Below are 55,114 nucleotides of genomic sequence, written 5' to 3' on the forward strand. Positions count from 1 at the left end.
CGCCCGGCCACGCCCGCGGGCCCGCCCGCCGCGACCCCCGCGGCCGGGCCCGCCGCCGCCCCTTCGCGGCGCCGCCTCCTCCAGGGCGCCCGGGTGGCCAGCCTGCTGGCCGCGCTGGTGCTGGGCTTCGTCGGCTACCTGTTCACGCTCTCGCACGTCCAGGAACGGCACTTCCAGTCCACCGCGTACAAGACCTTCCGGGACCAGCTCGCCCGGGCCGTCGCCCCCACCGGGGCCGCCGCCGACGGCGCCCCGGTGGCCCTGCTGGACATCCCGGCGATCGGCCTGCACCAGGCCGTCGTGGTCGAGGGCACCACCGGCCGGGACCTCATGCGCGGGCCCGGCCACCGCCGGGACACCGCCCTGCCCGGCCAGGGCGGCGTCGCGGTGCTGTTCGGCCGCGGCGCCACCTTCGGCGCGCCCTTCGCCGAGCTGTCCGGGCTCCGGGTCGGCGACAAGATCGAGGCCACCACCGGGCAGGGCAAGTTCACCTACACCGTCAACGTGTACGGCGACGGCGACCACCCGATCACCGACCCGGCCCGCAACCGGCTCGTCCTGGTCACCGGGGACTCGGACTGGATCCCCGGCTCGACCGTGATGGTCGGCGCCCGGCTGGACGGCGACCCCCAGCAGAACCCCGGCGGCCGGCCCCGGACCGTCCCGTACGACAAGGCGCTGGCCGCCGACAAGGGCGCGCTGGCCACGCTGCAACTGTGGTCGCTCGGACTGCTGGGCGTGGTGCTCGGCGCGCTCCTGCTGGCCCGGTACTGGCGGGCCTCGGCGGCCTACCTGAGCCTCGCGCCGGTGCTCGGCGCACTGCTCTGGGCGGTCTACGAGAACGCCGCCGCCCTGCTGCCCAACCTCTACTGAAGCGCGCCCGGAAGGCCGTACCGATGACGGATGCACCGATGACCGACACCCCGACCACCGGCCTGGGGACGGTCGACGCCCCGGCGACCGACCCGGCCGCCGACACCCTCACCCTCCCGCCGCTGCCGCCGGCCCCGCACCCCGGCGGCGAGCCGCTGGCCGGGCTGGAGACCAGGGAGGTCTCCGCCTGGTTCGGCGCCCGCAAGGTGCTGGAGCGGGTCTCGCTGGCGATGCCGGCCGGCGAGGTCACCGCGCTGATCGGCCCGTCCGGCTGCGGCAAGTCCACCTACCTGCGGATCCTCAACCGGATGCACGAGATGGTGCGCGGCGCCGCGCTCTCCGGCGAGGTGCTGCTGGAGGGCGACGACGTCTACCGTCCCGGTCGGCGCCCCGCCGAGGTGCGGCGCCGGATCGGCATGGTGTTCCAGCGGCCCAACCCGTTCCCGGCGATGTCCATCCAGGACAACGTCGCCAGCGGCCTGAAGCTGGCCGGGATCAAGGTCTCCAAGGAGGAGCGCCGGGACCTGGTGGAGACCAGCCTGCGCCGCGCCGGGCTCTGGGACGAGGTCTCCAGCCGGCTGCACACCCCGGGCGGCTCGCTCTCCGGCGGGCAGCAGCAACGCCTGTGCATCGCACGGTCGTTGGCGGTCTCGCCGGACATCCTGCTGATGGACGAGCCGTGCTCCGCGCTCGACCCGACCTCCACCCGACGGGTCGAGGAGACCATCGCCGAACTGCGCGGGCGGCTCACCATCGTGATCGTCACCCACAACATGCAGCAGGCCCAACGCGTCTCGCAGACCTGCGCCTTCTTCCTGGCCACCCACGACACCCCGGGCCGGATCGTGGAGGCCGGGCCGACCGCGCAGGTCTTCGGCAACCCGCGCGACCAGCGGACCTCCGACTACGTGAACGGCCGCTTCGGGTAGGCCCTGCCCGGCCGGACAGGGCCCAGGCGATACGTCCTAGGGGAGCCAGGGGAGCCAGGGGAGCTAGGGGAACCGCAGCAGCTCCTCCAGCACCGCCGCGACGCCGTCCTGCTCGTTGCTCACGGTGTGCAGCGGCACCGCCGCCAGCACCTGCGGGTGCGCGTTGGCGACGGCGTACGCGGTGCCGGCCCAGTCCAGCATCTCCAGGTCGTTCGGCATGTCGCCGAAGGCCACCACCTCGCTCCGGTCGATCCCGTGCCCGGCGCACCAACGGGCCAGCGTGCTGGCCTTGGTGACGCCGGGCGCGCTGATCTCCAGCAGCGGGATCGGCGCCGAGCGGGTGATCTCGGCCAGCTGCCCGGCCGCCTCCCGGGCCTGGGTGAGGAACGTGTCCGGGTCGAGGTCGGGGTGCTTGGCCAGCAGCTTGAACAGGCCCCGGACCGGCCCGCCGGCGCTCAGCAGCTTCTCCGCCGGGCCGACCGCGTGCTCCAGGTCGTCACCCCACATCGGCACCGCGTACTCGGGCTCGCGGGCCCACCCGTCCGGGTACTCGAAGGCGAACGCGGTGCCGGGCAGCTCGGCGCGCAGCACCTCGACCACCGCCAGGGTGGTCTCCACCGGCAGCGGGAACGACTCCAGCAGCTCACCGCGCCGCACGTCCACCACCGCGCCGCCGTTCGAGCAGATCGCCACCCCGTGGCCGCCGATGTGCGCGCTCACCTGCTGCATCCAGCGCGGCGGCCGCCCGGTGACGAACACCACCTGCACCCCGGCCGCCTCCGCGGCCGCCAGGGCCGCGGCGGTGCGTTCGCTGACGGTGCCGCCGGCGCACAGCAGGGTGCCGTCCAGGTCGGTGGCGATGAGGCGGGGGGCGGTACGGGCTTCGGTCACCGGTCCATCTTCGCCCATCGGTGCCGCACCGGTCACCGGCGAGGACGGACCTCGTCGCGGACCCGCAGGACGGCGCCGCCGACCCGCCGGACCTGTGGCTTTCGGCCCCCGAGGCGCCGTTTCCGGCCTATTCGCCCGGCGGCCGGGGTGTCCCCGGGGCGCGACGGGCAGGAGTGTGCACGGCCACCCCGTCGGCAGGAAGAGCCATGCCCACTCGCCAGCTCCGAGACGAGCCTCCCCCGACCATCCCGCCCGCCGCCTCCCCGGACGCCTCCTCGGGCGCTTCCTCGGGCGCTTCCCCGGACGTTTCCTCGGACGCCTCCCGCGAGCCGGTCCTGCTCGGCGACGTCCTCTTCCACACCCTCGCCGAGATCGCCCGCCGCGCCCCCGAGCCCCGCCTCCCGGCCCAGCGCACCCGCCCGCACCCGTAGGCCCTGCCCGGCCGAGCTGCGTCACCGCCCTTTCGGAACGCGGAATTTGATGCCGTCTCACCTCTGGTCGCGCATTGTTCGATTCCCTAAACTGCACTCCCCACCCGCCGGCACCGGAGCACGCCATCGGGGCGTGCTCGGCCGCGCCGGCCAGCCCCACCAGGAGGTCTTGACATGGTCAAGCACTACTTCAAGTACGCCCTGAGCACCCTGACCGCCGCCATGTTCGCGCACATGGCCTGACCGAGTCGTCCCGGCCTGGGCCGGGGTGAGCATCCCCGGCCCAGGTTCCAGGAGGTCTCGTGTTCGGCACTGCGGTGAGTCAACTCCGGTACGGCGCATCGATCCTGCTCAACCGCAGGATCCGGCCCCAGGACCTCGGACGGATCGCCGACGACATGGTCCGCACGCTCGCCGAGTTCGGCGAGCCGGGCGCGGACTCGGCACTGCTGCCGGGGCAGGCCGGGCAGGTCGACCCGGAGGTGCGGCGCACGGTCACCCGGCGGAGCCTGCGGGCCACCGCGCGCGCCGCCGTCCGCCACACGGCCTACTACCGGCGGACCTTCGACGACCTCGGGATCGACCCCGACACGCTCGACACGGAGACCTGGTCGCGGGTGCCCGTCACCCCGAAGGCGGCCCTGCGCGGCCTGCCCGCCGCGTTCGTCTCCGCCGCCGCCGCGCCCGCCCTGATGGCGCTGACCACCGGCACCAGCGGCACCCCGACCGCGGTCTGGTACTCCCGGGCCGAGTTGGAGACGACGATCGCCCTCAGCACCATCTCGGCGGCCCTGACCCTCGGGCTGCGCCCCCGGCACACCGTGGCGTACGCGGGCTGCTCCAGGGCCACCCTGCCGCTGGTCGTCGCCGAGGAGTCCACCACCCGGGTCGGCGCCTCGTTCGTCCAGTTCGGGACGATCGACCCCGCGCTCGCCCTGGACCGCCTCGCCGCACCGCTCGGCCTGCCCGGCAAGGCCCCGCAGATCACCCACCTCACCGCCTCCGCGTCGTACCTCTCCGCGCTCGTGCAGGAGGCCGAACAGGGCGGGTGGCGGTCCGCGGACTTCGGGCTGGAGAGCATCGGGGTGGGCGGCGAGGTGCTGTCGGCCCCCCTGCGGGAGCGGGCCGAAGCGGCGTTCGGCGCACCGGTGTCCACGTCCTACCTGATGACGGAGACGCTCCCCTCGGGCGGCACGCCGTGCTCCCAGGGGCATCTGCACCACACCACCGAGTTCGGGCACCTGGAGGTGCTCGACCCGCAGACCTGGGAGCCGACCGCGCCGGGGGAGGTCGGCATGCTGGTGCACACCCCCTTCGTGCCCTACCGGGAGTGCACCCTGCTGCTGCGGTACGCCACCGGCGACCTGGTCCGGCTGCCCGTCGGCGAGGCCGGGTGCGAGTGGGCGCACCTGCCGGCCACGTCCGCCGTCCTGGGCCGCTGGTCGGGGCCGCTCAGCGCCTCCGTGCCGACCAGGGACGTCCTCGACCTGGTCGAGGGGGAGCCGGACGTGCCGCTGCCGGCCAGGTACACGCTGACCGAGGAGCCGGACGGCGGTGCGCTGCTGCACCTCCTGGTCCGTGCGCTGCCCGCGGCGACACTGCACCGCAGGCTCGAACAGGGGGCATCGGCGGCGGGGCTGCCGCTGGCCGGCATCGTGCTCCACGACGACCGGTCGAAACTGCCGCCGTCCAGCCCGGTCCGCGCGGACCTGCGGGAACACACCTTCGAGTCGGCCCGTCCGGTCGGCGTCCGGGCCGGGAGCGGCGCATGAACGCGATCCCCCTCGTCGCCCTGAGCTGCTGCGTGGCCCTGCTGATGGCTGCGGCCGGGGGGTACCTGGTCCGCGTGCGGATGCCCAGGCCTCCGGTGGGCGTCTACACCTCCGGCGACATCGCCGTCCTGTGCGTCGGCGTCGTGCTCGCCCCGCTGCTCTACCTCAAGCTGCCGGGCGTGGTCGTCTCGGCGCTGTTCGGCCTGGTGCTCTGCCTGGCGGTGCAGTTCACCCTGGCACCGGTCTGCTCCGGCCGCTGGGCCTGGGGCCTCGCACTCGTGGCCGCCGGCGCCACGGCGGCGTGCAGCGGCCACCCCGTCGCGGTGCGCGCCTGCACCGACGTGATGCTCGCCGTCGCGGTGGTGGGCGTGGCCAACCTGTGGACGCAGAGCGGAATGCGATCGGCGCACGCGGCCGGCCTGGCCGCCGTCCTGTCCTGCTACGACCTGGTGGCGACCACCCTGACGCAGGTCACCGCGAACTTCGTCACCCAGGTCCAGGGACGGCCGTTCGCCCCGATGCTCGTCCTGACGGGCGGCAGCCCGCCGGTCGCCGTGGGCCTCGGCGACCTGCTGCTCCTCGTACTGTTCCCGCTGGTCGCCGCCAAGGCGTTCGGACGGACGGCCGCGTTGCTGGCGGCAGCCGTCGGAGTGGTCGTGACCAGCGCGGTCAGCGCGCTGTTCGCCCTGGGCGTGCTGACGGCGGGCTTCCCCCTGCTGACCGTGCTCGGCCCCCTGATCGTGGTGCAGCACGTGCTGTGGTCGCGCCGACTGGGCGGCGAGCGGACGACGGCCCGCTGGCGCTCCGGCACCGAATCGCCGGCCCCACGCCCCGACCGCCTCCAGCCGGACCCCGCCCTGACGTCGGCCCTGTCCCTCACCCCGCCCACCGGACTGGCACCGGGCACCTGGATCGCGATCGCCGACGGCCAGATCCTCGGCACCGGCAACTCCCCCGGCCTCGCCCGCCGCGCCGCCCGCCAGCGCGGCACGGACACCCTCCCCATCGTCCGCCAGCTCTGACCGGCCGCCCTTCAGCGGACTTCTGACGACGGCGGCCACGGCGTTCGCGGCTACGGGCGATGGGATTGGCTCGGCACGCGCCGTGCGCTGGTGAACCTCTGCCGTCGCCCGCCGGCGGCCAGTTCGCCGAGGCGCTCGCCGATGACGGAGACGCCGGGGCGGGGCTCCTGCGCGTAGTACCAGGGCTTGCGGCGGCGCAGCAAGGCCTCTCCGTGCTCGCTCCAGGTGAACCCGGGCTTCCGCAGCAGCCTCCGGAACACCGAGTCGGCGGTCTCCGGGTGGGCGGCGGCCAGCCGGCGGATCGGCAGTGGCGTGATCGACTCCTCGCGCAGGTACGTGCGCAGCAGGTCCTGGTGCGGTTTACGGCCCGTGCGGGAAGGGGCGGCGAAGAGGTCCCGCAACAGCCCGTAGCCCGCGTAGAAGTTGAGTCCGTCGACCTCGTCGTAGATGACTCCGACGGTGTCCGCATCCGCAAGGTCCCGTGGCAGCTCGAAAGCCGGAAAGTCGAGGGCCGGGCGCCGCCCGCCCCGGGCGCGGTCGGGATGCTCGGCGGCGGTGTCCTCCCGCCGGTGCCGGTAGTAGGCGTTGAGCCGTTCCTCGGCTTCGGCGGGCGGAAGGACCAGTTCGTCGCTGCCGAAGAACTCGACGAACGCGGCCCGGTCCTTCCGCATCGACTCCCACCCCTGCTCGATCTTCTCGGGGTTGCGGAAGACCAGTTCGGGGTGGCTGGTGGCCAGTTGGAGTGCGGCCCGGGCGATCTCGGTGGCGCTGGACTTGGGGTAGTACGACATCGCCCCGGAGACCAGCCACGTCCCGTCGGCCGAGAAGACCGGCACCAGGCAGGTGTGGAGGAACCCTCCCCTCGTCACTCCGCGGAAAGCAGCCCGTCCGGCGTTCGAGTAGGTGCGGTACTCCAGGTCGTCGACCAGGTTCAGCAGGACGAGGGCATCCCCGTCCTTGCGGCAGATCTCGAAGATCCCCTCGACCGGGTCCCGCCAGCCGAGCAGCATCTCCCGGTCGATCTCGCCCAAGTCCCGCCGCCCACCGACGAACCGGTCCACCACCGTCGAACCGTCCGGCAGGCGGAAGCGCAGGATGAAGTGGTCGGTGATCCGGACCGCCTCACCCTCGTCCAGCAGCCGCTCCGGCCCGGCGGCCTCCAGCAGCAGGGGAGTCAACCACCGGTCGAAGCGCGCACCCTGCGCGAAGGCGACCAGCTCCCCCTTCAACTCGGCACAGCGCTCGATGAGGTCGGCGAGCGCGCGCTCGCCGTGATCCGCGCCCCGAACGGCGATCGCCATGTCCTGCTCTCCCCACAAGCCGGTTCCGAAGTGATCCGAAGTGATGTGCGAGTTGCTCGGCTCTCGCCGTAGGCACCGACGGTGGACCTCATCGATCATGGTCCAAAGCTCGGCCCCGCCCTGCCCGATGCACCCACGGCGCCACGGTAGCGGCCGTGAAGGCGCTCTAGCCGAGGGTCGCTCGAAACCTCACCTGCCGGAGTGAACACGTAGGGTCGACGGCATGCGCTTGAGTACCGTGATCCTCCCCATCCACCGGTGGAGCGAGGGGCAGAAGATCTGGCAGCGGGCCGAGGAGCTCGGCTTCCATGCCGCCTACACCTACGACCACCTGTCCTGGCGGAGCTTCCGGGACGAGCCGTGGTTCGGCTCGGTTCCCACGCTGACGGCTGCGGCGACCGCCACCGAGCGGATCCGGCTGGGGACGCTGGTGACGTCGCCGAACTTCCGGCACCCGGTGACGCTGGCGAAGGAGCTGATCACGCTGGACGACGTGTCCGGCGGGCGGGTGACGCTGGGCATCGGGGCCGGCGGGACGGGCTTCGACGCGACGGCGCTGGGGCAGGAGGCGTGGTCGCCGAAGGAGCGGGCGGACCGGTTCGGCGAGTTCCTGCCGCTGCTGGACGAGTTGCTGCGTACGGACGCCACGACGCGCGAGGGGGCGCACTACTCGGCGGTCGAGGCGCGGAACATCCCCGGCTGCGTGCAGACGCCGCGACTGCCGTTCTACGTCGCCGCGACCGGGCCGCGCGGGCTGAAGCTGGCGGCCGAGTACGGGCAGGGCTGGGTGACGTACGGGGACCCGAAGGGTCCGGCGGACGTGCCCGTCGAGCGGGCGCCCGAGGTGGTCGGGAAGCAGATCGAGAAGCTGACCGCGGCCTGCGCCGCGACCGGGCGGGACGTGCGCGAGCTGGAGAAGATGCTGCTCCAGGGCTCGACGGCGGAGCGGCCGCTTCAGTCGCTGGACGCCTTCGTGGACTGGGCGGGGAAGTACCAGGAGCTGGGCATCACCGAGTTGGTGATCCACTGGCCGGTGCCGGACTCGATCTTCGAGAACGACCTCGCCGTCTTCGAGCAGATCGCCACCGAGGGCCTCGCCCAACTGGGCTGATCACGGATTCTGCTGCCGGCCCCGCCGAGCGCTCCACGTGGTTCGCGCCGCCGATCCACGTGGAGCAACCGGTCCGCCGACGGCCGACAGGCCACGGGAGGTCAGCTCGTGGTGAGGGACTCGGCGCCGTTGGCGCAGCCGAAGGTCTCGGCGGTCCGCCTGGCGAAGCCGGTCACCAACTCGCCCATCCGCGCCGGGCTGGGGCTGTCGGTGGCGTGGAGGGTCTTGTCGGTGAGTCTGAGGGAGGCCCGGTAGGGCGTGGTCGTGCCGTTCAGGGTGCAGGTGAAGGCCGCCGCTCCGGCGTTGTCGCCGGAGGCGGCTGCGGAGCCCTTCGTCACCGCGGCGAGCAGGACGCGCCCGCGCTCCCCGGTGAGCGTGCAGTCCAGGGCAGCCGGGGAGTTCGGTTGCGCCGACCGGTAGCGCGTGCTCACGAAGACCCGGGGGGCGCTGCCGAGCAGCTCGGCGACGTCGGGGTCGGCGAGGGCGCCCTTGCACTCGCCGTGCGACAGCTCGACGGCCGGCGGCCGGTACTCGGTGCGGTCGAGGTACAGGTGCCAACCGAGCAGGCCGCTGCCGAGCAGCAGGGCCGTCCCGCCCGCGATCAGTGGTCCGGAGTGTTTCACTGGCAGACGTCCTTTTTGCTTCTCTTCAATCCGTCCCGGGCGATCTGTTCCAGGTCCGCCTGTCGGCCGGTGGTGCCGGGCCGCGCCGCTTCGCCGGCGCTGACGACCAACTGGGCGTGGCCGACGGGCCCGCCCTGGCAGTAGTCGGATGCGGTGGCGCCGTCGGGCCAGGAGGCCGCCGCACCGCCCGCGTCGAATCTGTGTGCGTCCGGGTGCTCGGCGGCCTCGGGGGAGAGGGTGACCGTGCCCATCTGCAGGACGCTGGAGACGGTGAGCGCGGTGCGCCCGTCCACGCGGATGGAACAGGACACCGGGTCGCCGGTGCGGCCCTCCTTCTCCTCTTCCACGTCCTGCCCACCGGGCGGCAGCAGCCGTCCGAGCGGGGTGTCGTCAGCGGTGCGCAGTCCGCAGAGGTACGCCGCCCGGCCGGGCGGGTCCACGGGGCGGTGGCCCCGCCAGTCCAGGTAGCCGACGGTTCCGGTGGCCGCCACCGCTACCGCGATGGTGGCGGGGAGCACCCATCGGCCTCCGATCGCCCTCATGCGTTGCCCTTCGCGATGGTTGCCATCTCGGTGGAGAGGCCGTCGATGAAGCCGTCCTTCGCCCGGTCGTGGGCGCTGTTGGCCAGCCGTTCGATGTCGTCGTAGCGCAGGTTGGCGTTGATGGATGCGTCCTTGACCGCCTGGTAGGCCGCGTTCGTCGCCCCCTTCTTGGCCTCGTCGACGTAGTAGCGGGCCTCCTGTTGGCCGTCTGCGGTGGTGTCGCGCGAGTTGGCCGTGATCACGTTCTCGGCGATCGAGTCGATCAGTGCACCCGAGATCTCCCCGCCGAGCGGCACCTTGTCCGTCACCATGCCGATGGTGCTGTTGAAGGCGTCCTTGGCGTAGCCCACGTTCTTCTCCAACGCGTCGTTGAACTCCTTGTCGGAGACGGCGTGTTGCGTGTGAACCTCGTCGATGCGGGCCTCGCCGAGGAGGCCGTTGACCACCCCGCCGGCCCGGGCGACGTGGTCGATGTCCGCCTGGAGCCGGGCGAAGTCGGTCTGCCCGCTGTCCATGTGGCCGCGGACGAGGGCGGTGGTGTATGCCTGACTGGCGTTGGTCACCGCGCCGTACGACTCCGGATCGCGCCCGAGCGCGTCCAGCAGGCCGTGCACCGCAGGTCCGTTGAGGCCAGCCGGGGAGCCGTTGACCGGTAGGTCGTTCGCGTCGGACAGGGCCCGTTGGACGTCCCCGATGTACTCGGCGCTCATGTGCCCGAGGCTGGTCCGCATCGGGGCGAGTTTGCCGTCGCCCTTGATGTCGTCGAGTGCCCCGTGGCCGCCGTGGGTGCCGAAGGTGTCCACGACCTTCTGCATCAGCCCGGCCTGCTCGGGGGTGTGCTTGGTCGGCGGGACGGCGGCCGGTTCGTCGTACGGGTGGCCGGTGGTGGCGGCTTCCAGGGCGTGGCCGAGGGCGGCGGGGCCGCCTTGCTTGGTCGTGTTCGCGACGTCCGCGTCCCTGGGGGAGTTGGTGTCCGGGATCCAGTCCTTGTCGTGGACGTAGTAGTCGAAGTAGTCGGCCGGTTTGGGTTTGCCGCCGGGGTTGACGGTGCCGTCCTGGTTGTACGCGGTCGGAGGGTTGGTGAAGAACGTGTTGGCCGCGTCCGGGCTGTGACCGAGGGCCTCCAGGATGGCGGTGGTCGGCCGGAACCCGGCGCCGGCCTCCGGGCCGCCGAGCAGGTTGAAGCCGTGCACCCGGTTGGCGACGTTGGGCGGTGGGGCCGGCCAGTACCCTTCCTGGGTGTCGAGCTGGGTGATGTGCTCGGCGACGGGGTTGAGGAAGTGCGGGTCGTAGTTCCCGGTCATGAGGATGCCGGAGAGCACCTGGTAGCCGTACGGCTGGTAGTCCAGGCCGGACGCCCGGTGCGGCTTGTCCCACACTTTCTGGGCGCCGGCCTTGCGCAGGGCGGCGGCCCATTCGTCGGACAGGTGCGGCTCGTTGGTGGTGCGGGTGGCGGTGGCGAGGTTGAGTCCGAGGTTTCGCTGCAGGTCCTGGTACGCCTTCCAGCGTGGGTCCTTGGGGTCGCGGTAGTGCGCCGGGTCGCCGACCATGCTGTTCCAGGACTTGATCAGCCCGTCGGGGCCGAGGTCCTGGTAGAACTTCGTGGCGAACTTCGGGTCACCGGAGTGCGCGGCCAGCAGCGAGTTGAGCTCGGTGAGTTCGGGGTCGCTGATGTCGCCGCCCTTGGCGGCGAGTTGGGCGGCGCGTTTGCCGTCCGCCTCGGGGCCGCCGCCGATGGCCGCGCCGTTGAAGGACTTCTGCTGGTCGGTGCTGGTGTCGGAGCGCAGGGCGTAGGCGATCCGCTCGTCGGCGGCGGTGGCCTCCTGGACGGCCGCGTCGATGGCTTTGCGGGCGGTCTCCGCCTTGGCTCCGCACTCTTTCTGGTATTCGTGGTAGCCGCCGGGATCGTGCCGGGTGGCCGTGTCCGGTGACGGCCAGCTGACGGTGCCGTCGGAGCCGACGGTGAGTCCGGCGGCCGCGGCGTCGGCGACGGCCTTGTCCAGTTTGGCCTTGGCGGCCTGGAATTCGCTCGCGGCGTCCTTGAACAGGGAGGCGAGCGCATTGGCCTCGGTGACGGCGGCGGTGAGCTGCTGGTTGGTGCGCTGCAGTGCGGGTCTGGCCTGGTCGGCCGAGGGACCGCTCCAGCCGGCGGAGTCGACCTTGGCGCTCACCGTGCTGTTCCAGTCGTCGTCCATCGCCTTGAGTTTCTGGGCGACGGTGGTCCAGGCGGTCGCGGCGTTCTCCAGGACGTCGAACCTGGCGTTGTCGAGCTCGTGGAAGTCGACCATGGGCGTCGTCCTCTCAGGTACCAATCAGGTGCCGAGGTCGTGTTGGACGGACGACTCGTTCTGCCGGTAGTTGGCGGAGCTGCCGCGCAGCGCCTGGGTGGTCTGGCCGATGGTGTTGCCGAGGGCGGCGAGCTGCTGGTCCCAGGTGGTGAAGACGGCCTGGGCGGCCTTGCCGGTGCTCCAGTTCGCCAGTGAGGTGGCGATCTTGGCGGTGGCGTAGTCGGCGCCGCGGCCGTCGGTGTTGAGCCGGGCGTGGATCTGGTCGGAGTTGGTGCCGGCGGTGGCGAGCGCGTCGGGGTCGACGGTGAAGCCGCCGCCTCCGCCGGGTGCCTGCGCCGAGTTGACCTGGGTGCGGGCGGTCTCCTGGGCCCGGGCCTGGGCGGTCAGGTTGCCGTCCGCGTCGTAGGCCCATGGGTTCATCATCCGGTCGAACGCCGTGGCGCGATCCGACATCTTGCTCGTCCCCCCTTCGAGCCGGCGCAGTGCTCCGGCACCCGCGTTGGTCAAGAGTCCGACAAGAGTACAAGCGGGGTCCGGAGTTGCCGACCCTGAGGGGGGATCCTCCGCCCCTTAGGGGAGATCGTCGGCGGCGTCATACCGCAGCAGCAGACGGGCTCGTCATTCCAGCTCATAGCCCTTGGCGCGCAAGCCCGTTACGTTGAGCAGGTGTCCACTGCTGTCATCAAGACGGATGGCCTCACCAAGAGGTTCCCCCGGGTCACCGCCCTCGACCAGCTCACCGTCGAGGTGCGGCCCGGGGTGGTCGGGCTGGTCGGGGCCAACGGTGCGGGCAAGTCCACCCTCATCAAGATCCTGCTCGGCCTCGCCCCGGCGACGTCCGGCCGCGGCGAGGTCCTCGGCCTGGACGTCGCCACCCGGGGCCCGGAGATCCGTGAACGGGTCGGCTACATGCCCGAGCACGACTGCCTGCCACCGGACGTGTCGGCGACCGAGTTCGTGGTGCACATGGCGCGGATGGCGGGGCTGCCGGCCACCGCCGCCCGTGAGCGCACCGCGGACACCCTGCGGCACGTCGGCCTGTACGAGGAGCGGTACCGGCCGATGGGCGGGTACTCGACCGGCATGAAGCAGCGGGTCAAGCTCGCGCAGGCGCTGGTGCACGACCCGAAGCTGGTGCTGCTGGACGAGCCGACCAACGGTCTCGACCCGGCTGGCCGGGACGAGATGCTGGGCCTGATCCGCCGGGTGCACACCGACTTCGGGATTTCGGTGCTGGTCACCACCCACCTGCTCGGCGAGTTGGAGCGCACCTGCGACCACCTGGTCGTGATCGACGGCGGCAAGCTGCTGCGCTCCTCCTCCACCGCCTCCTTCACCGAGGCGACGGCCGTCCTGGCGGTCGAGGTGACGGACCATCCGCAGGACGCCGTCCCGGAGCCGGGCGACGCCGTCCGGGCACGGCTGGCCGCCGCCGGGCTGTCCGTCCAGCCGGAGGGCTCGCACCTGCTGCTGGTCCGGCTGGCCGGCGACGACACCTACGACACCATCCGCGACACGGTCGCCGGCCTGGGCCTCGGTCTGGTCCGGTTGGAGCAGCGCCGCCACCGGGTCGCCGAAATCTTCACCGACGAGAACAGGGGAGGGACGGACGATGTCGCTGCCTCCTGACACCAGGTCCGCCGACACCGGCGTCATCCACGACATCGGCTACCGCGGCTACACCGGGCCCCGGCTCGGCCGGGCCTACGCGACCCGCTCGCTGTTCACCCAGAGCCTGCGCGCCGCGTACGGGCTCGGGCGCTCCGGCAAGTCCAAGGTGCTGCCGATGCTGGTGCTCGGCGTGGTCACGCTGCCGGCCGTGGTCATGGTGGCGATCGCGCTCGCCACCAGCGCGAAGGAGCTGCCGCTGGACTACCCGCGGTACCTGTCCTCGTTCGTGCTGGTCGTGTCGATCTTCCTGGCCTCGCAGGCGCCGGTGCTGTTCTCCCGGGATCTCCGGTACCACACCGTCCCGCTGTACTTCTCCCGCCCGATCACCCGCGCCGACTACGTCCGGGCCAAGTTCGCCGCCATGGTCAGCGCCCAGTTCCTGCTGATGGCGGCGCCGTTGCTGGTCCTCTACATCGGGGCGCTGCTGGGCGGGCTGGACTTCGGGCACAACACCGGGCACTTCCTGTCCGGCCTGGTCGCCGCACTGCTGTACTCCCTGGTGCCGACCTCGGTGGCGCTGGTGGTCGCCGCCGCGACCCCGCGCCGCGGCTTCGGGGTGGCCGGGATCATGGGCTACCTGGCGATCAGCACGGCCGTGGTGGCGATCCTGACCCGGATCGGCACCGCCACCGAGCTCACCGTCCCGGACTCCGCCCAGTGGATCGCGCTGCTGTCGCCGAACGACCTGGTGGAGAGCCTGACCAACCAGCTCTTCGACGTCGGCGGGATGGGCGGCCGGATGCACGCGCCCGGCGGGCTCGGCGTGGTCGTCTTCACCGTCGCCGTTCTCGCGATGGTGTCCGGCTCGTACGGGCTGCTGCTGCGCCGCTACCGCAGCGTCTGATGAACCGAGGAGTTTGAGAGGGCGTCATGGCCACCATCACCATCGACAAGGTCTCCCGCTGGTTCGGGAACGTGGTCGCCGTCAACGACATCAGTATGACGATCGGCCCAGGCATCACCGGCCTGCTCGGTCCGAACGGCGCGGGCAAGTCGACCCTCATCCACATGATGAGCGGATTCCTCGCGCCCTCCAGCGGGGCGGTCACCCTGGACGGCGCGCCGATCTGGCGCAACCAGCAGGTGTACCGGCAGATCGGCCTGGTCCCGGAGCGGGAGTCGATGTACGACTACCTGACCGGCTGGGAGTTCGTGCTCGCCAACGCCGAACTGCACGGCCTCGCCGACCCGGGTGCCGCCGCCCGGCGTGCCCTGGACCTGGTGGAGATGGCCTACGCCAAGGACCGCCGCACCGGGACGTACTCCAAGGGCATGAAGCAGCGGGTCAAGATGGCCTCCGCGCTGGTCCACGACCCGGCCGTGCTGCTGCTCGACGAGCCGTTCAACGGCATGGACCCGCGCCAGCGGCTCCAGCTGATGGAGCTGCTGCGCCGGTTCGGCGCGGACGGCCGGACGGTGCTGTTCTCCTCCCACATCCTGGAGGAGGTCGAGCAACTGGCCCGGCACATCGAGGTCGTGGTGGCCGGCCGGCACGCCGCCTCGGGCGACTTCCGGAAGATCCGCCGGCTGATGACCGACCGGCCGCACCGCTACCTGGTCCGCTCCAGCGACGACCGCAGGCTGGCCGCCGCGCTGATCGCCGACGGCTCCACGACCGGTATCGAGGTGGACGCGCGGGAACGGGCGCTGCGGATCGAGGCGGTGAACTTCCAGGGCTTCACCACCCTGCTGCCCCGGGTCGCCCAGGAGGCGGACATCCGGCTGTACACCGTCTCGCCGGCGGACGAGTCGCTGGAGAGCGTCTTCTCCTACCTGGTCTCCGCGTGAGGCCCGGCGTCCGAGCCACCGAACTCCCGTACCGGACCCAGGAAAGGGCCGACCGACCATGAACCCGACCGTCGCCAGGCTGACCCTGCGCGGCCTGCTGGGCCGCCGCCGCGGCCTCCTGCTGCTGGTGGTCCCCGCCCTGCTGCTGGTCATCTCGGCCGTCGCGAGCGGCACCGCCAGCGGGAACGAGCACGACCTCACCGTCAAGATCCTCGGGCAGCTCGGCCTCGGCACCCTGGTGCCGATCCTCGGCCTGGTCGTCGGCACCGGCGTGATCGCCACCGAGATCGACGACGGCTCGATCGTCTACCTGCTGGCCAAGCCGCTGCCGCGGTGGAAGATCGTCACCACCAAACTGGTCGTCGCGATCGGCACCACCTGGGTGTTCGCGGCCCTCCCGACGCTGCTCTGCGGCCTGCTGCTGATCGGCACCAGGGACGGCATCGCGCTCGGCTACACCGTGGCCGTGCTGGTCGCCGGGGCGGCGTACAGTGCGCTGTTCCTGCTGCTCGGCGTGGTCACCCGGCACGCGGTGGTGGCCGGGCTGGGGTACGCGCTGGTCTGGGAGTCGCTGATCGGCAACTTCGTGTCGGGCGCCCGGACGCTGAGCGTCCAGCAGTGGGGCCGGTCGGTGGCCGAGGCGGTTGCCGGGGACGCCGCGATCGGCGCCGACGTCTCGCTCGGGGTGGCCGTCCCGCTGCTGCTGGCGGTCACCGTGGCGGCGACGGTGCTGGCCTCGGTGAAGCTGGCCGGACTGACCCTGGCCGCCGAGGAGTAGCCGGCCGGGGCCGGCCCGGGGTAACCGGGGTCGGCCCGGGGCAGCCGGGGTCGGCCCGGGGCAGCCGGGGTCGGCCCGAGCCGGCCTCAACGAGGCCAGCCCGGGTCGGTCCGAGCAGAGGTGCTAGCCGAGCGTCCGGTTGCGGCCCGCGCCCCAGCCGGCCGCGCCGACCACGGTGGCCAGCACCAGCATCAGCACCAGGGTGGCCGTCCAGCCGCCAGTGAGCTGGTGCAGCGCGCCGGCGCCGACCGGGCCCGCCGCCGCGACCAGGTAGCCGACCGCCTGCGACATCCCGCCCAGTTGGGCGGCGCCGGCCGCGCTGCCGGTGCGCAGCACGATGAAGGCCAGGCCCAGGCCCAGCGAACCGCCCTGGGCGACGCCCAGGATGGTCGCCGACACCCAGGCGCCGGACACCGGCGCGATCAGCAGCAGGGCGATGCCGAGGCCGTTCAGCCCGGCCATGGCCACCGCCAGCCCGCGCTGGCGGGTCATCCGGCCGGCCAGCAGCGGCACCAGGAAGGCGCCCGCGACCTGCACCAGGTTGGAGAAGGCGAAGACCAGACCGGCCTCGCCGCGGTCCATGCCGTGGTCGGCCAGGATGGTCGGCATCCAGGCGACCAGGGTGTACACCAGCAGTGACGAGATGCCCATGAAGAGGCTGATCTGCCAGGCCATCGGCGAGCGCCAGATGCCCTCGATCGGCTTCTCGGCCGCCCGACCGGCCGCCCGACCGGCCGCCCGACCGGCCGTACGACCGGCCGTATGACCGGCCGCCTGACCGGCCGCCTGACCGGCCGCAGGGCCGGCGGAGAGGCCCGTCGCTGCCGCGACCGCCGCCCGCTCCTGCCGGGAGCGCAGCACCTGCGGCAGCCAGGCCACCGCGGCGATCAGCGCGAGCAGCGACCAGGTGCCCAGCGAGGCCTGCCAGCCGCCGCCGAGGGCGTGCTCCAGCGGCACCGAGAGGCCGGCCGCCATGGTCGCGCCGACCAGCATGGTGGTCGAGTAGACGCCGGTCATCGCCGCCGCCCGGTCCGGGAACTCCCGCTTGACCAGGCCCGGCATCGACACGTTCAGCACCGCGATGGCCACGCCGATCACCACGCAGCCCGCGTACAGCGCCGCCACCGAGGGCAGCACCCGCAGCAGCACGCCCGCGCCCAGCACCAGGACGGCGCCCAGCACCACCCGCTCGGTGCCGAACCGCCGGGTCAGCCGGGGGGTGAGCGGGGCGCCGACGCCCTGGAACAGCACCGGCACGGTGGTGATCAGTCCGCTCGCGGTGGCGGAGAGTCCGAAGGTCCGCTGGATCTCGCCGACCATCGGCGACACCGCCGCCAGGCAGGCGCGCATGTTCAGCGCGACCAGCAGGATGCCGGTCAGCAGCAGCGCGGGGTGGGCCAGCCGGGTGCGGACGGGAAGCGGGAGGGACGTGGTGGCAACCGGCTGCTGGGCACGGGTGACGGCCATGGGTGTGCTGTTCTTTCGTGAATGTGCGCGAGGGCGCGGAGGGCGGAAGGCAGGCGGGTGCCTATGTCACTTCCGGGCCGCGATGGCCGCGAGGAGCTGCTCGACGGCCGCGGTCGGCTCGGCGAGCAGCGCACGACACGCGGCCTCGGCACGGTCGGGGTCGCCGCTTTCGATCGCGTCGACCAGCGCCGCGTGGGTGGCCACGGCCACCTCGGGCATGTCGTGGTCGCCGAAGGCCGAGGTCATCGACTCGCGCACGGAGGCGCCGAAGTAGCGGTAGACCTCGGTGAGCGCCGGGTTGTGCGCGGCCTCGACGATGGCGGTGTGGAACTCCAGGTCGTGCTCGACGGTGGCCTCGCGGTCGGTCCGCTCGGCGTGCGAGGCGATCACCTCGGCCTCGCGGGCCAGCGCGGCCCGCATCCGCTCGACGTCCTCGCGGGTGTGCCGCAGCGCGGCCAGTCGGGCGGCCTCGGTCTCCAGTGCGGCCCGAACCTCCAGGACGTCCCGGATGCCCGAGCGCTGGACGCCGCGCAGGACGGCGGCCGGGTCGCTGGTGGAGCGGACGAACGTCCCCTCGCCCTGGCGGGAGACCAGCATGCCGGCGTGCACCAGCACCCGGATCGCCTCCCGGACGGTGTTCCGGCCGACCTGGAGCCGCTCGGCGAGCTCGTGCTCGGTGGGGATCTGCGATCCCACCGGCCAGACGCCGCCGGCCAGTTGCTCGCGCAGCTGGTCGATCGCGGTGTCCACCAGGGAGCGCCGTCCGGCCGCCTGGAGGCTGTTGCCGTCGTTGGTCATGCCGGTGCTCCCTTCGTCGTTGGTCGCCGCGTCGCTGGTCAACGCCGGTCGTCGGTCATCCTACAACCGCTTGCCCGGTCATCCTACAACTGGAGGTGAACCCCCGCCGAACACCACGGCGTGATCCGAAAGAGAGCCCCTAGACGCCCGGGTAGAGCTGTTCCAGGACGACGGCGACGCCGTCCTCGTCGTTGCTCGCGGTGACCTCGTCGGCGACGGCGAGCAGTTCCTCGTGGGCGTTGGCCATCGCCACGCCGCGGGCCGCCCAGCCGAACATCGGCACGTCGTTGGGCATGTCGCCGAAGGCGATGGTGTCGGCCCCGCGGACGCCCAGGCGGCGGGCGGCGACGGCCAGCCCGGTGGCCTTGGACAGGCCCAGCGGCAGCAGTTCGACCACTCCGGCGCCGGCCATCACGACGCCGACCAGGTCCCCGGCGACGCGGCGGGCGGCCTCGGCGAGCGCGTCGTCGGTCAGGCCCGGGTGCTGGATGTAGAGCTTGCTGACCGGGGCGTCGAGCAGCTGGTCGCGGTCGACCCGGACGACCGGGAGGTCGGAGCCGATCAGCAGCTCGTAGCCGGGGCCGGCCAGCACCTGGCCGTCCAGGCCGTCCTGGTTGGCGGCGACGGCCAGCGGGCCGGTCTCGGCCTCGATCTTGGCGATGGCGAGCGCGGCGAGCCGGCGGTCCAGGGTGAGGGAGGTGAGCAGCCGGTGCGCGCCGGCGTCGTACACCTGGGCGCCCTGGCCGCAGACGGCTATCCCGGTGTAGCCGATCTCGTCGAAGACCGGGCGGGCCCAGGCGGCGGAGCGGCCGGTGACGACGATGTGCAGCGCGCCCGCGCCGGTGGCCGTGGCCAGGGCGGCGCGGGTGCGCTCGGAGACGGTTTCCGCGCTGGTCAGCAGGGTGCCGTCGAGGTCGGTGGCGACCAGCCGGTAGGGCAGGTCGCCACCGCTCGGGTGCTCACCGTTGGGGGAGACGGGGCTGGGGCTGGTGGTGCTCATGGGCCGTACGTCTCCCGGGAGTTGCGGGTGGTGCGGGTGGCGCGGTGCTACTTGACCGGTTCGAGGACGGTCCGCCCGCCGAGGAACGGCCGCAGCGCCTCGGGCACGGCCACCGAGCCGTCGGCCTGCTGGTGGTTCTCCAGGATCGCCACGATGGTGCGCGGGATGGCGACCAGGGTGCCGTTCAGGGTGGCCAGCGGGCGGGTCTTGCCCTCCTCGCGCATCCGGATGGAGAGCCGGCGGGCCTGGTACTCGGTGGTGTTGGAGGTCGAGGTGACCTCGCGGTACTTGCCCTGGGTCGGGATCCAGGCCTCGATGTCGAACTTGCGCGCGGCCGAGGCGCCGAGGTCGCCGGAGGCGACGTCGATCACCCGGTAGGGCAGCTCCAGCGCGTTGAGGAAGTCCTTCTCCCACTGGAGCAGGCGGCGGTGCTCGTTCTCGGCGTCCTCGGGAGTGGTGTAGACGAACATCTCCACCTTCTCGAACTGGTGGACGCGGATGATGCCGCGGGTGTCCTTGCCGTAGGTGCCGGCTTCGCGGCGGAAGCAGGACGAGTAGCCGGCGTAGCGCAGCGGCAGCTTCTCGGCGTCGAGGATCTCGTCCATGTGGTACGCGGCGAGCGGGACCTCGCTGGTGCCGACCAGGTACCGGTCGTCCTCGGCGAGGTGGTACACGTTCTCGGCGGCCTGGCCGAGGAAGCCGGTGCCGTCCATGGCGGCGGGCCGGACCAGGGTCGGGGTGATCATCGGGATGAAGCCGGCCGCGGTGGCCTGGGCGATGGCCATGTTGACCAGGGCGAGCTCCAGCAGCGCGCCGACACCGGTCAGGTAGTACGAGCGGGCGCCGGCGACCTTGGCGCCGCGCTCGGTGTCGATCGCCCCCAGGATCTGGCCGAGCTCGACGTGGTCGCGCGGCTCGAAGCCCTCGGCGGCGAAGTCGCGCGGGGTGCCGATCTCCTCCAGGGTGACGAAGTCCTCCTCGCCGCCGACCGGGGCGGCCGGGTCGATGAGGTTCGCCAGCGAGCGGAGCAGGCGCTCGGCCTCCTCCTTGGCCACGCCCTGCTCGGCGTCCGCGGCCTTGACCGCGGCGGCCAGCTCCTTGGTGCGCTGCAGCAGGGCGGCCTTCTCCTCGCCCTTGGCCTGGGCGACCTGCTTGCCGAGCGTCCGCTGCTCGCTGCGCAGTTCGTCGAAGCGACTGCCCGAGGACCGGCGCCGTTCGTCGGCGGAGAGGAGGGCGTCGACCAGGTCGACGTCCTCGCCACGGACGCGCTGCGAGGCGCGCACTCGGTCAGGGTCCTCACGAAGCAGGCGAAGGTCAATCACAGGCCCAAGCGTACCGGGCGCAGGCTCGTCCACCGGTACGGGTTTTCCCCTGGGGATAACCGCCCGGATCCTGTGGATAACTTCTGTGGGGAACGGGCGGGGCCGGGGTTATCCACAGGATCCGGGCGGTGCCTGTGGATTGAAGGGGAGGTCGACCCTCCGATCGCCGAAGCCAGGGAATTGAGGTTTCAAACCTCATTTGACCTTCTCGGGTGAGGGAATTGAAGCACTCAGACGGGTGATTTGCTGGCACACGGGTGACTCTGGTCCGATTAGTCATCTCTACGCCGCTAACCAATGATCCGACCGAAACCCGCAGTGGCTATACCGGTTTGTCGACTCATCCCCAGGCCTGTGGATAACTTTCGGCTGTGGATAGTCCCCGCCCCTGTGGATGGCGGGTTCCGGCGCTACGGGCCCCTGTGGACGACGGGTGCGGTCACCCGTCCCCGCCCGTCCGGCCGGGGGAAAACGATCGGAAAAGGGCGGAAAGACAAAGGGCGGCGATCAGATGTTGTCGTGGTGCCGTCGCAGTGCCGTCGCGCGGATCAGATGTCGCCGCGCCCGTCGAGGCACCGGGACAGCCAGTCGGCGGCGGCCGTGAAATCGTCGTCCGAGGTCCCCGGCCGCCGGTGCGTGGAGACCTGCCGGTCGGCGCGCGGATAGGAGCCGAGGAACCGCACCTGCGGGCAGATCCGCTTCAGCCCCATCACGGCCTCCGCCACCCGGCGATCGGACAGGTGCCCCTCGCAGTCGATCAGGAAGCAGTAGTTGCCGATGCCCTCGCCGGTCGGCCGCGACTCGATCCGCATCAGGTTGACCCCGCGCACCGCGAACTCCTGGAGCAGCTCCAGCAGCGCGCCCGGGTGGTCGTCCGGCAGCCAGACCACCATCGAGGTCTTGTCCGCGCCGGTCGGCGAGGAGACCCGGCCCGGGCGGCCGACCAGGACGAACCGGGTGGTCGCGGTCTGCGCGTCCGCGATGTCCTTGACCAGCGGGTCCAGCCCGTAGATCGGCGCCGCGAACTCGCCCGCGAACGCCCCGTCGTAGCGGCCCTCGGCGACCAGCCGGGCGCCGTCCGCGTTGGAGGCGGCCGACTCCCACTGCGCGTCCGGCAGGTTGGCCGCCAGCCAGCGGCGCACCTGCGCCTGGGCCACCGGGTGGCTGGTCACCGTCTTGACCCCCGCCAGGTCGGTGCCCGGCCGCACCAGCAGCGCGAAGGAGATCGGCAGCAGCACCTCACGGTAGATCATCAGCGGGGTGCCGGCGGCGAGTTCGTCATTGGTCGCGGTGACGGCGCCCTCGACCGAGTTCTCGATCGGGACGAACGCCCCTGAGGCGTCCCCGCCGCGCACCGCGTCCAGCACCAGCGGCACCGAGGCCAGTGGCACCAGCTCCCGGGTCGCGGCCTCGGGCAGGGTGCGCAGCGCCGCCTCGGTGAAGGTGCCGGCCGGGCCGAGGTAGGTGTAGCGGGTGGCCGACATGACGCCTCCGTGGGGAACAGGGTGGAACCGGGGCAGGGGTGTTGCCGAAGAAGTCACCATAACGACTCCGCGCGCCGGCCAGGAAAGCGTTTCAGTGGCCGGGACCGGAGACCGTCGGGGGCGTGCTACTCGAAGAGCTGCTGGCCGAGGTAGCCGTCGGCCGGGACGCCCGGCGGCACCGCGTACAGGCCGCTGGCCTCGTGCCGCAGGAAGCGGGAGAGGCCGTCCCCCCGGGCCAGCTTGCGCTGCACCGGGGTGAAGCCCTTGCGCGGGTCGGCCTGGAAGGCGAGGAAGAGCAGCCCGGCGTCCGGCGAGCCGTCGGGCAGCAGGCCGTCGTGGTACGAGAACCCGCGCCGCAGCATCGCCGCCCCGCCGTTGGCGGCCGGGGCGGCCACCCGGACGTGCGCGTCGGCGGGGATCGCCAGCGCGCCGTCCGGGCCCTGCGCGGCCAGGTCGACGGGGGTGCGCTCGCCGGCCCCGGCGGGCGCGCCGAGCGGCGCGCCGTCCGACTTGCGCCGCCCGATCACCCGCTCCTGCCGGTCGGTCGGCAGCGCCTCCCAGTTGTCCAGCAGCATCCGGATCCGCCGGAACACCAGGTACGAGCCGCCGGCGAGCCAGGCCGGCTGGTCCGGCCCGGCGGTGCAGAACACCTTGGCGGCGAAGCCGTCCTCGCCCGGCTGGGGGTTGTTGGTGCCGTCGATCTGGCCCATCAGGTTGCGGCCGGTCATCGGGCGCGCGGTGGCACCGGGCGTACGGGCGAAGCCGGCCGACTGCCAGCGCAGTGCCGCCGTGCCGGCCGCCTGGCGTTGCAGCACCCGCAGCGCGTGCACGGCCACCAGGGCGTCGTCGGCGCCGATCTGGACGAACAGGTCGCCGTCGCCGCGCGCCGGGTCGAGCGCGTCGGCGGGGAAGGGCGGCAGTGGTTCGAGCGCCTGCGGGCGGCGGTCGGCCAGCCCGGCCTTGTCGAACAGGGCGGCGCCGAAGCCGACGGTGAGGGTGAGCGAGCAGGGGCCGGCGTCCAGCGCCACCTGGTTGTCGGTGTCCTCGGCCGGCTCCCCGGCGGTCAGCCGCTCGGCGGCCTTCGTCCAGCGCTGGAGCAGGGTGCGCAGCCCGTCCCGGCCGACGCCCTCGGCCAGGTCGAAGGCGGCCAGCTGGACCCGGGCCTGCTGGGGTTCGAGGATGCCGGCCTGGTGCTCGCCGTGGAACGGCACCCGGGCCGCGCCGAGCGCGCCGCCCGGCCCGGCGGCGGGCGCTGCGCCGGGGTGGCGGTCCAGGGCGACCGCACCGGCGACGCCGGCTCCGGCGCCGGCCAGCAGCCCGGCGCCGGCGGTGCCGAGCAGGGCCCGCCGGGTGAAGCCGGCGCGGCCGGGCGCCTGCGCACCCTGTGCTGCGGGCCTCGGCACCGTGGCCCGGTCCGCCGTGGCCCGGTCCGCCGTGGCCCGGTCCGCCGTGGCCCGGTCCGCCGTGGTGCGGTCCGTCGAGGTGTGCTCCATCGCGGTCAGCCGATCTTGAACTGCTGGGTCGGGGTGGTCTGGTCGATGTCGGAGGAGCGGATCTGCACCGACACCACCCAGGTGCCGGCCAGCGGCAGCTGCGCGGTGCCGCTCCAGCGGCCGGTGCCCTCCGGGGTGAGCGCCACCGGCAGCGGGCCGAGGTCGCGGTCCGGCAGGGTGAAGGCGAGCTGCACCTCGGGGACGTCCACCGGCTGCCCGTCCGCGCCGGTCAGCGCGAGGTGCACCTCGTTCGGGCCGGTCCGGGCCGGGTTGAGGGTGACGGTCGCGGTCCCCTTGGCGTTCGGGGTGCGGCCCTTGGTGTCGTACGGGAGCTTGAGCTCGACGGTGCGGCCCGGCTCGGTCTGCGGGGCGGGCGCGCCCCCGGCGGCCGGCCCGGCGGCGGGTGCGACGGCACCGGCCTTGACCTCGCTCGCCACCCGCCCGGGCGGGGAGTTGGTGAGCATCGTGGTGACCACCAGCACCGCCACCGCGACCAGCGCCTCGACCAGCACCGAGCGGCGCAGCCCGGCCCTGGTCGGGGTCAGCCCGCGCTCGCGCCCGGCGCTCTCCCGGGCCGCCTGCTGGCGGGCCAGCTGGGCCTGCCGGAGCGGGTCCTCGGGGTGCGCGGCGGCGACGCCGACCGGCTCCGGCACCGCGGCCGGCTCGACCTCCGCCGCCTCGGCCGGGGCCGCGCGCAGCCGGGCCAGCCAGGTGCGGGAGAACCAGGCGGCGCCGAGCATCACGGCCACGCAGCCGGTCTTCACCAGCAGCAGCCGCCCGTACTCGGTGCCGGTCAGCGCGCCCCAGCTGCCGAGGCCGCGCCAGGACTGGTAGACGCCGGTGGCGGCCAGCACCGCGACCGAGCCGAAGGCGACCTTCGAGAAGCGGTCGACGACCTGCGCGCCGACACCCTCGCGCAGCGCGACCAGCAGCGCGGCCAGGCCGCCCAGCCAGAGCGCCATCGCGATCAGGTGCAGCATGCCGAGCGGCAGCGACAGCCAGACCTGGATGCCGACCGAGGCGTGGTCGGCGCCGACCCAGGTCGCCGCCAGGGCGATCGAGAGCACCAGCCCGGCGACGCCGAGGCCCAGCCGGGCCTCGCGCTGCGGCCGCTCGGCGGCGCGCTGCTCCAGCTCCCGCAGCTCGGCCTCCTCGGCCTCCTCGTCGCCGACGCGTCCGGCGCTTCCGGCGCTCCCGGCGTCGCCGGGCTGCGCCGCCGGCCGGGCCGGCTGCCCCAACTGGCCGACCAGCAGCGACAGGAACACCCCGCTCGCCGCGAGCAGCAGCAGCCGGGCGGCCAGCGCGGTGCCGATCCGCTCGTCCAGGGTGGCGCGCACCAGCGACAGGTCGAGGGCCTTGCCGATCCCCGAACCGCGCTCGTACGGGCCGCGCAGCATCAGCACCGCGACGGTGGAGGCCAGCAGGGCCGCCCAGCCGGTCATCAGCAGCCGCTGCATCCGGCGCCGGGTGGCGCCCTCCGGCCAGCAGATCAGCACGAACGCGGCGACGCCGGCGAGCAGGGCGAACGCCGCGTACGCGACGGTGCGCCCGGTGCCGTAGAGGGCGGAGACCAGGCCGTCGGCCTTGGCGCCCTGGAGCGCGGTGGCGGACACCGAGGTGTCCGAGGGCGCGCCGATGGAGAAGGTGAACGCGCCGCCGATCGGGTGCGAGTCCTCCGAGACGGCCCGCCAGGCGACGGTGTACGTGCCGTTGGCGAGCCCGCTGTTCAGTCCGACCCGGGCGGTGTCCGCCTTGCCGTCGGCGTGCCCCGGGTTGCCGGTGTCCACCGCCTTGCCGGCCGGGTCGAGCACCCGCACCGAGTCGCTGGACAGCGACACGGACTCGCTGAAGGTCAGCGTGACCGCCTGCGGGGCGGTGGCGACCACCGAGTTCTGGTGCGGGTCGGTGGACTCCAGGGTGGCGTGCGCGGCGGCCGGTCCGGCGCCGGCGAGCATCAGCGCGAGCAGCGCGCCGAGCGTCCCGAGCAGTCCGGCGATGCGGCGGTGGGCGGCCTTCTCCATGCTGGCGGTCCCCTTAACTCTGGCCGGGGCGGTAGGTGAGCTCCTTGACCGGCACCTTGACCGACAGGGTGCCGGACTTGGCGAAGGTCAGGTCGAGCTCCAGCTCGTCGCCGAGGGCGGGGGCCTTCTGCCATCCCATGATCATCAGGTGGGTGCCGCCGCGGGCGAACTGCAACGCGCCGTGCGCGGGCACGTCCAGGCTCGGGACCTGCTCCATGCTCGACGGGGTCGAGCGGTGCATGGTGACGGACTCGGCGCCCGGGCTGCTCACCTTGACCAGCTGGTCCTGCCCGCCGTCGTTGCGGACGGTCAGGTAGCCGGCGGCCATCCCGCCGGCCGGGGGCAGCGGGATGTAGGAGTCGGCGACGCTCAGCTTGGCCGCCCCGCCGCCGGCACCGTCCTGACCGCCTGCCCCGCAGGCGACCAGGATGGCGCCGCCGCCCAGGGCCGTCGCCAGTACCGCGCCCGTGAGCGCCGTCCGCCGGAAGCCGAGGGTCGCGCGGCCGGCCGGGGCGTGGCCGGTCGGGGCCTTCATGCCGCGACCCCCTTGGCGAGCAGCGGCAGGTCGTGCTCGTAGGTCTTCTCCTCGGTGCCGCTCAGGTAGAGCACGTGCGCCTTGTCGTCCGAGGGGAGGAAGGCCAGCACCTGCGCGCCGTGGGTCGAGGTGACGGTGCCGTCCGCGTTGACCACCGGGTCCTCGATCATGATGCCGAGCGACCTGGCGGCCGTCTTCACCTTGGCCAGGTCGCCGGTCAGGCCTATGAAGTCGCTGCCCATCGAGTCCAGCCAGGTGCGCAGCACCTTGGGGGTGTCGCGCTGCGGGTCGGTGGAGACGAAGACGACGTTGACCTTCTGCCGCTCCTCGGCCGGGAGCGCCTTCATCGCGACGCCGATGTCGCCCATGGTGGTCGGGCAGACGTCCGGGCAGCTGGTGTAGCCGAAGAACAGCAGCGTGGTCTTGCCGTTGGTCTGCTGCCGCAGGTCGTACGGCTGGCCGGAGGTGTCGGTCAGCTGGAGGTCGGGCTTCTCGAAGTTCTTGGTGAGCACCGTGCCCTGGTACGGCGAGTCGGACTTCTGCTTGGTGACCTTGGCGGGGGTCGAGCCGCCCCCGGAGGAGCCGCAGGCGGTCAGCGTCAGGGCGGCGGCGAGCGCGACGGCGGCCGCGCCGGCCAGGCGGGTGGTGCGGGTGGTGCGGGGCATGGGAGATCCGATCGTGCGGGGTGGGTCAGGAGGCGGAGCCGCTGCTCCGGCGGCGCAGGCCGAGCACGCCGACGGCGGTGCCGATCACGCCGACCACGATGCCGACCACGCCGAGCACCCGGGCGGTGGAGTCGCTGGACTTGGCGCCGGCCGGGGCCGCGGCGTGGTCGGAGCTGTCGCCGTGGGCGCCCGCGGAGGGGGAGGCGGTGACGCCGCCGTGGGCGTCCTCACCGGCGGCGGCCTTGGTGAGCTTCAGGACGGGGGCCGGGTGGGCCGGCTCGGGCTGGCCGTCCTTGGACTCGTCGATCCAGCGGACGACGTCGCCGTTGTCGTAGGTCTGCAGGGTCTTGAAGACCATGCTGTCGGCGTCGGACGGCAGCGGGCCGATCGAGACCCGGAACTCCTGGAACTGACCGGGGGCGATCTTGGTGCCGGCGTCGGCGGTCCAGGTGATCTTGGAGACGGCCTCGTTGACGTCGCTGCCGTGCACCTTGATCGGCTTGTCGAGCTTCGCCTTCTCGACGGCCGCGGTCCAGCCCGGCAGCGGCAGGGTGCGGACGGAGGCCAGCGGGTGGTCCAGCGGGAGGTTGACCTCCAGCTTCACCGTGCCGGCGGCGTCGCTCTCGTTCGGCACCCGGAAGTCTACGGCCGTGTAGCCGCCCTGGGCGGCCGCACCCGGGTTCACGGTGACGTGCGCGAACGCGGGGCCGGCCAGCGCCACCACGGAGGCGGCGGCGGTGAGGGCGACGGCGGCGAGACGGCGGGTGGGAAGGGAACGCATGATGCGGTGTCTCCGATCGGAGCTCGGCGGACCGGCCCGCGTCCGGGCGACGGGAAGACCGTGCCTCGGCGGGGCCGCGCGTGGGGACGTGCTGGGGACGTGTGGGGGCGGAAACCGGGGGCCGTCGGCGTGTCGGGGACACACGGGATGTCGGGGACACACGGGACCGGCCCGGGGACGCTGCGCACGACCGGGGCCCGACACGAACGGGGCGCCAGGAGCCGGATCAGTACGCGAAGACCCCGCGCGGCGGACCGCGCCGCACCACGCTGTGCCGCAGCGCGGCACCCGCCGGAAGCGGACTCTCCCCGCCCCGGACCCCGAACCGACGGGCCGGACCGGCCGCGCCGAACAGGCCGCGCAGCAGCGCCGCCACCAGCACCAGCGCCGACCGCAGCGGCGCCGCCCAGTGCTCCCGGGCCGCCGACGCGGTCACCCGCACCAGCCGCCACAGCGCCGCCTCACCACGCCGCAGCCACCAGCCCGCCACCAGCGCGGCGGCCAGGTGCCCGGCCAGCATCGACGGCGTCATCCCGAACACGCCGCCCTGCCACCACGGGGCGACGGCGTACGCGTTCGGGTCCAGGCCCGCCGAGGAGACCAGCTGCTCGGCGGTCGGGCTCCCGGGCAGGCCGGCCAGCGTGCCGGGGCGCGCCTCGTTGCAGATCAGCCGGCCCGCCACGGTCGGCAGGGTCAGCGGACCGGAGCCGCCGTGGTGCATGCCGGCCATGCCGCCGATCGCGGCGTGGCCGTTGAAGCTGTGGAACAGGCAGTGCAGCCCGAGCTGACCCGCGCCCAGCGCACCGGCGATGGCCGTCAGCGAACGCTCCCGCCCGCCGCAGGCCACCGCGAGCACCAGCACCGCGGCGAAGCCCGTCGCCAACGCGGTCGGCGGCACGTTCCCGCCACCCGCCAGGGCGTGCCCGGCGGCCGCTATCAGCGTGCACACCAGGGCGAACGGGACGGCCCGGGCAAGCCGCAGATCCCAGGCGGCGGCCCCCACCGGCGCATCCGGTGCGAGGGCGCCCGGGAGCGGGGCGGCGGGGAGGGCAGTCATGGCCGGGACATCATCTCACCGCCTACCTCGCCCGCGTGGGCAGGGTGGGAAATCCCTACGAATGCCCCGTTCGGCAGCGGCGTGCAGGCCGGAGAGTGCGCCACTCGGCACAATCCACGGCCTCAGTCCATCCGCCGAACGGGCGGCAGCGGGCCCCGGGCACGGTTCACCGCCGAATCGCCCGGAGATACCTAGTTGTATGTGGAGCCGCAGCCAGGAGGGACCTCCCGTGGACATCTGGTGGACTCTGCACCTCAAGCGCGACCCGGCCAGCGTCCCGCTGGCCCGGCGCATCCTGCTCGGTGCCATGGCGACGGCGGGCGTCGACCCGCAGATCGCCCACGACCTCGGCGTCGCCCTCAGCGAGGCCTGCGCCAACGCCGTCGAGCACGGCGCCGGCGGGCGGCCCGACGACGGCTTCCAGGTCACCGCCTCGATCAGCGGCGACCGCCTGCGGATCGAGGTCACCGACTCCGGCCCCGGCCTGCCCGGCCCCGTCGGCACCCCCGCCCCGGCGCTGCGCCGCCGCCCCGTCCCCCCGCCGCCGCCCCGCCCGGCCGCGCACCGCCGCCCCCGCCGCGGCCGCGCCACCGTCCCGGCCCGCGTCCTCACCGCCCACCAGCCCCGGCGCGACGGCCACCCCTACGACACCCACGTCCTCCCCGCCCGCCCCGCGGCGCCCACGCTGCGCCCCGTGGACCTCGACGCCCTCCCGGACCTCACCGCCGAATCCGGCCGCGGCCTCTTTCTCATCCACGCCCTCACCGATCACGTCCAGCTCCGCAACCACCCGCTCCGGGGCGCCATCGTGAGCTTCGACAAGATCCTCAAGTGGCAGGACGGGGCCTTGCTGCAGGCGTCCTGACACGGCGAACTGATGACGACGCGCTGATGACGACGGGCTGATACGACGAACTGATACGACGAACGCCGGGGGCGCGGACCACGGTCCGCGCCCCCGGCGTTCACCCGGGTGCAGGGGTCAGCTGTGCGCGCCGGCCTTGCGGCGGCGCAGGACGAACACGGTGCCGGCGCCGGCCGCCAGGACGGCGGCGCCGCCGAGGGCGATCGGCAGGGTGCTGGAGTCGGCGCCGGTCTCGGCCAGGTGCGGGCCCGCCGACGGCGAGGCGGAGGCCGAACCGTGGCCGGCGGCCGCAGGGGTGCCGGCAGTCGGCGTGGCGGCCGACGCGTCGGTCACCTTGAACAGGTCGTCGACCCGGTAGCTGCCGTCGTACCGGAGGCAGCTGTCGGTGGCGGGGGCGCCCGGCACGTCCTTGGCCTCGAACTGCTCGGAGTAGCCGCTCAGCTGGGCGAAGTAGCGGGCGGTCACGGCCTTGTCGGTGGCCGCGAGACGCACCTGGAAGGTGATCTTCTGCCCCTTGGCGAGCTTGTACTCGCCGAGGTCCACCTGGAGGTAGGACATGTTGTCGCCCTTGATGCTGCTCGCGGCGGGGGTCTTCCAGTCCCCACCGGGCAGCTTGACCTGGATGGTGAACGACTCCTTGCCCCAGGTGACCGGGTTGATCACCGGCTCCACCTCGCTCACGTCGGTGAAGAAGAAGTCGGCGTCGACCTTCTTGAGGTCGACCGGGCCCGTGTTCTCGAAGGTCACCGTGGCCTCCTGCGCCGCGCCGCCCTTGACCAGGGTGGTCTTCGCGAGGCCGGTGCCGGTGACCTTGAGGTCCTGGTGCAGGCCGCCGCGGCAGGGTCCGCCGCTGGGCGTCGGCATCGGCGGGGTCGGCAGGTTCGTCGGCTTGCCGGTGGGCGCCGGGGTGGTCGGGGCCGGGGTGGTGGGCGCCGAAGTGGTCGGCGCCGGGGCGCTCGGGGTGGTGCTCGGGGCCGGGGTGCTCGGCGCGGGGGCGCTCGGGGTGGCCGTGGTGGAGGTGGGGGGCGGAGAGGAGGGGACTCCGACCGCACTCGCGCTGACGGCGCCGACCGTGGTGCCGAAGGAGAGCGCCATCAGCGCGGAGGCGGCCAGAAGGCGAGAAGAGCGCACGTTGAGAAGCTCCAGATTGGGGTAAATGGGGTCGATTTCGGGCGACTTGAGGCCTCCGGCAGGGCCGTCGGCGCGGGTCGCGCCCGCGAACCCTACCGGTTGTGAGTGGCTTGTTTCGATCAGATTTGGCGCTAAGTGATCGATGCTGCCCAGGCGCCCGTTCGGCCACCGGTTGCCGGGGTGGCCGGGGGGCCTGACGATGGCCGCATGAAGCACCAGATGCGAGCCGAGTACGGGGCCGGGGGTGCGACCGGCGGGGTGCGGTTGTGGCACATGGTCCGGGGGGTGGAGAGCGTGGCGATGTGCGGCCGGGAGCTCGACCCGGACGCGCAGGTGCGGGAGCCGGTGGACTGGGGCAAGACACCGGAGCTGTGCTGCCACACCTGCGGGGCGTACTACCTGCGCGAGACGCCGTACCTGTCGGCCGAACACCAGTAGTGCGTCCACGGGTGGTCTACCGTGATCGGCATGGAGCAACCCCTCGCCCGGCCGCGGTCGTTGACCCGTGAGGCCGCCGGGCTGCGGTCCGGCGTACCGGACCTGTCCGAGCACGTCGACCGTTTCTGCGCGCTGGTCGAGCGGGTGGACCCGCTGATCCACGCGTTCGTCCCGGAGCCGGGGCGGCACGACCGGCTGCACGCGCAGGCGCGGGCGCTGACCGCACGGCACCCCGAACCGGCCGGGCGACCGCCGCTGTACGGGGTGACGGTGGGGGTCAAGGACATCGTGCACGTGGACGGGCTGCCCACGCACGGCGGTTCGGTGCTGCCGCCGGGGGTCCTGGCGGGGCCGCAGGCCGTGGTGGTGGACCGGCTGCGGGCGGCCGGGGCGCTGGTCGCCGGCAAGACGGTGACCGCCGAGTTCGCGGCGAGCGCGCCAGGACCGACCCGCAACCCGCACCATCCCGGGCACACCCCGGGCGGCTCCAGCAGCGGGTCGGCGGCGGCGGTCGCGGCGGGGCTGGTGCCGCTGGCGGTCGGCACCCAGACGGTCGGGTCGGTGATCCGGCCGGCCGCGTACTGCGGGGTGGTGGGCTTCCGGCCCACGTACGGGCGGATCCCGATGGCCGGGGTGATCCCGAACGCGCCGAGCTTCGACACCCTGGGGGTGTTCACGGCCGACCTGGCCGGGGCGGCCCTGGCGGCCGCACTGCTCTGCGACGACTGGCGGGGCGAGGCGGCAGCCGGGGGCGGGGGCCGGCCGGTGCTCGGGGTCCCGGACGGGGCGTACCTGGAGCGGGCCGAGCCGGCGGCGCTGCGCGCCTTCGAGGAGAGCCTGGAGCGCCTGGCGCAGACCGGCCTGACGGTGCGCCGGGTGCCGCTGTTCCCGGACTTCGCCGGGATCACCCGGCAGTTGCAGACGATCAACCGCTTCGAGCTGGCCCGCGGCCACGCCGACTGGTTCGCCCGGTTCGGCGGCCTGTACCGGCCGGAGACGGCGGCCAGCATCCGGGTCGGCCAGGGCGTCGCGGCCGAGGACCGGGCGGCCGCGCTCCAGGCCCGGGAGCGGTTGCGCGAGCGGGTCGCCCGGGCGACCGCCGAGGCCGGGGTGGAGCTGTGGCTGGCGCCGTCGGCGACCGGCGGGGCGCCGGAGGGCCTGCACAGCACGGGGGACGCGGTGATGTCGCTGCCGTGGAGCTACCTGGGCCTGCCCGCGCTGAGCCTGCCGACCGGGCGGACGGCGGAGGGGCTGCCGCTGGGCCTCCAGGTGGTCGGCACGGCGGGCGGCGACGAGCGGCTGCTGGCCCAGGTGGCTTTCCTGGAAGGGGCGCTGGGCCGAGAAGCCTAGAAGCGACCCAGGGGCTCTCTTTCGGATCACGCCGGGCGCGCGACGCCGGAGCACGCACCTCGCCGCGTTGTCGTCGGTCGCCGATACTCCGCATGGACTCCCTCCTCCGCCTTGCGATGCACGCACTCCGACGCCGCGCGCTGATCCGACGTGATCCGAAAGAGAGCCCCTAGGCGAGCGCCGGGTCGGCCGGGTCGGTGGCCTCGGCGCGCAGCAGGCGCAGCAGGAGGCGGGCGGCCCGCTGGTAGGGGATGTCCTCGTCGTGCAGCACGGCCTGGGAGTTGGCCGTCTCCAGGAGGGCGATCAGGGCGAAGGCGAGGTCGTCGAGGTCGGTGTCGGGCCGCAGGCTGCCGGTGGCGCGGGCCTCGGCGAGGGCGTCGGCGATCACCTGGCGCCACTCGCGGGCGCAGTCGGCGAGGGCGTCCCGGACGGCGCCGGGGCGGGCGTCGAACTCGGCGGTGACCTCGTAGAAGAAGCAGCCGCCGGGGAAGATCCGGGCCCGGGAGTAGGTGAGCCAGCTCTCGCAGAGGGCGCGGGCCCGGGCGAGGCCGGGCGGGGTGTCGGCGACCGGGGCGACGACGGCGTCGGCGAAGATGCGGCGGGCGGCGCGGACGGTGGCGAGTTGGAGCTCCTCCTTGGAGCCGAAGCCGGCGAACACGCCGCTCTTGCTGAGCCCGAGGTCGGTGGCGAGGCGGCCGATGGAGAGCGCGCCGAGGCCTTCGACGGAGGCGATCGCGACGGCGCGGTGCAGTACCGCCCGGCGGGTCTCCTCGCCGCGCAGGACCCGTCCGTCCGTGGTCGATCCGGCCATCGGCCACCTCAGTTCTCGTCGTCGCCGTCGCCGTCGCGGTGTGTGCCGCCAGGGTAGCCCGGGGGTGGGCGGCGGACTTCCCGTCCATAAAACTGTACGAACGGTCGTGCTAATATCTGGACCCAGCACGGCCCCCGCACCCCGGCACGCCCGTCCGCACCGACAGGGAGACCGCATGGACCCGGCCCTCGCACTGGTTCGCACCGCCCTCAACACCACCTCGCACCTGGCGCCCCGGCTGGCCGGCCGCGCCGCGTACGAGCTGTTCCAGCGTCCGCTGCGGCGCAGCGCCGTCCGCCCCGCCGAGCGGGAGACCCACCGGCAGGCCGCCGTCGAGCGGATCACCGTGAACGGCAAGGAGGTCGTCGTCTACCGCTGGGGCGACGGCGCCCGGCCGGTGCTGCTGATGCACGGCTGGCGCTCCCGCGCCTCGCGCTTCGCCCCCTACGTGCCCCGGCTGCGCGCGCTCGGGCTGAGCCCGGTCGCCTTCGACGCGCCGGGCCACGGCGACTCCGGCGGCCGGGCCACCACGGTGCTGGAGTACCGCGCCATCGCCGGGCAACTCCAGGACGGCTACGGCGGGTTCGAGGCGATCGTGGCGCACTCGCTGGGCGTGGCCGGGGCGTTCCTGGCGCTGCGCGAGGGAGTCCGGGCCGGGCGGCTGGTCGCCCTCGCCGGGGTCAGCGAATTCGCCTACCTGCCGGGCGCGTTCTGCGCCGGGCTCGGCCTCGGCCCGGTGATCGAGCGGGACCTGCGGCACCGGATCGAGCACGAGCTGTTCGCCGGCACCGAGGACCCGTGGCGGCGCTTCGACGCCGCGCACCGGCCCGAGGAGGTGCCGCTGCCGATCCTGGTGGCGCACGACGAGGGCGACGACGTGGTCGGAATATCACACGCGCGGCGCCTGAAAGCCGCGTACGGTGACCGGCTGGAGCTACTGGTCACCCGAGGGCTCGGCCACCGCCGGATCGTCGCCGAGCCCACCGTCATCGACAACGCGATCGGCTTCCTGTCGGCCGGTCAGGAGGTCAGCGCCGCATGAGCCGTGCCGGAGAACTCGTCGAACTGCACGCCCGATCGCTGGACTTGGCCGCCGAAGTGGTGGACGGCCTGCGGCCCGACCAGCTGGAGCTGCCGAGCCCGTGCGCGGGCTGGACGCTGCGCCGGCTGATGGAGCACATCGTCGGCCAGCACCAGGGCTTCGCCGCGGCCGCCCGCGGCGCCGGGCCCGACCTCGCGCTCTGGGCCGACGCCCCGGTCGGCGACGACCCGGCGGGCGCCTTCCGCCGCACGGGCGCCGAGCTCACCGCGGCGTTCCGCGAGGCCGCGGCGGCCGGGCGCGACGTCTGGCTGCCGGAGATCCAGCACGGCGGCCCCTTCCCGCTGGCGCACGCGGTCGGCTTCCACCTGCTCGACACCCTGGTGCACGGCTGGGACGTCGCGGCCGCGCTCGGCGTCCAGGCCCCGTTCACCGCCGTCGTGGACGGCGACGAGGAGCTGGCGGCGACCCTGCTGGCGGTCGCCGAGGCCGTCCCGGCCGCACCGGAGAACCGGGTGCCAGGCAAGGCGTTCGCGCCGCGCCTCGAAGCGGGCACGGCGGGCGGCCGGTTCGACCGCGCGCTGGCCCTGCTCGGGCGGGACCCGGCCTGGAAGGCCTAGGAACGCGGGCCCGGATAGCCCGGTTCGGAGAGCTAGGCGTGCCGGCCGCCGCGCTGTTCGTCGGGGAAGCGCGGCCCGCCGATCAGGAAGAGCAGCGCGGCGGTCGGAAAGCCGGTCGAGGCGGCCACTAGCACGATGAACTCCCAGAACATCTCCTGCTCCTCGTCAGTCCCGGGCCGCCCGGACACCCGAAGGTGATCCCAAACCTGACAGGCCCTGATTGGCCGAATTGTCCGGTCGTTATTCGACGGTATGACCGGATTGCCCCGGCTGCCACCGGGCGGCGGCGACCGGCCCGCGCCACACCGGCGCAGGGGTCTGGGCGCGGGCCGGGGGTGGCGGCCACACTGTCGGGATGCAGCTACAGCTCGCAGGGGAAGCACGGCGGCCGGACCGCGAGAGCGAGGACTTCGCGGCGGCCTCGCCGGAGGCGCTGGTACTGCTGGACGGTGCGAGTTCGCCGACCGGCCTGGAGTCCGGGTGCCGGCACGGAACCGCCTGGTACGTCCGCCGGTTGGGCGTGCACCTGCTCGCCCGGCTCACCGACCGGGTGGACCGCTCGATCGCCGAGTGCCTGGCCGACGCCATCGTGGAGACGGCCGCGCTGCACGGCGGCCGTTGCGACCTGGGCCACCCCAACACCCCCGCGGCGATGGTGGTGGCTGCCCGCCGGCACGGCGAGTCGCTGGAGTACCTGGTGCTCGGCGACTCGCTGCTGGTGCTGGAGTACAAGGACGGCCCGCCGAAGGTGATCGGGGACAACCAGCGCTTCCCCGGCGGGGAGGAACTGCGCCGGCAGGTCTGGGCGACCGTCCCCGGCTCGGCCGAGCGGGCCGCGCTGCACCTGGAGTACGCGCTGGCCGTCCGGTCCGCCCGCAACCGGGGCAACGGTCCGTGGATCGCCGCGGCCAGCCCGAAGGCGGCCGGGCACGCCGAGACCGGCTTCGTCCGGCTGGAGCGGCTGCACGCGCTGGCCGCGCTCACCGACGGCGCCTCGCGCTTCACCGAACGCTTCGGGCTGGGGAGTTGGGCGGACGCGCTGCGACTGCTCGCCGAGTCCGGTCCGGGTGAACTGATCGCGCAGGTCCGCGAGGTCGAGCGGGCGGACGCCGCCTGCGAGCGCTGGCCGCGCGGCAAGGCGCACGACGACGCCTCGGCCGTCTACGCGCTCCTGTAGCGCGCGGAGGACGGCCGAGGCGCCCGGGGCGGTGCCGTCAGTCGATCGGGTGACCGAACCGGCCGGACTGGAAGTCCCGCATGGCCTGCTCCAGTTCGCGGTGGCTGTTCATCACGAACGGCCCGTACCAGGCGACCGGTTCGCGGATCGGCTGCCCGCCGAGCAGGATCACGTCCAGGTTGGGGTGGCGGGAGTCCTGCTTGGTGTCGGCGGTGATGGTGATGGTGTCGCCCTCGCCGAACACGGCCGCCTGCCCGGTGTGGATCGGGCGGCCCTCGGCGCCGACGGTGCCGTCGCCGTTGAGGACGTAGGCGAGCGCGTTGAAGTCCGGCCGCCACGGCAGGGTGACCTGCGCGCCCGGGGTGATGCTGGCGTGCAGCAGGGTTATCGGGGTGTGGGTGACGCCCGGGCCCCGGTGGCCGTCCAGCTCGCCCGCGATGAGCCGCAGGATCGCGCCGCCGTCCGGGGTGGAGAGCAGCTTGACGTGGCCGCCGTGGATGTCCTGGTAGCGCGGGGCGGCCATCTTGTCGGAGGCCGGGAGGTTGACCCACAGCTGGATGCCGTGGAACAGGCCGCCGGTGGCCACCAGCGACTCCGGCGGCGTCTCGATGTGCAGGATGCCCGAGCCGGCCGTCATCCACTGGGTGTCGCCGCCGCCGAGGTGGCCGCCGCCGCCGTGCGAGTCCTTGTGGATGAACTCGCCGTCGATCAGGTAGGTGACCGTCTCGAAGCCGCGGTGCGGGTGCCAGGGCGTGCCCTTGGGTTATGTCAGTTAGGGGAGTAGTACCATCCGTTTTCATGTCCGCACCACCAGCGATCACCGGCATGGACGTCCATGCGGCCGTCTACGCACGCCAGTCCGACGCGCGTGAGAACGCCAGCGAAGCCTCCACCACGACCCAGCGCGAACTGGGTACGGCGGAGGCCAAGCGTCGTGGCGCCAAGTCGGTCACGTACTACGAGGACCTCGGCATATCGGCGTTCACCGGGGTCGAGCGGCCGAAGTTCGAGAAGCTGCTGCAGGACTGCCGGGCAGGCCGGATCAACCTGCTGGTCGTCTACTACGTCAGCCGCCTCTCGCGGCTCGACCCGCTCGACGCGATCCCGGTCGTCGTCGAGCTGCTGAACCTCGGCGTGACCATCGTCAGCGTCACCGAGGGAGAGTTCCGCAAGGGCAACCTGGTGGACCTGATCCACATGTTCATGCGGCTGGACCAGGCCCACAACGAGAGCAAGAACAAGAGCGTCGCCGTCCGGGGCGCCAAGGCCACGGCGCTCGAACTGGGCGGGTACATCGGCGGCAAGGCGCCGTACGGCTTCGAGTTGAAGGCCGAGACCAGGCTCACGGCGGACGGTCGGCCGATCGTCATCCAGACCCTCGTACACACGAAGAACGAGCCGGGGGTCATCCGCGACATCTGGGCGACGATCAAGAAGCACAAGGACCAGGTGTACGACCCCAAGCGGCGCCGCCACCCCGGTTCGCTGGGCGGGATCGTCAACAGCATGAACAACGAGGTCATCGTGCCCACGCGCGGCGCGACCTACGGCAAGAAGACGAAGAACAGTGCGTGGGACACCAAGACCGTCAAGCGCATCCTCAGGGACCCCCGGATAGCCGGGTTCGCCGCCGTACCCGTCTACAGGGTCGGCGAGAACGGCAAATCCACCAGCACGGTGGAGAGTTACCGCATCCTCCGCGACCCCGAGACGATGCTCCCGCTCCAGATCTACGAGGCGATCATCCCGCCCGTGGAGTGGTACGAGCTGCAGGAGTGGCTTGACGGACGAGGCCGCGGGAAGGGGCTCTCGCGGGGCGAGTCGCTGCTGTCCGCGATGGAGGTCCTGTACTGCGAGTGCGGATCCGTGAAGACCTCCCACGCCGACAGCGCCAAGGCGGTCAAGCGCTCGTACCGTTGCCGGCGACGCAAGAGGCTGCCCGGCCAGCACGCCGGAGAGTGCACGGTCAGCCAGGCGGCACTGGACGACCACGTGGCACGCAGCATCTTCGAGCTGCTGAGGGAGGTCGAGCACGACCACGAGGCCCTGGCGGTTCTCGCCGAGGCGACGCGCAGGTTCGGTGTCGCCACCGAGTCCCCGGAGCGTTCGCGGGAACGCGCGACCCTTGTCGCGGAGCGCGCTGATGCGGTGCGGGCACTTGAGGAGCTCTACGACGACCGCAAGGCGGGCGGTTTCCGGGGAGACATCGGCCGGCGGAGGTTCGTCACGGAAGAGGCCGCGCTCCTGCACCTCCTGGAGGCGGCCGAGGCGAGGATCGCCGTACTGGAGGAGGAGGCGACCCCGGTGATCCCCATCGCCGAGTGGCTGCCCGAGGACCCGGCGGCCGACCCCATCGGCCCGGGTTCGTGGTGGGAGAGTGCCCCCCTCGCCGAGCGCAGGAAGTTCGTCAAGCTGTTCGTGGACCGGATCACGGTGTCCAAGGCCCAGGAGCGCGGGGGCCGGGCACCGGTGCACCAGCGGGTGGAGATCGAGTTCGCCAAGCGCCGGGATGCGGCGGACGACGGCGAGGGGCAACGCGTGCTGTGACGGGTACCGACATGTGAAGGCGGCCCCGGACAACGGATGTCCGGGGCCGCCTCTGCGATATGTGTCCTAGCTCCAAGGGCCGAGGACCGTCAGCGTCGGCTTGCGGTACGAGACCTCGACGCCACTGCCCACACTGACCGTGACAAGCTCAAGTGCCAGTTCACAGAGCGCTTCTCCGGCGATACCGGCGAGCTCGGTGCGGGTCGTGACCGCTGCGTCGGCGAGGATTCGAGAGGGCGAACTGAACTCGAACCGTCCGAGGTCGTAGCGCCCCGCCAGTCGGAAGACCACGGTGGTCGCGGGCTGCGGAGCGCGCAGCTTCTTCGCCAGCGCCGCCCGTTCCTCGGAGGACTCGGGGCAGCCACACGGAGCCCCCTGGACCTCTGCCGGGGAGAGGAACAGCACGCCGTCACAGTGGTGGACGAGTCCCTGCGGCCCCCACAGCCGCAGCTCTGTCGTGACGGAGTCCGCGCCGTCGAGGACGACACGAACCGCAGGAGAACCGGTCACTACCCCCTGGGCCCAGTCGTCGGCCGTTGTGCCACCGAGGAGTTGGGAGATCGCTGCAGCAGTCTCCGGGGTGGTGGTGGAGACCCGCCAGTTGGGCAGCGACTCAGGGCGGTTGTCGATTCGGCGGCCGGTGTGGAAGCGGCCCACGACTGCGTCGTTGGGCGCGCAGACCGTCAGGTCCACTGAGGGGTCACCGGCGGACTCCCGTTCACGCAGCGGTGCGAGCGAGCCGTCGATCACGCGGCTGGAGCGGGGGAAGCTGGTAGTTCCCAGCGCTGGCCGAGCCGCCGTCGCTGGGAACTGAAGGGCCTTCAGGTAGGTGGCCGCAGAGCGGGCGTCCGGCTGGGCGGCGCTGAGGGACAGCTGGGGCATGTGGCTCCTCTTGCGGTGGCCGGCGGGCTGCAACCCGGGCTACCGCATGGCGACATCGTGGATGGGCGGTTTGAGGGGAGAGGGTGGCTCCCGGCTGGGAGCGAGAAGGTGGCGATCGGACGTCAGCGTCGAGATCACAGGAGCCGGGCTGGCCGCGGTCTGTCGCGGCCGTACGGCGGAGAAGCTGCGTCGGCGTCCAGCGCAGGTGGCCTGCGGCTGCGGACGGCAGCTGGGGACAGACCCGTCAGATGGGTCTGGGGGAGGCGCTGGGGGTGGTCACGGCGGAGCCCGAGACGAACCGCGCGGTGGTGGTCAGGCAGAAGCTGCGGGCTGCAGCTGCGTGTTGCTGAGGCGGCATGCGGGTCCCTCCTCGGTGGCCGGCGGGCTGCAACCCTGCACCGTGGTCGACGTCGTGGATGGGCGTTGCGCGGTTGGTGGCCGCGTGGGGTGTGACGTTAGCTCTGGATCCCGGCCGCGCCAAATGGCTGGTCGGGCTCGTGAGCACGGTAGGAGCGGCCCGGCCGTTTTCCGAAAACGCTCTTGAGCGGTCCTGGCGAACGGTCGACAGCGGCCTGGGCGACGGACCCGGCCGGGCTACTCGTCGGTGTGGACCGGCTCGGACGGCATCTTGCCGCCCCGCAGGAACTCCTGCACCAGCGGCGTGGGCGCGTATCTGCGGTACTCGAAGGAGAGGCCGATCGCGATCTTCCCGCGCAGCCGTTTGCGGTTGTGGGGGAAGTCCTGGCAGTACTTCTCGGCGGCCGCCAAAGCCTTGGTCGTGAACTCGGCGCCCTGCGCGGCCAGTCGGTAGCCCTGGACCACGTGGTCGGCGAGTTCCTGCATGATCTTCTCTTCGGGAGAGGTCGGCGGGCCGAGGAGGTCCTCCAGGGGCAGGTCGAAGACCTTGGCGAAGCCGATCGCCTCGTTGAGGTTGATCCGTCGGCGCGGCTCGCCGCTCTCGATGCGCCAGACCGAGGACTGGTTGATCGGGTAGCCGGCCTCGGTCATGCGCTTGGCCAGCTCGCCGGTGCTCCAGCCGCGGCGTTCGCGCTCCATTCGGACGCGCTCGGCCGCGTTCTCCTCGCTCATGCCAGCGGGGGCCCGCGGGTCTGCAGGATCGCTTCCTGGCGACTCCGCTTCCGGCCCGCCAGTCGTGTCGTCCGTGGGCTCGTCCGTCCCGGGCATCAATTCACCTCGCATCTGATCCTGAGGCGGCTTGCATAACGGCCGCCAGAGTGCCATAGTGATGCACGGTGAAGCGCATGTCAAGCCAAATCGCATCGCGACGCGGCGCTGCGCTCACCCCGAAAAGGCCGAAGGCCCCCGGTGCTATCAACACCGAGGGCCCGAAAGGTCCCAAAACCGCCCATCCACGACGATCGACCACGGTGCAGGGTTGCAGCCCATGCGCGCACCGAGGAAGGACCAACGTGCTCCAGCGTACGGCGTCGCCCCTGTGCGGCGCACCTGCCTCGCAGACCTCCTCCCTGAAGGCGGGGTGGTGAGGCCATGGCGCGCATCCGCACCATCAAGCCCGAGTACCCCGTCTCGGAAGACCTCGCCTCGGTCTCCCTGACCGCCGAGCGCACGTTCGTCTGCCTGCTCACCCAGGCCGACGACGAGGGGCGCCAGCGCGACAACGCGGCCGTCCTCAACGGCGCGCTGTGGTCGCTGCGGCCCGAGCACACCGCGCTCGACACCGAGGACGAGCTTCGCCAGCTCGCCGAGACCGGCCTGATCTGCCGCTACACCGGCTGCGACGGCCGCCAGTACCTGCACGTCACCAAGTGGCACGAGCACCAGAAGATCTCCCACCCCACCCCCTCGCGCCTGCCCTCCTGCTCCGTCCACGAGCCCGCAGGCTGGTGCGGCAAGTGCAAGGCCAAGGGCCGGGGCTGCGTGCGTCCGGCTCCGGAGAACTTCCGGAGCCTTCCGGAACCGCTCGCGACCCTCGCGGAGACCGTCCCCGCCCAACGGCCCTGCTCGGCCGGCGCCGAGCCCGTCCCCGCAGTAGCCCTGCCGGTGCCCAATGCGGCAGCTCCGAGCGAAAGCGCAGGTCAGGCGGCTTCTCCGGAGTCTCTCCGGAGGGCTCCGGAGAACGTCGTGCCTGGACCATGGACCTTGGACCATGGATCTACCCCTGAAGGGGGCGGCGGCGCCGCGCCCACCCCGGCACCCTCGTCGGCAGCGCCTGACCGGGACGGCCCGGTCTTGGTCGCCGCGCCCACCGGCAAGCCGTCGGTGAACGCGGGCGACCTGCTGGCCGAGTACGTCGCCGGCTGCCCGAAGCCGGTACCGGCCAACGTGCGGGGGCACCTCGGCAAGGTCATCAAGGACCTGCTCGACGGCGGCACCAGCGACGACGACATCCGCGCCGGGCTGCGGCTGTACGCGGCGAAGCCGATGAGCCCGAGCGTGCTGCCGAGCATGGTCCACGAGGCGATCAACGCCCAGCCCGCCGCGCCCTCCCGCGCCGGGCAGAGCGCTGCCCGCGCGCCGTACCGGCCCTTCGCCAACCCGGCCGACGCCCGCGACTACTACGAGGGGGACCTGTGATGACCAGCCTGCCCAACCCCCGCCGCACAGCCGAGCGTCGCGAGCCGCAGCCGGCCTCCGGCGCCGTCCTGCGCCTGGAGCAGATGCTGGCCGCCAAGGGCATCGACCCCGACCGGCCTCTGCCCGACACCGACCAGCCCTCCACCGCACTGGAGCTCGCCGACCGCCGCATCCCGCCGCGCTACCGCCTCGCCGAAGCCGACCACCCGGAGGTCACCACCTGGGTCCAACAGGTCACCCTGGCCTGCCGCCCCGGCCCCGGCAGCACCCTGGGCATCGCCCAAGGGCCCTCGCTCCTGATCGCCGGACCCACCGGCTCCGGCAAGACCCACCAGGCGTACGGGGCGATCCGCAGCCTGCTGAAGGCCGGTGTGCGTCTGCGCTGGACCAAGCTCACCGCCACGGAGCTGTACGCCTCCCAGCGGCCCCGCCAGGGCGCGGACACCGAGCGGGAGATGCGCGATCTGATGGCGAGCCCGCTGCTGGTCCTCGACGACCTCGGCGCCGCCAAGGCGTCCGAGTGGACCGAGGAGCTCACCCTGCGGCTGGTCGACCACCGCTACGAGCACCTGCTCCCGACGATCTTCACCACCAACCTGGCGCCCGGCGACATCAAGAACGCCCTCGGCGACCGCACCGCCTCCCGCCTCGCCGAGATGTGCGAGCGCGCGATCCTCACCGGCACCGACCGCCGCAGGCTACGCGCCGCCTGACCGGTGCCGGTGCCCGGTACGCCCCGGCCGGTGCGCCGGTGCGCCGGCCTCCCCGAACTTCACCCCACCACCGCCTCGCCGCTTCGCCACGCCCGCCTGCGGCGAGGCCACCCCTGGAGCACCACCCTTGACCACCATCGCGATACCCCCTGCCCACACGCCGACCGTCCGGGCCACCGCCTGGGACCGCCTCGCCGTCGCCCTGCTCGGCGTCCTCGGCTTCGTCCTGTCCTACGACGCCCTGCGGCAGATGGCCGGCGCGACCCACGTCCGCGGCCCGCTCACCTACCTGTTCCCGATCATCATCGACGGCTTCATCGCCTACGGCGTCCGAGCCCTGCTCGTCCTGCGCGAGGCCCGATGGCCCGCCCGCGCCTACGCCTGGACGCTCTTCGCCGGAGCGACCGCCACCAGCGTCTGGGCCAACGCCCTGCACGCTGTCCGCCTCAACCAACTGCCCACCACCGGCAGCGGGCTGAAGCTCACCGACACCGTCGTCGGCGTCCTGTCCACCCTCGCCCCGCTCGCCCTCGGCGGCGCCGTCCACCTCTACATCCTCATCGCCCGCCACGGGCACGACACCCCAACCGCTCCCGCTGAGCAGAACGCCCTTCCGCGCACCGAGACTTCTGCCGACCCGGTGACCGCCGACCCTGAACCGGAGCTCCGGCCGGAACGAGCGAAGGACCGCAGCGACGAGAACGCGCTCCTGACGCTCATGTCCGCCGCCGGACTGCTGCCTGCCGAGTGGCGCGACGCGCTGCCCGACCCCGAACCGGCAGAAGCCGACGACCAACCGGCCGATGACCCTGATCCCCAGGCCGATGGCGCCGCCGGGGCGGAGAACAAGCCGATCGGGCGTCCGCCGGGCGCGCCGATGGAACGGCTGCTGGAGGTGGGCCGCGCGGCGGTCGCCGCCGAGGGCCGTCTCACCCGCGCGATCGTCGAACAGGCCGTGCGCGACGCCGGCCTTCCGCTCGGCAGTACCCGCCTCACCGAGCTGATGCGAAAGCTCCGCGAGGAGCACGCCGACGAACAGAACCCTCCGCACCCCGAGGCCGACTGACCGGCCCTCGTGTCCGGCTGACCGGCCCGGTCGGTCAGCCGGACACCGACTTCTGCCGACCCACCGCCGCACTCGGCAGAAGGCCAGCGCCGCCCGGTCAGTACGCCCGGCCGGATTCGACTCGCAGCGCGGGCACAGTCCGATGCGGCGGTCGCTCCCGGGAAGGCCGCGTGGGACACGTCGCCCATACCTGCGAATTCCGGCACGGCCAAACCGGCAACCACCCGGACACTGCCCACCACACACCCACCAGCCCGAATCGCCAGCCGCCACCGAGGAACAACACGCGTGAACACCGTCCGCCGAACCCTGAACAGCCTGCTCGGGAAGCCTGTAAACTCCCAGGACCGCAACGGAGTTGACCACCTCCACAGCAACAGCGGAGCAAGCGAGTGCATCCGGCCCCCTTATCGGGGCCCGGACGCGGACACCCACGCCCAGGAGGGCGCGGGCGAGGTGGTGTTGCCGAGCGCGAGGGCGCGCACGGCAACGCCGCAGGAGCACCGCGAGGGCGCGGCACTCCAGGAGAAGCCCACCAACCTCGTCCCCGTGTCTGACGCTGACGAGCTGCCGCCCGCCGCACCGATCGCCCGAACCGATCGTGTCGACGCGCGCCGTAAGCCCAAGCGTCGCCGCCGTGACGACGAGAACCCGAAGCACACCAAGGTCTCTCTCCGTGTCACCCCTGAGGAGAAAGCCGAGATCGAGAGCCGGGCGAAGGCCGCGAAACTGTCCGTCGCGCACTACCTCGCCCGCAAGGTCTTCTCCGAAGACAGCGTCAGCCTCGGCGGGCGGGACGCGAGCCTGGATGCGGCCGTCGACGAACTCCGGGCGACCCGTCGCCAGCACGCCGGCGCGATGAACAACCTCAACCAGCTCACCCACGCCTACCACTCGGGCGCCGACGTCCGGCCCGCCGCGATCCAGGACGCCGCCATCGCCGTCCGAGACGCCTTCGAGGCGGGACTGCGGGCCGTCGCCGGAGTCGACGCCGCCGCGATGGGGCTGGCGAAGGTGAGGCGCGGTTGATCAGCAAGGCCGTCCACGGCAACAACACCCTCGGCGCGCTCCGCTACCTGTTCGGCCCCGGCAAGGCGAACGAGCACACCGACCCGCACGTCGTCGCCTCCTGGGACGGCTTCGCCCCCGACCCCGGCCGCCACCAGTCCGCCACCCTCGAGCAGCTCACGGACGCCCTCGACCTCCACGTCGTCCAGTACGGAAGGAAGATCAACAACCACGTCTACCACCGCATGATCCGAGCCGACCCGGGCGACCGCATCCTCAGCGACGACGACTGGGCCGCCATCGCTCGCCGGGTCATGGCCGCCGCCGGCATCGCGCCGGACGGCGACGAAGGCGCCTGCCGCTGGGTGGCCGTGCGACACGCCGACGACCATGTCCACATCCTCGCCACCGTGGTGCGGGCCGACCTCACACAGGCCCGCCTGCGCGGCGACCAGTACCGCGTCGAAGCCGAACTCACCAAGATCGAACGCGAGTACAAGCTCAAGGACCTCTCCGACACCCGCACCCGCGAATACCGGGACGCGATCCCCAAGCGCGCCAAGGGCACGGAGCTGTACAAGGCCCAGCGCCTCGGTCAGGAGGGCACCGACCGGGACCGGCTGCGAACCGCCGTACGCCAGGCCCTGGCCGGAGCTGCGGACGAGGAGGACTTCACCGCCCGGCTTGCCGCGAAGGGCGTGCTCCTCGCCGTGCGCCGCGCGCCCTCCGGCGACGTGACCGGCTACAAGTTCGCCCTCCCCCCGGCGATGAGAGCGGGCCGATCTGGTTCTCCGGCAGCAAGCTCGCCTCCGACCTCACCCAGCCGAAGATCCAGGCCCGCTTCTCCCTCGGCGTCGACCAGCCCGCCTTCCCCACGCCCGACCCCCGCACCTGGCCCGCTGACGGCCGCCACCGGGCCAGCACCACCGTCGAACGCGCCTACCCGGCCTTCGACGACGACCAGGACGTCGCCTGCGCGGAGGCTGTGATCCGGGGCGGCATCGAGGTCCTCGACACGCTCGCCGCCACCAGCCCGACCCTCAGCAGGAAGGAACTCCACCAAGCCGCACGAGCCCTGGAGTACACCCGCACCGCCCATACCCGTGCAGCCGGCGCCGACCTGCGCGCGATGCGCTCCGCGGCCCGCGAACTCCTCCACGCCGGGCCCGCCACCGGCCGGGGCGAGGACGGCACGGCCGCCGCAACGATCCTGACCAGCCTCGTGTTGCTCGCCGTCGTGATCGCCAAGTGGCACGCCGCCCAAGGCCACCGGCACCAGGCCGACGCCGCCCGCACGGCGGCCGACCACCTGCGCGCGGCCTACACCCGGCACGCGGCCAAGCCGATCGCCCACCTCACCCTCGAAGGCCGGCTCCTCCCGAAGCCCGACCACGACCGGCAGGCCGACGTCGTTCGCCGCACCCTGCCCGCCGACCGGGCCACCCGGCTCCTCGCCGAGGAGAACTGGGCTGCCCTGGCCGCCACCCTCGCCCAGGCCGAAGCCGCCGGCCACAACCCGACCACCCTGCTTACCAACGCCGCCGGGCGCCGCGAACTCGCCACCGCCGACTCACCCGCCGCCGTCCTCACCTGGCGCATCCGCCGCGACGCCAACCTCCCCGCCCCCGCACCGGCCGCAACCCCCGACGAACTGCGCACCAGGGCAGCCCGCGCCCGCACCACCACCAACCGCACCACCGGCACGCCGGCTACACCGGTCATCGCACCGTCGGCGCCGGTCGCGCCCGACCAGGTGCGCCGAACACGCTGACCAACACGGCTGGGCGGGTGCGGAGCCTCCGCACCCGCCCACCAGCCCATCTCGCCCAGCATGGACGTCACCCGTCAGCCGTCGCCGAAAGCAGGACCCAGCCAACGAAGCAGACCGCCGGGACTTCCCGAGGAAACCCGGCGGCCGGAGCGCCACAACTACCGTGCAGCAAGGTGACGGTGTCGATTCGATGTCCTCCTCGTTGGGAGGGATCCATTCCGGCAGCGCACGTCGTATGGTCCCCTGCTGCCCCGCTGCCGACCCGAAGGGACCGCATGACCGACTACGACCACGACTTCTACAACCCCGCCCCCGAACCCGCGCGTGCCGTCATCCGCGCCGTCCCGCACCCCGCCGAGCTCAACCCCCGCGGCATCACCATCACCTGCACCGGCTGCCACGCCCGCCGCGACTGGCTCCTCCTCGCCGTCCGCGACCAGATCTTCGTCCGCTGCCGCTGCGCCCACGAGTTCCGTGTACGTTTCCCGTGTTGCAGCAGGCCGCGTTGCTGAGGGGCCGAGGGGAGCAACCACGGTCAGCGGCGGCAACTGCGTGGCCAGGTCGCCCAATCAGTTCTTGCGTCGCCGACGCTGCCCATACGGTCCGCGCCGGTCGTGGGGCCGCCACTCGTCGTCATCGTCCCGCCCCTGCGGCATATCGGGAGGCAGCGGAACGGTTCCGCCCTCACGCAGCTTCGCCGCCATGACCACAGCGGGATCGGGAACCGGGTCTTCGTAGCGCTCGCGGTCCAGCTCAGGAAGTGCCCGTCCTCTCCCGGCACTCCGCGCCGGAACTGCGGGAGGCGTTTCCCTCCGCACCTGGCCGGAACGCGGGGCGGCCGGACGCAGCTCGATACCGTTGCGGCGCAGCTCTTCGGCGAACATCACCTTCTGCTCGGCGTCCATGCGGGCGGCGTGCTGCTGCATGAGCTTGTAGGAGTAGGTGCCCGGGGGGACCGACTGGACAGGCTTGCGGCTCGGGTTCTTCGTGGGCTTCCGAACGTGCTGGATGCGCACCGCATGCTCGGCCTTCTGCCGTTTCTTCGCGGCCCTGGCCTTCTCCTTCTCGGCGACCTTCCTGGCCGCTTTCTCCTGGCGGGCTTGCTCTTCCGCGATGGCCTTCGCGACCGCTTTGGCGGCCTTGGCGGCTTCTTCCCGCTTCTTCGCGGCCTTCGCCTGGAGTGCCGCGACGGTGTCGGCGCTGGCCTGCGCGGTCTGCTTCTTGCGCCACTGCTCGTCCTTGGCGCGCCGCTGGCGCTCGTCTTCCTTGCGCTTCTGCGCCTCAAACCACTGCTTGGCGGCCGACTCCTTCGCCGTTATAGGCGTTATCTCGCTGGTCATGGTCCCCTCACTGGCCTGTCGACCGTGCCGAAGTGACTGTATGTCAGCGCGCCAATGCCCGGCTGGCGTTCCAGGGCACTCCTCGCCAGTAGGCCCCGAGGACGGAGATTCGAGCCCGCGCAGAGCTGCAGTGCAACACGTGCAGACTGGACGCGGAACACGAATGGGCCGAGCCCGACCTCACCCGAGCCGACTTCGACCGGCACTACGTCGAACCCGAGCATGAATGGGACGACTTCGACACCGCCATGAGAGCCCTCGCCTTCGACGGACTCCTCGCCGGAACGACCTGGAACCTGGACTGACGTCCACGCCGCACCCGCCACTGTTCACCTCCGACGCTTGCCGCGTCACGCCCGGACGACCGAGGACACCGGGGCACACGGACGGCGCTTCGACTACCGGCGGAGGTCGACCTGGATGACGGCGTGGCGGCCGTTGGTGCGCCACGGCGTCCCGGCGCTGTCGAGCTGAGCGACGACGGCAGCGTCGACGCCGACGATCACGTCCGATTTCAGCGTCCGCAGCGCCGTGACCGCTGAGGGGAAGTGGCTGGTCACCTCGGTGAACGCGGTGGTGGGCGGCCACAGCTGATCGCCAACGAGCCGACGGTAGTTGAGGTCGCCCTTGAGGATCGTCATCGCAGCGCCGGTGAACTCGGACCGGAGGTCGGCCGGCATGTCGTGGAACGGCAGGGGTGCGCAGAAGAACGGGTGCGTGCGGATCACGAGCGCGCCGCTGTTCATCGCTCGCCACAGCCGTTCGCCGATCGTCCCGGCAGCCGCAGTGGCGGCGGTGCGCAGGCGCTGGATGGTGGCGAGGACGTCGGCCATCGTCGCGTCCGACACGTAGTACGGCTGCGGCTTCACGTAGACGACGACCTGTGCCGCCAGGCCGGAAGCCAGGAGGTGGTCGACCAGCACCAGGTCCGGCAGGAGCTCCCGGCCGGCGTTGTCCACGATGATGCAGACACGCCCGCCTCCGGCCCGCTCCAGCTCGGCCCAGAGCGACTCGCTGTCGTCGGCCACCAGGTCGGACGCGATCGCCCCTCCAGCCTGCGCCGTGATCTGGAAGCTCAGGTCGGCGCGATTGCCCCAGAGCGCCGAGGAGAGAAGCGCGGCGGCCCGCTTGTCGGTGAAGTCCGAGGGCAGGTCGCCGAGGGCCGCCAGCTCGGCGTCGACAGCCGGGCCGTCGAGTTCGGCGTCCTTGAACGGTGCGAACGGGTCGATGCCCTGCCAAGTCCCGGGCCGGAAGTAGCCGGTGGCTTCGAGCAGCCTGCGGTAGAAGTAGCTCTCGCCCCACAGGAACGGCGCCTCGCCCCACGGCCGTCCGAACAGGCCCTCACCCCACTCCAGCCACTGCTGGTGATCGTGGGCACTGGTGCTGAGCGGCTGCAGCACACCGTCAGTGCTCTCGGCGAGGAGGTCCTCGATCGCGACCCGCTCGCTCGGCCCGTACGGCAGTGCGTCGAGAACCTGCTGGACGAGCTTCGGATGCCGCTCGTGGAAGACACCCCAAGCGAAGGATCGAGGGACATCGCTGCGGATCACGGGTGCAGTCATCACGGTCGGGCTCGTCCCTCTCATCGACATCTCAGCTGACAGTTGTCCAGCCCCACGGGCGTGGACCGCTCTGCCCTTGCAGGCAGGAGAGACGGTAGTGGGCTTCTGCCCGGTGTCGGGTTGGATCGGCTGCCGCGTGCTGGAGAGCGAAGCAGGTGACCCGGAGCTCGCGGATGCTCCGCAGCACCGGGTAGCCGCCCCAGGTCATGACGTCGGCTCCGTACGCCTCGCAGAAGGCGGCGTACTCACTGTCCGAAACCGAGCCGAAGCTGCCGTAGCCGACGGCGGTGGCGGTGAGGTCCCACTCGGGCGGCCCCAGGGAGGTCCGTTCGAAGTCGAGTAGGTACGTGGTGGTGGGGGTGACCGCTACGTTGCCGCGCCAGGCGTCGCCGTGGATGACGCTCGTCGGCAGGCTCGACTGGAGGCCCTGCCACGCCGTTTCGAGTTCGGCCAAGCGGTTGCGCAGCCACTGTCGCTGGTCGTCGTCGAGGGTTGCGGCGGCGTCGATCCGAGCGGCCAGCCGGACGAATGGGTCGAGGCGGCCCAAAGGGAAGGTGGGAATGGGGAGTTCGTGGAGGCGCCGGAGGAGCGGCGCGATGTCGGCGGCTGCCCCTGGCTGGTGCAGGGGGAGCTCGTGCCAGAAGGTCACCGGGTTGCCGTCCACATTGAGCGGCTCCGGCAGGTGCGCGAGCGGGCGCACCGCGGGCACCCCGCAGTCGTACAGCCAGCGGGCGACAGCCAGTTCGCGGCTTGCGGCAGCGGCTTGGCCAGGGCGGCTGATACGGGCCACGATCCCGTGCGGCAGCCGCCACAGCGCGTTCTCCCCGATCCGGATCGGTTCGGCGCCGACTGCGGACAGGCCGATTTCCGCGCATGCCTTGAGTAGCAGGGCGCGGGAGTTTTCGAGGCTGCTCACACCGCCACCGTAGCGGCGATCTGTTCGCGCAGATCCCGGACGTCGGGGAGGCTGCGATGACGGTGGGCGACGCGGGCGAGCTCGGCCAGCTCGTAGTTGGCCCGGAGCGACCGGAGGTCGCTGACCTCGGATAGCGCGGTGCGGCCCTCGGCCAAGGCCTGGTCGGGGTCGCTGGCCGCCATCTGGAGGGTGGCGAGCTTGGTGCGGGAGAACGCGCGCGAGCGGGCGAACCCCTCGTCGTGGCCGTCCACCGCCGCCTGCAGCCGCCGGAGGGCTTCCTGCGGCGGATGGCCGGCGAGGGAGAGGTCGAAGAGGGCGTGGCCGGTATCTCCGTGGTGCTGGGCGCCGTCGTAGTACGCCATCCACGGCCCCTCGGCCGTCGGGGTGATCGAAGCGAACGAGTCGTCGGACGTGCCGATCGCGGCCAGTGTCTGCTGGGTGCGGCCCATCTTGGCCAGGGCTCGGGCGCGGGCGTTGTGGAGCATCGACTGCTCGGCGGAGGAGAGGCGGTCGGCGCGGGCGAGGCCGAGCTCCGCGAGGGTGAGACCGGAGTCGGGGTCGCCGCGCCAGATGGCCTGGCGGGAGCGGAGGTTGTAGGAGATGGCCCGCAACGGCCAGTTGTCCACTTCCTCCGCGCACGCCGTGGCGAAGGCGAAGAGGCGCTGGGCGTCGTCGTGGGCGAAGGAGTCGAAGGCAGCCGCGCCGACCACGGTCGCCAGTCGGCTGACGGCACCGAACAGCTCGGCTCGCAGCGGGGCCGGACAACGACTGTTCAGCAGTCCGGCAGCCCAGTTGAGCTGGGCCAGCGCGGTCTCGCGGACTACGCCGGCACCGCCGTAGAGATTGTCCCAGCCGCGCAGTGTGGTCGCAGCGTCGCGGATTTGCTCGACATCGGCGGGCCGAACCGTCGTCGGAACGGCGGCGGCCGAGGTGGAGGTCAGCAGTTGGGCCAGCGGGCCGGCAGCGATGGCGGCGCCCGTCGCGGTGAGGAAGTTGCGTCGTTCCATGGGGTCGGACTCGTTCCACTCGGGAGCGTGAGTTGACCCGTCCAGCGTGCCCCCGAGCCGCGCTCCTCGGGGAGCCTTGACGGCCGCAGCGGGCCGTTTGTCCATTTCCCCGGAGCGGTTGTCCATTTCAGCCTCGGCCAGCGCCACGCTCCGCGAGAGCACGCCGCCGGTGTCCAGGGCGGCGTCCAACGCCCGGGTGTGGTGGAGCTTGCACGGTCGTTCCGCCCGCTCGAACTTGCTGATCAGGTCCCCGCTGAGGTGGACCAGCCGACCGAGTTCGTCCTGGCTCAGCTTCCTGAGTTCCCGCCAGTGCCGGAGTTCCGCGCCGAGCCAGTGAGCCGCGGACCGGGTGGGGTCCAGAGGCTTCGGTGGTCGCGGCACTTGATCCCCCAGGGCGTCTCTTGTGGACAGCGGGTGCTGTCCGAATGCCGGTACTGGTCGGGCCGTTCGCCGGCAGGGCTGAATGTCTCCGAGCGCTAAGCGCCCATTACACACCGCTACGAGCCTGACGTGCAGGTGTTCGGTGCAACTACGCGCCGAACGCCCCGCTGGCTGCCGCCGTAGCCGGACCGACGGAAGAGGAGATCGCCATGCAGCGAGTCAGCACGACCGTGGAGCACAGCAGCATCACCATCGAGACCGGGCGTCAGCTCCCCACCGACCTCGTCCTGCTGGAACGCAAGGGGCTTGGTCACCCCGACACCCTCGCCGACCACCTGGCCGAGGAGCTCTCCCGCGCATACAGCCGCTACACGCTCGACCGCTTCGGCGCCGTGCTCCACCACAACTTCGACAAGCTCGCCCTGCTCGGCGGCTCCTGCGAGGTCCGCTACGGCGCTGGGCGGATGACGGCCCCGGTGAAGGTGCTGGTCAACGGACGAGCCGCGTACGCCTGCGGCGGTGAGGACATCCCGGTACGGGAGTTGGTCGAGCAGGCGGTCCATGCCTTCTTCCACGACCGCCTGCCCGAGCTCGTCGGCCACCTCGACCTGGTCTTCAACATCACCAGCAACCCCAGCCCCGGCGCGGTCGTGACCGACGAGAGCGGCACCGACCGATCGCGCTGGTTCGCACCCCGTTCGGTGGACGACCTGCGCGAGCGCCACACCCTGCTCGCCAACGACACCTCGCTCGGCACCGGCTGGGCCCCGATGGCCCCGTTCGAGCAGTTCGCCCACGCGCTGGTCAACCACCTGTCCGGCGTCAGCGAGTTCACCCGGGCGAACCCGTGGTGCGGCTCCGACGTGAAGCTGATGGGGCACTTCGACGGCGCGAAGGCCGAGGCCATCCTGTGCGTCCCACAGAAGTCCGAGCACGTGCCCGACCGGGCTGCGTACCTCGCCAACAAGGAGGAGGTTCTGGCTGAGTGCGCCCAGTTCGCCGAGCAGCACCTCGGCGGCGTTGAGGTCACCTTCCTTCTCAACGCGCGCGACGTCCCGGAGAAGGACGAGCTCTACCTGACCTACACCGGTAGCTCCATCGAGTCCGGCGACGAAGGCGTCGTCGGTCGCGGCAACCGGGTCAACGGCCTGATCACCCCGCTGCGCCCGATGAACCTGGAAGGCGCCAGCGGCAAGAACCCCGTCTACCACGTCGGGAAGCTCTACAACCTGGCGGCCACCCGGCTCGCCCAGCGCCTGTACGAGGAGACCGGCAGCTACGCCGAGGTCCACCTGGTCAGCGCGACCGGCCAGCGACTCGACCAGCCCTGGAAGGTCCTGGTCCGGCTCTCGGCCGAGGACCCGGACATCGACAAGGTGCAGGCCCAGGTCGCCCTCGCCCTCGGCGGGTTCCCGGAGCTCACCGCCGATCTGGTCCACCACGGCGTCCGGCTCAGCTGATGCCCACCGAATCGCGCACCCTCCTGCCTCCGCGCAGCGCCTGGCAGCGCCTTCGGGAGCACTACGGCCCGGGGGTGCACGGGTGGCTCGCCCGTGCACCCGAGCGCTTCGACGAAGCCGCGCAACGTTGGCAGTTGATCCTCCACCGCTACCACGACGCCGGGCACGCCTCGCTGCTGATGGTGGCGCACGAGCGCGGCAGCGGACGCGAGGTGCTGTTGAAGGCGTGGCCGGAGCACAGCCGTTACCGCAACGAGGTGGCCGCGCTGGGGATCTGGGCCGACGGGCCGGCCGTCAAGGTGCTCAACCACGCGGACGACCTCGGAATCGCCGCCTTGGAGGTGGTGGCCGCTATACCCGGCGGAGCAGCCGGACCGGCGAACCACGAGCACGAGGACGTCGCCGCCGCACTACGGCAACTGCACCGCATCGGCCGAGGCGCGACTGCCACGGCCACAGCCGCAGCGCTTCCCGGCCTCCGCGACTACCTCGACGGCGAGTTGATCCCGCGAGTGCACCGGCGCCTGGCGGCGCAACGCCCCCAGGCGGAGGTCGACTGGGCGAGACTTGGCGAGAGTCTGGTCACCGGGCTGCACCCCGACGAAACGCGGGCAACGGTCCTCCACGCGGACGTCTACCGGGAGAACGTCCTCTTCGACCACGACAGGAAGCCCGTCCTGGCGGACCCCCTGCCGATGACTGGGGACGAGATCTTCGACTGGGCGTTCTGGACCGTCTACTACAACTTGGGCGCCGGCACCCGCGACCGGTTCGAGACCGCCGCCGTCACCGCCGATCTCGACCCACGGCGGCTGCGCCACTGGAGCCTCGCGCTCTGCGTGGACGGGCTCCTCTACTACCGCGAGGTGGAGGACCACCGTGCCCCCACGATGGAGCGGGTGATCGCGGGGCTGGCCGCCGACCTCGACCTCACCGCGCTGCCGGAGAGGACCGGCCGGACATGACCACCTACCTCCTGCGCCACGCCAGCACCCGCTACAGCACGACTCACCGCGTCAACGGCGACCCGACGGTCGATCTCCCACTCGACCCAGCGGGTCGCGTCGCCTGCCGGACCGGCAGCGGCGTGCTCGCCGCCGTCCAGCCAAGCAGCTGGCTCACCTCGGCGTTCGCCCGTACGAGCGAGACGGCCCGGCTGCTGATGGGCGACGCCGACCAACCCGTCAAGGTCGAGCCCGCGCTCAACGAAGTGGACTACGGGCAGTTCGAAGGCGGCCCCTTCACGGAGTACGCGCGCTGGCTCGTCACCGCCGGCCCCTGGGAAGAGCCGCCCGGTGCTGCCGAGTCCCAACGCGAAGCCATCCGCAGGATGCTGCGCGGCCTTCGCAGCGCCCTCCAGCTGCCCTCGCCCCGGGTGGTCGTCGCGCACGGGCTGCTGGCCTCCGTGATCCGGTGGCAGAGACGGACTATGCGTGAGAGCTCGGGGCGGGCCATGCCGATCTTCTTCGACGAGGTGCGCTGCCTGTACCTGACCAGGATCGAGGACGGCGAACTCGACGACCTCATCACGGACCTGCTCAACATCCTGGATACGGAGGAGAAAGAGACCAACGCTGCGGGCGGATGGGCCGCGAGGCCAGAAGACGGGCGCGTACTTGCTACCTTCGATGGACCATCTGTCCAGCTGGAGGAGACGAACTCCCATGCATGATCCCCGCGCCCTGATCGAGATGGGCTCCGAGGCGGTCCGCCGCCTCGCCCGCCGCGGCTACACCCTGGATCTCTCTGCGTTGGAGTCTCTTCAGTCCCGCCGATCTCAGCTCATCACCCGCGCCGACGATCTGCGGGCCGAGTCGAAGCGGGTCGCCCA

53 protein-coding genes and 1 pseudogene (1 of these 54 cut by a window edge) are annotated in these 55,114 nt (G+C 72.6%); 28 read left to right on the forward strand and 26 right to left on the reverse strand.

What is annotated here, in order from left to right:
* Positions 1-873 (forward strand): sortase (locus tag ACFWPT_RS27060; RefSeq protein WP_380484859.1); only part of this gene is annotated, 873 nt, incomplete at its 5' end.
* A gap of 38 nt (positions 874-911) precedes the next feature.
* Entirely contained in the window at positions 912-1,802 is an 891-nt protein-coding gene (locus tag ACFWPT_RS27065) for a phosphate ABC transporter ATP-binding protein (protein WP_079135714.1), read from the forward strand.
* Between the two features lie 63 nt (positions 1,803-1,865).
* On the opposite strand, the gene ACFWPT_RS27070 is transcribed toward ACFWPT_RS27065, so the two are convergent.
* Positions 1,866-2,711: an HAD family hydrolase gene (locus ACFWPT_RS27070; protein WP_380484861.1), complete on the reverse strand. Its 846-nt coding sequence runs from the start codon at positions 2,709-2,711 to the stop codon at positions 1,866-1,868.
* Between the two features lie 188 nt (positions 2,712-2,899).
* Here ACFWPT_RS27070 and ACFWPT_RS27075 point away from each other — a divergent pair, with 188 nt between their 5' ends.
* The 3 genes from ACFWPT_RS27075 to ACFWPT_RS27085 all read left to right on the forward strand — a co-directional run bounded on the left by ACFWPT_RS27075 (position 2,900) and on the right by ACFWPT_RS27085 (position 5,918).
* Positions 2,900-3,124 (forward strand): hypothetical protein, encoded by a 225-nt coding sequence (locus ACFWPT_RS27075; protein WP_380484863.1) that lies wholly within the window; start codon positions 2,900-2,902, stop codon positions 3,122-3,124.
* A gap of 302 nt (positions 3,125-3,426) precedes the next feature.
* Positions 3,427-4,896 (forward strand): phenylacetate--CoA ligase family protein, encoded by a 1,470-nt coding sequence (locus ACFWPT_RS27080; protein WP_380379599.1) that lies wholly within the window; start codon positions 3,427-3,429, stop codon positions 4,894-4,896.
* Entirely contained in the window at positions 4,893-5,918 is a 1,026-nt protein-coding gene (locus ACFWPT_RS27085) for a hypothetical protein (protein ID WP_380379600.1), read from the forward strand. The genes ACFWPT_RS27080 and ACFWPT_RS27085 overlap by 4 nt, the downstream gene beginning before the upstream one ends.
* Positions 5,919-5,968: 50 nt before the next feature.
* On the opposite strand, the gene ACFWPT_RS27090 is transcribed toward ACFWPT_RS27085, so the two are convergent.
* A complete protein-coding gene (locus tag ACFWPT_RS27090; RefSeq protein ID WP_380484866.1) occupies positions 5,969-7,219 on the reverse strand; it encodes a hypothetical protein in 1,251 nt (416 codons plus the stop codon).
* Positions 7,220-7,442: 223 nt separating this feature from the next.
* On the opposite strand from ACFWPT_RS27090, the gene ACFWPT_RS27095 reads away from it, so the two are divergent.
* Entirely contained in the window at positions 7,443-8,330 is an 888-nt protein-coding gene (locus ACFWPT_RS27095) for an LLM class flavin-dependent oxidoreductase (RefSeq protein ID WP_380484868.1), read from the forward strand.
* A 101-nt stretch (positions 8,331-8,431) separates the two neighbouring features.
* Here the strand turns inward: ACFWPT_RS27095 and ACFWPT_RS27100 are convergent, their stop codons facing one another.
* The 4 genes from ACFWPT_RS27100 to ACFWPT_RS27115 are packed head-to-tail and all read right to left on the reverse strand — an operon-like array spanning position 8,432 to position 12,236.
* On the reverse strand, positions 8,432-8,953 hold the full coding sequence (locus ACFWPT_RS27100) for a hypothetical protein (RefSeq protein WP_380335344.1): 522 nt from the start codon (positions 8,951-8,953) through the stop codon (positions 8,432-8,434).
* Positions 8,950-9,495 carry a hypothetical protein gene (locus tag ACFWPT_RS27105; RefSeq protein WP_380335346.1) on the reverse strand — a complete coding sequence of 182 codons (546 nt, stop codon included), beginning with the start codon at positions 9,493-9,495 and terminating at the stop codon, positions 8,950-8,952. The genes ACFWPT_RS27100 and ACFWPT_RS27105 overlap by 4 nt, the downstream gene beginning before the upstream one ends.
* Complete coding sequence (locus ACFWPT_RS27110) at positions 9,492-11,783, reverse strand: hypothetical protein (RefSeq protein ID WP_380335349.1); 2,292 nt, start codon at positions 11,781-11,783, stop codon at positions 9,492-9,494. Before ACFWPT_RS27110 ends, ACFWPT_RS27105 begins: the two co-directional genes overlap by 4 nt.
* A 24-nt stretch (positions 11,784-11,807) precedes the next feature.
* On the reverse strand, positions 11,808-12,236 hold the full coding sequence (locus ACFWPT_RS27115; protein ID WP_380335352.1) for a hypothetical protein: 429 nt from the start codon (positions 12,234-12,236) through the stop codon (positions 11,808-11,810).
* A gap of 213 nt (positions 12,237-12,449) precedes the next feature.
* Between ACFWPT_RS27115 and ACFWPT_RS27120 the strand changes: the two genes are divergently transcribed.
* Genes ACFWPT_RS27120 through ACFWPT_RS27135 form a run of 4 tightly spaced genes read left to right on the forward strand, consistent with a single transcriptional unit; the run spans position 12,450 to position 16,020 of the window.
* Positions 12,450-13,412 (forward strand): ABC transporter ATP-binding protein, encoded by a 963-nt coding sequence (locus tag ACFWPT_RS27120; protein WP_063348380.1) that lies wholly within the window; start codon positions 12,450-12,452, stop codon positions 13,410-13,412.
* Positions 13,396-14,298: an ABC transporter permease gene (locus tag ACFWPT_RS27125; protein ID WP_063348379.1), complete on the forward strand. Its 903-nt coding sequence runs from the start codon at positions 13,396-13,398 to the stop codon at positions 14,296-14,298. The genes ACFWPT_RS27120 and ACFWPT_RS27125 overlap by 17 nt, the downstream gene beginning before the upstream one ends.
* A gap of 26 nt (positions 14,299-14,324) precedes the next feature.
* Complete coding sequence (locus ACFWPT_RS27130) at positions 14,325-15,242, forward strand: ABC transporter ATP-binding protein (RefSeq protein WP_063348378.1); 918 nt, start codon at positions 14,325-14,327, stop codon at positions 15,240-15,242.
* A gap of 58 nt (positions 15,243-15,300) precedes the next feature.
* Positions 15,301-16,020, forward strand: a complete 720-nt coding sequence (locus ACFWPT_RS27135; RefSeq protein WP_063348377.1) for an ABC transporter permease — start codon at positions 15,301-15,303, stop codon at positions 16,018-16,020.
* Between the two features lie 123 nt (positions 16,021-16,143).
* Here the strand turns inward: ACFWPT_RS27135 and ACFWPT_RS27140 are convergent, their stop codons facing one another.
* The 11 genes from ACFWPT_RS27140 to ACFWPT_RS27190 form a co-directional block, all read right to left on the reverse strand.
* Positions 16,144-17,487 carry a CynX/NimT family MFS transporter gene (locus ACFWPT_RS27140; RefSeq protein ID WP_380484873.1) on the reverse strand — a complete coding sequence of 448 codons (1,344 nt, stop codon included), beginning with the start codon at positions 17,485-17,487 and terminating at the stop codon, positions 16,144-16,146.
* A gap of 66 nt (positions 17,488-17,553) precedes the next feature.
* Positions 17,554-18,285, reverse strand: a complete 732-nt coding sequence (locus ACFWPT_RS27145) for a FadR/GntR family transcriptional regulator (protein WP_063351236.1) — start codon at positions 18,283-18,285, stop codon at positions 17,554-17,556.
* A gap of 139 nt (positions 18,286-18,424) precedes the next feature.
* Positions 18,425-19,285 carry an HAD family hydrolase gene (locus ACFWPT_RS27150; RefSeq protein WP_363368054.1) on the reverse strand — a complete coding sequence of 287 codons (861 nt, stop codon included), beginning with the start codon at positions 19,283-19,285 and terminating at the stop codon, positions 18,425-18,427.
* Positions 19,286-19,332: 47 nt separating this feature from the next.
* On the reverse strand, positions 19,333-20,607 hold the full coding sequence (gene serS, locus ACFWPT_RS27155; RefSeq protein ID WP_079135713.1) for a serine--tRNA ligase: 1,275 nt from the start codon (positions 20,605-20,607) through the stop codon (positions 19,333-19,335).
* A 548-nt stretch (positions 20,608-21,155) separates the two neighbouring features.
* Positions 21,156-22,091: a prephenate dehydratase gene (pheA, locus tag ACFWPT_RS27160; protein ID WP_063348373.1), complete on the reverse strand. Its 936-nt coding sequence runs from the start codon at positions 22,089-22,091 to the stop codon at positions 21,156-21,158.
* Between the two features lie 125 nt (positions 22,092-22,216).
* Complete coding sequence (gene efeB, locus ACFWPT_RS27165; RefSeq protein ID WP_380484875.1) at positions 22,217-23,584, reverse strand: iron uptake transporter deferrochelatase/peroxidase subunit; 1,368 nt, start codon at positions 23,582-23,584, stop codon at positions 22,217-22,219.
* Positions 23,585-23,589: 5 nt separating this feature from the next.
* Positions 23,590-25,605 carry a FixH family protein gene (locus ACFWPT_RS27170; RefSeq protein ID WP_380484877.1) on the reverse strand — a complete coding sequence of 672 codons (2,016 nt, stop codon included), beginning with the start codon at positions 25,603-25,605 and terminating at the stop codon, positions 23,590-23,592.
* A gap of 13 nt (positions 25,606-25,618) precedes the next feature.
* Entirely contained in the window at positions 25,619-26,140 is a 522-nt protein-coding gene (locus tag ACFWPT_RS27175) for a copper chaperone PCu(A)C (protein ID WP_380380874.1), read from the reverse strand.
* The gene (locus ACFWPT_RS27180) at positions 26,137-26,805 is read right to left on the reverse strand and encodes an SCO family protein (protein ID WP_063348371.1); all 669 of its coding nucleotides are present in this window, start codon (positions 26,803-26,805) and stop codon (positions 26,137-26,139) included. The genes ACFWPT_RS27175 and ACFWPT_RS27180 overlap by 4 nt, the downstream gene beginning before the upstream one ends.
* Positions 26,806-26,830: 25 nt before the next feature.
* Positions 26,831-27,586, reverse strand: coding sequence for a YcnI family protein (locus ACFWPT_RS27185; RefSeq protein ID WP_380380876.1), 756 nt, complete (start codon positions 27,584-27,586; stop codon positions 26,831-26,833).
* Positions 27,587-27,812: 226 nt separating this feature from the next.
* Positions 27,813-28,643 (reverse strand): hypothetical protein, encoded by an 831-nt coding sequence (locus tag ACFWPT_RS27190; RefSeq protein ID WP_380484879.1) that lies wholly within the window; start codon positions 28,641-28,643, stop codon positions 27,813-27,815.
* 229 nt (positions 28,644-28,872) lie between these two features.
* Here ACFWPT_RS27190 and ACFWPT_RS27195 point away from each other — a divergent pair, with 229 nt between their 5' ends.
* Positions 28,873-29,508, forward strand: a complete 636-nt coding sequence (locus ACFWPT_RS27195; protein WP_380484881.1) for an ATP-binding protein — start codon at positions 28,873-28,875, stop codon at positions 29,506-29,508.
* Positions 29,509-29,625: 117 nt separating this feature from the next.
* Here the strand turns inward: ACFWPT_RS27195 and ACFWPT_RS27200 are convergent, their stop codons facing one another.
* Positions 29,626-30,639, reverse strand: a complete 1,014-nt coding sequence (locus ACFWPT_RS27200; RefSeq protein WP_380484883.1) for an LAETG motif-containing sortase-dependent surface protein — start codon at positions 30,637-30,639, stop codon at positions 29,626-29,628.
* 207 nt (positions 30,640-30,846) lie between these two features.
* On the opposite strand from ACFWPT_RS27200, the gene ACFWPT_RS27205 reads away from it, so the two are divergent.
* Together ACFWPT_RS27205 and ACFWPT_RS27210 are read left to right on the forward strand one after the other, a co-directional pair.
* A complete protein-coding gene (locus ACFWPT_RS27205) occupies positions 30,847-31,077 on the forward strand; it encodes a hypothetical protein (protein WP_380373502.1) in 231 nt (76 codons plus the stop codon).
* Between the two features lie 30 nt (positions 31,078-31,107).
* Complete coding sequence (locus ACFWPT_RS27210) at positions 31,108-32,427, forward strand: amidase (RefSeq protein ID WP_380484886.1); 1,320 nt, start codon at positions 31,108-31,110, stop codon at positions 32,425-32,427.
* A gap of 169 nt (positions 32,428-32,596) precedes the next feature.
* On the opposite strand, the gene ACFWPT_RS27215 is transcribed toward ACFWPT_RS27210, so the two are convergent.
* Positions 32,597-33,238, reverse strand: a complete 642-nt coding sequence (locus ACFWPT_RS27215; protein WP_380484888.1) for a TetR/AcrR family transcriptional regulator — start codon at positions 33,236-33,238, stop codon at positions 32,597-32,599.
* 175 nt (positions 33,239-33,413) lie between these two features.
* On the opposite strand from ACFWPT_RS27215, the gene ACFWPT_RS27220 reads away from it, so the two are divergent.
* The 3 genes from ACFWPT_RS27220 (at position 33,414) to ACFWPT_RS27230 (ending at position 36,074) form a co-directional block, all read left to right on the forward strand.
* The gene (locus ACFWPT_RS27220; protein WP_380335405.1) at positions 33,414-34,280 is read left to right on the forward strand and encodes an alpha/beta hydrolase; all 867 of its coding nucleotides are present in this window, start codon (positions 33,414-33,416) and stop codon (positions 34,278-34,280) included.
* The gene (locus ACFWPT_RS27225; protein WP_380484891.1) at positions 34,277-34,897 is read left to right on the forward strand and encodes a TIGR03086 family metal-binding protein; all 621 of its coding nucleotides are present in this window, start codon (positions 34,277-34,279) and stop codon (positions 34,895-34,897) included. The genes ACFWPT_RS27220 and ACFWPT_RS27225 overlap by 4 nt, the downstream gene beginning before the upstream one ends.
* Before the next feature lie 355 nt (positions 34,898-35,252).
* Positions 35,253-36,074, forward strand: a complete 822-nt coding sequence (locus ACFWPT_RS27230) for a protein phosphatase 2C domain-containing protein (protein ID WP_063348362.1) — start codon at positions 35,253-35,255, stop codon at positions 36,072-36,074.
* Positions 36,075-36,111: 37 nt separating this feature from the next.
* Here the strand turns inward: ACFWPT_RS27230 and ACFWPT_RS27235 are convergent.
* Positions 36,112-36,837 (reverse strand): annotated as a pseudogene (locus ACFWPT_RS27235) (pirin family protein); the annotation flags it as partial.
* A gap of 35 nt (positions 36,838-36,872) precedes the next feature.
* Between ACFWPT_RS27235 and ACFWPT_RS27240 the strand changes: the two are divergent.
* The gene (locus ACFWPT_RS27240; RefSeq protein ID WP_380484893.1) at positions 36,873-38,621 is read left to right on the forward strand and encodes a recombinase family protein; all 1,749 of its coding nucleotides are present in this window, start codon (positions 36,873-36,875) and stop codon (positions 38,619-38,621) included.
* 66 nt (positions 38,622-38,687) lie between these two features.
* Here ACFWPT_RS27240 and ACFWPT_RS27245 read toward each other — a convergent pair whose 3' ends face one another.
* Together ACFWPT_RS27245 and ACFWPT_RS27250 are read right to left on the reverse strand one after the other, a co-directional pair.
* Complete coding sequence (locus tag ACFWPT_RS27245; RefSeq protein WP_380484895.1) at positions 38,688-39,503, reverse strand: hypothetical protein; 816 nt, start codon at positions 39,501-39,503, stop codon at positions 38,688-38,690.
* 594 nt (positions 39,504-40,097) lie between these two features.
* On the reverse strand, positions 40,098-40,592 hold the full coding sequence (locus tag ACFWPT_RS27250; RefSeq protein WP_344468825.1) for a helix-turn-helix transcriptional regulator: 495 nt from the start codon (positions 40,590-40,592) through the stop codon (positions 40,098-40,100).
* 420 nt (positions 40,593-41,012) lie between these two features.
* On the opposite strand from ACFWPT_RS27250, the gene ACFWPT_RS27255 reads away from it, so the two are divergent.
* The 7 genes from ACFWPT_RS27255 to ACFWPT_RS27285 all read left to right on the forward strand — a co-directional run bounded on the left by ACFWPT_RS27255 (position 41,013) and on the right by ACFWPT_RS27285 (position 47,129).
* Positions 41,013-42,059 carry a hypothetical protein gene (locus ACFWPT_RS27255; RefSeq protein ID WP_344468826.1) on the forward strand — a complete coding sequence of 349 codons (1,047 nt, stop codon included), beginning with the start codon at positions 41,013-41,015 and terminating at the stop codon, positions 42,057-42,059.
* Entirely contained in the window at positions 42,059-42,772 is a 714-nt protein-coding gene (locus ACFWPT_RS27260; RefSeq protein ID WP_380484898.1) for an ATP-binding protein, read from the forward strand. The genes ACFWPT_RS27255 and ACFWPT_RS27260 overlap by 1 nt, the downstream gene beginning before the upstream one ends.
* A gap of 127 nt (positions 42,773-42,899) precedes the next feature.
* Entirely contained in the window at positions 42,900-43,838 is a 939-nt protein-coding gene (locus ACFWPT_RS27265; protein WP_380484900.1) for a DUF2637 domain-containing protein, read from the forward strand.
* 288 nt (positions 43,839-44,126) lie between these two features.
* A complete protein-coding gene (locus ACFWPT_RS27270) occupies positions 44,127-44,867 on the forward strand; it encodes a plasmid mobilization protein (RefSeq protein ID WP_380484902.1) in 741 nt (246 codons plus the stop codon).
* Positions 44,864-45,835, forward strand: a complete 972-nt coding sequence (locus tag ACFWPT_RS27275) for a relaxase/mobilization nuclease domain-containing protein (RefSeq protein WP_380484904.1) — start codon at positions 44,864-44,866, stop codon at positions 45,833-45,835. The genes ACFWPT_RS27270 and ACFWPT_RS27275 overlap by 4 nt, the downstream gene beginning before the upstream one ends.
* Positions 45,832-46,617: a hypothetical protein gene (locus tag ACFWPT_RS27280; RefSeq protein ID WP_380484906.1), complete on the forward strand. Its 786-nt coding sequence runs from the start codon at positions 45,832-45,834 to the stop codon at positions 46,615-46,617. The genes ACFWPT_RS27275 and ACFWPT_RS27280 overlap by 4 nt, the downstream gene beginning before the upstream one ends.
* Positions 46,618-46,892: 275 nt before the next feature.
* A complete protein-coding gene (locus ACFWPT_RS27285) occupies positions 46,893-47,129 on the forward strand; it encodes a hypothetical protein (RefSeq protein WP_380484909.1) in 237 nt (78 codons plus the stop codon).
* Positions 47,130-47,186: 57 nt separating this feature from the next.
* Here ACFWPT_RS27285 and ACFWPT_RS27290 read toward each other — a convergent pair whose 3' ends face one another.
* From ACFWPT_RS27290 to ACFWPT_RS27305, 4 genes are all read right to left on the reverse strand, one after another.
* A complete protein-coding gene (locus ACFWPT_RS27290) occupies positions 47,187-47,957 on the reverse strand; it encodes a hypothetical protein (RefSeq protein WP_380484911.1) in 771 nt (256 codons plus the stop codon).
* Positions 47,958-48,355: 398 nt separating this feature from the next.
* Complete coding sequence (locus ACFWPT_RS27295) at positions 48,356-49,519, reverse strand: damage-control phosphatase ARMT1 family protein (RefSeq protein ID WP_380484913.1); 1,164 nt, start codon at positions 49,517-49,519, stop codon at positions 48,356-48,358.
* 31 nt (positions 49,520-49,550) lie between these two features.
* A complete protein-coding gene (locus ACFWPT_RS27300) occupies positions 49,551-50,435 on the reverse strand; it encodes a phosphotransferase enzyme family protein (protein WP_380484915.1) in 885 nt (294 codons plus the stop codon).
* Positions 50,432-51,823: a helix-turn-helix domain-containing protein gene (locus ACFWPT_RS27305; protein WP_380484917.1), complete on the reverse strand. Its 1,392-nt coding sequence runs from the start codon at positions 51,821-51,823 to the stop codon at positions 50,432-50,434. Before ACFWPT_RS27305 ends, ACFWPT_RS27300 begins: the two co-directional genes overlap by 4 nt.
* A gap of 209 nt (positions 51,824-52,032) precedes the next feature.
* On the opposite strand from ACFWPT_RS27305, the gene ACFWPT_RS27310 reads away from it, so the two are divergent.
* The 4 genes in view from ACFWPT_RS27310 to serS (ACFWPT_RS27325) are tightly spaced (each overlapping or abutting the next) and all read left to right on the forward strand, a layout consistent with a single transcriptional unit that may run on beyond the window.
* Positions 52,033-53,283, forward strand: coding sequence for a methionine adenosyltransferase (locus ACFWPT_RS27310; protein ID WP_380484919.1), 1,251 nt, complete (start codon positions 52,033-52,035; stop codon positions 53,281-53,283).
* Entirely contained in the window at positions 53,283-54,248 is a 966-nt protein-coding gene (locus ACFWPT_RS27315; RefSeq protein WP_344468835.1) for an aminoglycoside phosphotransferase family protein, read from the forward strand. Before ACFWPT_RS27310 ends, ACFWPT_RS27315 begins: the two co-directional genes overlap by 1 nt.
* On the forward strand, positions 54,245-54,955 hold the full coding sequence (locus ACFWPT_RS27320; RefSeq protein WP_344468836.1) for a histidine phosphatase family protein: 711 nt from the start codon (positions 54,245-54,247) through the stop codon (positions 54,953-54,955). The genes ACFWPT_RS27315 and ACFWPT_RS27320 overlap by 4 nt, the downstream gene beginning before the upstream one ends.
* Positions 54,948-55,114, forward strand: partial view of a serine--tRNA ligase gene (serS, locus tag ACFWPT_RS27325; protein ID WP_380484922.1) — the beginning only. Its footprint extends 1,126 nt past the window's final position; the window shows 167 of its 1,293 coding nt (coding positions 1-167); it begins with the start codon at positions 54,948-54,950; its stop codon lies beyond the right edge, outside the window. Before ACFWPT_RS27320 ends, serS (ACFWPT_RS27325) begins: the two co-directional genes overlap by 8 nt.

The organism is Kitasatospora sp. NPDC058478 (assembly GCF_042720345.1).
Lineage (GTDB): Bacteria > Actinomycetota > Actinomycetes > Streptomycetales > Streptomycetaceae > Kitasatospora.

Bases quoted from the DNA above. Each gene is read 5' to 3' on its own strand.
- ACFWPT_RS27065 (WP_079135714.1), top strand. From the start codon at position 912: ATGACCGACACCCCGACCACCGGCCTGGGGACGGTCGACGCCCCGGCG.
- ACFWPT_RS27070 (WP_380484861.1), bottom strand. From the start codon at position 2,711: ATGGGCGAAGATGGACCGGTGACCGAAGCCCGTACCGCCCCCCGCCTC.
- ACFWPT_RS27075 (WP_380484863.1), top strand. From the start codon at position 2,900: ATGCCCACTCGCCAGCTCCGAGACGAGCCTCCCCCGACCATCCCGCCC.
- ACFWPT_RS27085 (WP_380379600.1), top strand. From the start codon at position 4,893: ATGAACGCGATCCCCCTCGTCGCCCTGAGCTGCTGCGTGGCCCTGCTG.
- ACFWPT_RS27090 (WP_380484866.1), bottom strand. From the start codon at position 7,219: ATGGCGATCGCCGTTCGGGGCGCGGATCACGGCGAGCGCGCGCTCGCC.
- ACFWPT_RS27095 (WP_380484868.1), top strand. From the start codon at position 7,443: ATGCGCTTGAGTACCGTGATCCTCCCCATCCACCGGTGGAGCGAGGGG.
- ACFWPT_RS27105 (WP_380335346.1), bottom strand. From the start codon at position 9,495: ATGAGGGCGATCGGAGGCCGATGGGTGCTCCCCGCCACCATCGCGGTA.
- ACFWPT_RS27110 (WP_380335349.1), bottom strand. From the start codon at position 11,783: ATGGTCGACTTCCACGAGCTCGACAACGCCAGGTTCGACGTCCTGGAG.
- ACFWPT_RS27115 (WP_380335352.1), bottom strand. From the start codon at position 12,236: ATGTCGGATCGCGCCACGGCGTTCGACCGGATGATGAACCCATGGGCC.
- ACFWPT_RS27125 (WP_063348379.1), top strand. From the start codon at position 13,396: ATGTCGCTGCCTCCTGACACCAGGTCCGCCGACACCGGCGTCATCCAC.
- ACFWPT_RS27130 (WP_063348378.1), top strand. From the start codon at position 14,325: ATGGCCACCATCACCATCGACAAGGTCTCCCGCTGGTTCGGGAACGTG.
- ACFWPT_RS27135 (WP_063348377.1), top strand. From the start codon at position 15,301: ATGAACCCGACCGTCGCCAGGCTGACCCTGCGCGGCCTGCTGGGCCGC.
- ACFWPT_RS27140 (WP_380484873.1), bottom strand. From the start codon at position 17,487: ATGGCCGTCACCCGTGCCCAGCAGCCGGTTGCCACCACGTCCCTCCCG.
- ACFWPT_RS27145 (WP_063351236.1), bottom strand. From the start codon at position 18,285: ATGACCAACGACGGCAACAGCCTCCAGGCGGCCGGACGGCGCTCCCTG.
- ACFWPT_RS27150 (WP_363368054.1), bottom strand. From the start codon at position 19,285: ATGAGCACCACCAGCCCCAGCCCCGTCTCCCCCAACGGTGAGCACCCG.
- pheA (WP_063348373.1), bottom strand. From the start codon at position 22,091: ATGTCGGCCACCCGCTACACCTACCTCGGCCCGGCCGGCACCTTCACC.
- efeB (WP_380484875.1), bottom strand. From the start codon at position 23,584: ATGGAGCACACCTCGACGGACCGCACCACGGCGGACCGGGCCACGGCG.
- ACFWPT_RS27170 (WP_380484877.1), bottom strand. From the start codon at position 25,605: ATGGAGAAGGCCGCCCACCGCCGCATCGCCGGACTGCTCGGGACGCTC.
- ACFWPT_RS27175 (WP_380380874.1), bottom strand. From the start codon at position 26,140: ATGAAGGCCCCGACCGGCCACGCCCCGGCCGGCCGCGCGACCCTCGGC.
- ACFWPT_RS27180 (WP_063348371.1), bottom strand. From the start codon at position 26,805: ATGCCCCGCACCACCCGCACCACCCGCCTGGCCGGCGCGGCCGCCGTC.
- ACFWPT_RS27185 (WP_380380876.1), bottom strand. From the start codon at position 27,586: ATGCGTTCCCTTCCCACCCGCCGTCTCGCCGCCGTCGCCCTCACCGCC.
- ACFWPT_RS27190 (WP_380484879.1), bottom strand. From the start codon at position 28,643: ATGACTGCCCTCCCCGCCGCCCCGCTCCCGGGCGCCCTCGCACCGGAT.
- ACFWPT_RS27205 (WP_380373502.1), top strand. From the start codon at position 30,847: ATGAAGCACCAGATGCGAGCCGAGTACGGGGCCGGGGGTGCGACCGGC.
- ACFWPT_RS27210 (WP_380484886.1), top strand. From the start codon at position 31,108: ATGGAGCAACCCCTCGCCCGGCCGCGGTCGTTGACCCGTGAGGCCGCC.
- ACFWPT_RS27215 (WP_380484888.1), bottom strand. From the start codon at position 33,238: ATGGCCGGATCGACCACGGACGGACGGGTCCTGCGCGGCGAGGAGACC.
- ACFWPT_RS27220 (WP_380335405.1), top strand. From the start codon at position 33,414: ATGGACCCGGCCCTCGCACTGGTTCGCACCGCCCTCAACACCACCTCG.
- ACFWPT_RS27225 (WP_380484891.1), top strand. From the start codon at position 34,277: ATGAGCCGTGCCGGAGAACTCGTCGAACTGCACGCCCGATCGCTGGAC.
- ACFWPT_RS27230 (WP_063348362.1), top strand. From the start codon at position 35,253: ATGCAGCTACAGCTCGCAGGGGAAGCACGGCGGCCGGACCGCGAGAGC.
- ACFWPT_RS27240 (WP_380484893.1), top strand. From the start codon at position 36,873: ATGTCCGCACCACCAGCGATCACCGGCATGGACGTCCATGCGGCCGTC.
- ACFWPT_RS27245 (WP_380484895.1), bottom strand. From the start codon at position 39,503: ATGCCCCAGCTGTCCCTCAGCGCCGCCCAGCCGGACGCCCGCTCTGCG.
- ACFWPT_RS27250 (WP_344468825.1), bottom strand. From the start codon at position 40,592: ATGAGCGAGGAGAACGCGGCCGAGCGCGTCCGAATGGAGCGCGAACGC.
- ACFWPT_RS27255 (WP_344468826.1), top strand. From the start codon at position 41,013: ATGGCGCGCATCCGCACCATCAAGCCCGAGTACCCCGTCTCGGAAGAC.
- ACFWPT_RS27260 (WP_380484898.1), top strand. From the start codon at position 42,059: ATGACCAGCCTGCCCAACCCCCGCCGCACAGCCGAGCGTCGCGAGCCG.
- ACFWPT_RS27285 (WP_380484909.1), top strand. From the start codon at position 46,893: ATGACCGACTACGACCACGACTTCTACAACCCCGCCCCCGAACCCGCG.
- ACFWPT_RS27290 (WP_380484911.1), bottom strand. From the start codon at position 47,957: ATGACCAGCGAGATAACGCCTATAACGGCGAAGGAGTCGGCCGCCAAG.
- ACFWPT_RS27295 (WP_380484913.1), bottom strand. From the start codon at position 49,519: ATGACTGCACCCGTGATCCGCAGCGATGTCCCTCGATCCTTCGCTTGG.
- ACFWPT_RS27310 (WP_380484919.1), top strand. From the start codon at position 52,033: ATGCAGCGAGTCAGCACGACCGTGGAGCACAGCAGCATCACCATCGAG.
- ACFWPT_RS27315 (WP_344468835.1), top strand. From the start codon at position 53,283: ATGCCCACCGAATCGCGCACCCTCCTGCCTCCGCGCAGCGCCTGGCAG.
- ACFWPT_RS27320 (WP_344468836.1), top strand. From the start codon at position 54,245: ATGACCACCTACCTCCTGCGCCACGCCAGCACCCGCTACAGCACGACT.